This is a genomic window from Campylobacter sp. RKI_CA19_01121 (assembly GCF_025771295.1).
Classification (GTDB): domain Bacteria; phylum Campylobacterota; class Campylobacteria; order Campylobacterales; family Campylobacteraceae; genus Campylobacter_D.
Genome location: NZ_JAKMQA010000011.1, coordinates 1 through 57,671, shown reverse-complemented (window position 1 = coordinate 57,671; position 57,671 = coordinate 1). Strand labels below are relative to the sequence as shown.

The 57,671-nt window shown below is 29.4% G+C and carries 54 protein-coding genes and 1 pseudogene (1 of these 55 running past the window's edge); 23 read left to right on the top strand and 32 right to left on the bottom strand.

The window, feature by feature from the left end; genetic code table 11:
• The 7 genes in view from L8T90_RS06845 to L8T90_RS06815 are tightly spaced (at most 41 nt apart) and all read right to left on the bottom strand, a layout consistent with a single transcriptional unit that may run on beyond the window.
• On the bottom strand, window positions 1–21 hold the start of the coding sequence (locus tag L8T90_RS06845; protein ID WP_263737075.1) for a TlyA family RNA methyltransferase. The gene continues 702 nt to the left of window position 1, outside the view; 21 of the gene's 723 nt are visible here — the first part of the coding sequence; it begins with the start codon at window positions 19–21; its stop codon lies off the left edge, out of view.
• Entirely contained in the window at window positions 11–1,966 is a 1,956-nt protein-coding gene (gene ligA, locus L8T90_RS06840; protein WP_263737078.1) for an NAD-dependent DNA ligase LigA, read from the bottom strand. Before ligA ends, L8T90_RS06845 begins: the two co-directional genes overlap by 11 nt.
• A 2-nt stretch (window positions 1,967–1,968) precedes the next feature.
• Window positions 1,969–3,111, bottom strand: a complete 1,143-nt coding sequence (folP, locus tag L8T90_RS06835) for a dihydropteroate synthase (protein WP_263708861.1) — start codon at window positions 3,109–3,111, stop codon at window positions 1,969–1,971.
• A complete protein-coding gene (locus tag L8T90_RS06830; RefSeq protein ID WP_318529941.1) occupies window positions 3,098–3,709 on the bottom strand; it encodes a DNA polymerase III subunit delta' in 612 nt (203 codons plus the stop codon). The genes folP and L8T90_RS06830 overlap by 14 nt, the downstream gene beginning before the upstream one ends.
• A 41-nt stretch (window positions 3,710–3,750) precedes the next feature.
• Window positions 3,751–4,287, bottom strand: a complete 537-nt coding sequence (locus L8T90_RS06825; protein WP_263683147.1) for a HobA family DNA replication regulator — start codon at window positions 4,285–4,287, stop codon at window positions 3,751–3,753.
• Window positions 4,288–5,490 (bottom strand): aspartate kinase, encoded by a 1,203-nt coding sequence (locus L8T90_RS06820; RefSeq protein ID WP_263664134.1) that lies wholly within the window; start codon window positions 5,488–5,490, stop codon window positions 4,288–4,290.
• A complete protein-coding gene (locus L8T90_RS06815) occupies window positions 5,490–5,960 on the bottom strand; it encodes an RNA pyrophosphohydrolase (protein WP_263708863.1) in 471 nt (156 codons plus the stop codon). Before L8T90_RS06815 ends, L8T90_RS06820 begins: the two co-directional genes overlap by 1 nt.
• An 80-nt stretch (window positions 5,961–6,040) precedes the next feature.
• Here L8T90_RS06815 and hemW point away from each other — a divergent pair, with 80 nt between their 5' ends.
• On the top strand, window positions 6,041–7,090 hold the full coding sequence (gene hemW, locus L8T90_RS06810) for a radical SAM family heme chaperone HemW (RefSeq protein ID WP_263708864.1): 1,050 nt from the start codon (window positions 6,041–6,043) through the stop codon (window positions 7,088–7,090).
• On the opposite strand, the gene L8T90_RS06805 is transcribed toward hemW, so the two are convergent.
• Together L8T90_RS06805 and L8T90_RS06800 are read right to left on the bottom strand one after the other, a co-directional pair.
• Window positions 7,087–7,404 carry an ArsR/SmtB family transcription factor gene (locus L8T90_RS06805; RefSeq protein ID WP_263664131.1) on the bottom strand — a complete coding sequence of 106 codons (318 nt, stop codon included), beginning with the start codon at window positions 7,402–7,404 and terminating at the stop codon, window positions 7,087–7,089. The genes hemW and L8T90_RS06805 overlap by 4 nt on opposite strands.
• An 8-nt stretch (window positions 7,405–7,412) precedes the next feature.
• Window positions 7,413–8,387: a permease gene (locus tag L8T90_RS06800; RefSeq protein WP_263683154.1), complete on the bottom strand. Its 975-nt coding sequence runs from the start codon at window positions 8,385–8,387 to the stop codon at window positions 7,413–7,415.
• 150 nt (window positions 8,388–8,537) lie between these two features.
• On the opposite strand from L8T90_RS06800, the gene tatB reads away from it, so the two are divergent.
• Genes tatB through queA form a run of 3 tightly spaced genes read left to right on the top strand, consistent with a single transcriptional unit; the run spans window position 8,538 to window position 10,688 of the window.
• Window positions 8,538–8,930 (top strand): Sec-independent protein translocase protein TatB, encoded by a 393-nt coding sequence (gene tatB / locus L8T90_RS06795; RefSeq protein WP_412175007.1) that lies wholly within the window; start codon window positions 8,538–8,540, stop codon window positions 8,928–8,930.
• 2 nt (window positions 8,931–8,932) lie between these two features.
• Window positions 8,933–9,673: a twin-arginine translocase subunit TatC gene (tatC, locus tag L8T90_RS06790; RefSeq protein WP_039628251.1), complete on the top strand. Its 741-nt coding sequence runs from the start codon at window positions 8,933–8,935 to the stop codon at window positions 9,671–9,673.
• Window positions 9,669–10,688: a tRNA preQ1(34) S-adenosylmethionine ribosyltransferase-isomerase QueA gene (queA, locus tag L8T90_RS06785; protein WP_412175008.1), complete on the top strand. Its 1,020-nt coding sequence runs from the start codon at window positions 9,669–9,671 to the stop codon at window positions 10,686–10,688. Before tatC ends, queA begins: the two co-directional genes overlap by 5 nt.
• On the opposite strand, the gene mrdA is transcribed toward queA, so the two are convergent.
• The 12 genes from mrdA to L8T90_RS06725 form a co-directional block, all read right to left on the bottom strand.
• Window positions 10,681–12,507 (bottom strand): penicillin-binding protein 2, encoded by a 1,827-nt coding sequence (mrdA, locus tag L8T90_RS06780; protein ID WP_263737073.1) that lies wholly within the window; start codon window positions 12,505–12,507, stop codon window positions 10,681–10,683. The genes queA and mrdA overlap by 8 nt on opposite strands.
• A gap of 1 nt (window position 12,508) precedes the next feature.
• A complete protein-coding gene (locus L8T90_RS06775) occupies window positions 12,509–13,000 on the bottom strand; it encodes a hypothetical protein (RefSeq protein WP_263664127.1) in 492 nt (163 codons plus the stop codon).
• Window positions 12,990–13,589 carry a ribosome biogenesis GTP-binding protein YihA/YsxC gene (gene yihA, locus L8T90_RS06770; RefSeq protein WP_263737072.1) on the bottom strand — a complete coding sequence of 200 codons (600 nt, stop codon included), beginning with the start codon at window positions 13,587–13,589 and terminating at the stop codon, window positions 12,990–12,992. The genes L8T90_RS06775 and yihA overlap by 11 nt, the downstream gene beginning before the upstream one ends.
• Entirely contained in the window at window positions 13,586–14,044 is a 459-nt protein-coding gene (gene lptA, locus L8T90_RS06765; RefSeq protein ID WP_263737071.1) for a lipopolysaccharide transport periplasmic protein LptA, read from the bottom strand. The genes yihA and lptA overlap by 4 nt, the downstream gene beginning before the upstream one ends.
• Window positions 14,026–14,532, bottom strand: coding sequence for a hypothetical protein (locus tag L8T90_RS06760; RefSeq protein ID WP_263737069.1), 507 nt, complete (start codon window positions 14,530–14,532; stop codon window positions 14,026–14,028). The genes lptA and L8T90_RS06760 overlap by 19 nt, the downstream gene beginning before the upstream one ends.
• A complete protein-coding gene (locus L8T90_RS06755) occupies window positions 14,523–15,011 on the bottom strand; it encodes a 3-deoxy-D-manno-octulosonate 8-phosphate phosphatase, YrbI family (protein ID WP_039618077.1) in 489 nt (162 codons plus the stop codon). The genes L8T90_RS06760 and L8T90_RS06755 overlap by 10 nt, the downstream gene beginning before the upstream one ends.
• Before the next feature lie 4 nt (window positions 15,012–15,015).
• Window positions 15,016–15,855: a septal ring lytic transglycosylase RlpA family protein gene (locus L8T90_RS06750; protein WP_263737067.1), complete on the bottom strand. Its 840-nt coding sequence runs from the start codon at window positions 15,853–15,855 to the stop codon at window positions 15,016–15,018.
• The gene (locus L8T90_RS06745) at window positions 15,791–16,942 is read right to left on the bottom strand and encodes a lytic transglycosylase domain-containing protein (protein WP_263737066.1); all 1,152 of its coding nucleotides are present in this window, start codon (window positions 16,940–16,942) and stop codon (window positions 15,791–15,793) included. The genes L8T90_RS06750 and L8T90_RS06745 overlap by 65 nt, the downstream gene beginning before the upstream one ends.
• The gene (locus tag L8T90_RS06740; RefSeq protein WP_263737065.1) at window positions 16,942–17,739 is read right to left on the bottom strand and encodes a TatD family hydrolase; all 798 of its coding nucleotides are present in this window, start codon (window positions 17,737–17,739) and stop codon (window positions 16,942–16,944) included. The genes L8T90_RS06745 and L8T90_RS06740 overlap by 1 nt, the downstream gene beginning before the upstream one ends.
• Window positions 17,730–18,974 (bottom strand): diguanylate cyclase, encoded by a 1,245-nt coding sequence (locus L8T90_RS06735; RefSeq protein ID WP_263737064.1) that lies wholly within the window; start codon window positions 18,972–18,974, stop codon window positions 17,730–17,732. Before L8T90_RS06735 ends, L8T90_RS06740 begins: the two co-directional genes overlap by 10 nt.
• A 63-nt stretch (window positions 18,975–19,037) precedes the next feature.
• Window positions 19,038–20,552, bottom strand: coding sequence for an AAA family ATPase (locus L8T90_RS06730; RefSeq protein ID WP_263737063.1), 1,515 nt, complete (start codon window positions 20,550–20,552; stop codon window positions 19,038–19,040).
• Entirely contained in the window at window positions 20,552–21,382 is an 831-nt protein-coding gene (locus tag L8T90_RS06725; protein ID WP_263737062.1) for an NAD(+)/NADH kinase, read from the bottom strand. Before L8T90_RS06725 ends, L8T90_RS06730 begins: the two co-directional genes overlap by 1 nt.
• A gap of 85 nt (window positions 21,383–21,467) precedes the next feature.
• On the opposite strand from L8T90_RS06725, the gene aspS reads away from it, so the two are divergent.
• From aspS to L8T90_RS06680, 9 genes and pseudogenes are all read left to right on the top strand, one after another.
• Window positions 21,468–23,219 (top strand): aspartate--tRNA ligase, encoded by a 1,752-nt coding sequence (gene aspS, locus L8T90_RS06720; RefSeq protein ID WP_263683164.1) that lies wholly within the window; start codon window positions 21,468–21,470, stop codon window positions 23,217–23,219.
• Window positions 23,216–23,788, top strand: a complete 573-nt coding sequence (locus L8T90_RS06715; RefSeq protein ID WP_263664110.1) for an adenylate kinase — start codon at window positions 23,216–23,218, stop codon at window positions 23,786–23,788. Before aspS ends, L8T90_RS06715 begins: the two co-directional genes overlap by 4 nt.
• 10 nt (window positions 23,789–23,798) lie before the next feature.
• Entirely contained in the window at window positions 23,799–24,317 is a 519-nt protein-coding gene (gene ppa, locus L8T90_RS06710; RefSeq protein WP_120759358.1) for an inorganic diphosphatase, read from the top strand.
• A 36-nt stretch (window positions 24,318–24,353) separates the two neighbouring features.
• On the top strand, window positions 24,354–25,388 hold the full coding sequence (locus L8T90_RS06705) for a hypothetical protein (RefSeq protein WP_263737061.1): 1,035 nt from the start codon (window positions 24,354–24,356) through the stop codon (window positions 25,386–25,388).
• A gap of 78 nt (window positions 25,389–25,466) precedes the next feature.
• The gene (locus tag L8T90_RS06700; RefSeq protein ID WP_263737060.1) at window positions 25,467–28,079 is read left to right on the top strand and encodes a valine--tRNA ligase; all 2,613 of its coding nucleotides are present in this window, start codon (window positions 25,467–25,469) and stop codon (window positions 28,077–28,079) included.
• Between the two features lie 3 nt (window positions 28,080–28,082).
• Window positions 28,083–29,039: a methionine ABC transporter ATP-binding protein gene (locus L8T90_RS06695; protein WP_263737059.1), complete on the top strand. Its 957-nt coding sequence runs from the start codon at window positions 28,083–28,085 to the stop codon at window positions 29,037–29,039.
• A gap of 2 nt (window positions 29,040–29,041) precedes the next feature.
• A pseudogene (locus L8T90_RS06690) lies at window positions 29,042–29,698 on the top strand (methionine ABC transporter permease); the annotation flags it as partial.
• Window positions 29,699–29,707: 9 nt separating this feature from the next.
• Window positions 29,708–30,913, top strand: coding sequence for a glycosyltransferase (locus tag L8T90_RS06685; RefSeq protein ID WP_263728113.1), 1,206 nt, complete (start codon window positions 29,708–29,710; stop codon window positions 30,911–30,913).
• 68 nt (window positions 30,914–30,981) lie between these two features.
• Window positions 30,982–31,752, top strand: a complete 771-nt coding sequence (locus tag L8T90_RS06680) for a MetQ/NlpA family ABC transporter substrate-binding protein (RefSeq protein ID WP_220516277.1) — start codon at window positions 30,982–30,984, stop codon at window positions 31,750–31,752.
• 28 nt (window positions 31,753–31,780) lie between these two features.
• Here the strand turns inward: L8T90_RS06680 and L8T90_RS06675 are convergent, their stop codons facing one another.
• Together L8T90_RS06675 and pta are read right to left on the bottom strand one after the other, a co-directional pair.
• Window positions 31,781–32,965, bottom strand: a complete 1,185-nt coding sequence (locus L8T90_RS06675) for an acetate kinase (RefSeq protein ID WP_263737058.1) — start codon at window positions 32,963–32,965, stop codon at window positions 31,781–31,783.
• An 8-nt stretch (window positions 32,966–32,973) separates the two neighbouring features.
• Window positions 32,974–34,443, bottom strand: a complete 1,470-nt coding sequence (gene pta / locus L8T90_RS06670) for a phosphate acetyltransferase (protein ID WP_263737057.1) — start codon at window positions 34,441–34,443, stop codon at window positions 32,974–32,976.
• An 85-nt stretch (window positions 34,444–34,528) separates the two neighbouring features.
• Between pta and flgH the strand changes: the two genes are divergently transcribed.
• Window positions 34,529–35,230, top strand: coding sequence for a flagellar basal body L-ring protein FlgH (gene flgH / locus L8T90_RS06665; RefSeq protein ID WP_263664106.1), 702 nt, complete (start codon window positions 34,529–34,531; stop codon window positions 35,228–35,230).
• A gap of 11 nt (window positions 35,231–35,241) precedes the next feature.
• Here flgH and L8T90_RS06660 read toward each other — a convergent pair whose 3' ends face one another.
• From L8T90_RS06660 to L8T90_RS06635, 6 genes are read right to left on the bottom strand one after another with little or no spacing between them, the layout of a single operon-like run.
• On the bottom strand, window positions 35,242–36,642 hold the full coding sequence (locus tag L8T90_RS06660) for a UDP-N-acetylmuramoyl-tripeptide--D-alanyl-D-alanine ligase (RefSeq protein ID WP_263737056.1): 1,401 nt from the start codon (window positions 36,640–36,642) through the stop codon (window positions 35,242–35,244).
• Complete coding sequence (locus tag L8T90_RS06655) at window positions 36,635–37,378, bottom strand: alpha/beta fold hydrolase (RefSeq protein WP_263737055.1); 744 nt, start codon at window positions 37,376–37,378, stop codon at window positions 36,635–36,637. Before L8T90_RS06655 ends, L8T90_RS06660 begins: the two co-directional genes overlap by 8 nt.
• 2 nt (window positions 37,379–37,380) lie before the next feature.
• Window positions 37,381–37,596: a type II toxin-antitoxin system Phd/YefM family antitoxin gene (locus tag L8T90_RS06650; RefSeq protein ID WP_012661347.1), complete on the bottom strand. Its 216-nt coding sequence runs from the start codon at window positions 37,594–37,596 to the stop codon at window positions 37,381–37,383.
• A gap of 2 nt (window positions 37,597–37,598) precedes the next feature.
• Window positions 37,599–38,639, bottom strand: a complete 1,041-nt coding sequence (locus L8T90_RS06645) for a D-alanine--D-alanine ligase (protein WP_263737054.1) — start codon at window positions 38,637–38,639, stop codon at window positions 37,599–37,601.
• A 16-nt stretch (window positions 38,640–38,655) separates the two neighbouring features.
• Window positions 38,656–39,207, bottom strand: a complete 552-nt coding sequence (ruvA, locus tag L8T90_RS06640) for a Holliday junction branch migration protein RuvA (RefSeq protein ID WP_263678993.1) — start codon at window positions 39,205–39,207, stop codon at window positions 38,656–38,658.
• 5 nt (window positions 39,208–39,212) lie between these two features.
• Window positions 39,213–41,060, bottom strand: coding sequence for a FapA family protein (locus L8T90_RS06635; RefSeq protein WP_263737053.1), 1,848 nt, complete (start codon window positions 41,058–41,060; stop codon window positions 39,213–39,215).
• Between the two features lie 125 nt (window positions 41,061–41,185).
• Here L8T90_RS06635 and murJ point away from each other — a divergent pair, with 125 nt between their 5' ends.
• The 9 genes from murJ to rseP are packed head-to-tail and all read left to right on the top strand — an operon-like array spanning window position 41,186 to window position 51,493.
• Entirely contained in the window at window positions 41,186–42,640 is a 1,455-nt protein-coding gene (gene murJ / locus L8T90_RS06630) for a murein biosynthesis integral membrane protein MurJ (RefSeq protein ID WP_263737052.1), read from the top strand.
• Window positions 42,640–44,022: a cysteine--tRNA ligase gene (gene cysS, locus L8T90_RS06625; RefSeq protein ID WP_263737051.1), complete on the top strand. Its 1,383-nt coding sequence runs from the start codon at window positions 42,640–42,642 to the stop codon at window positions 44,020–44,022. Before murJ ends, cysS begins: the two co-directional genes overlap by 1 nt.
• Window positions 44,015–45,778, top strand: coding sequence for an ABC transporter ATP-binding protein (locus tag L8T90_RS06620; protein ID WP_263737050.1), 1,764 nt, complete (start codon window positions 44,015–44,017; stop codon window positions 45,776–45,778). The genes cysS and L8T90_RS06620 overlap by 8 nt, the downstream gene beginning before the upstream one ends.
• 51 nt (window positions 45,779–45,829) lie before the next feature.
• Entirely contained in the window at window positions 45,830–46,888 is a 1,059-nt protein-coding gene (locus L8T90_RS06615) for a quinone-dependent dihydroorotate dehydrogenase (RefSeq protein WP_263737049.1), read from the top strand.
• A complete protein-coding gene (locus tag L8T90_RS06610) occupies window positions 46,885–48,138 on the top strand; it encodes a M16 family metallopeptidase (RefSeq protein WP_263737048.1) in 1,254 nt (417 codons plus the stop codon). The genes L8T90_RS06615 and L8T90_RS06610 overlap by 4 nt, the downstream gene beginning before the upstream one ends.
• Window positions 48,128–49,024: a 4-hydroxy-tetrahydrodipicolinate synthase gene (gene dapA, locus L8T90_RS06605; protein WP_039666865.1), complete on the top strand. Its 897-nt coding sequence runs from the start codon at window positions 48,128–48,130 to the stop codon at window positions 49,022–49,024. Before L8T90_RS06610 ends, dapA begins: the two co-directional genes overlap by 11 nt.
• A complete protein-coding gene (locus L8T90_RS06600; protein ID WP_087689753.1) occupies window positions 49,024–49,803 on the top strand; it encodes an enoyl-ACP reductase in 780 nt (259 codons plus the stop codon). Before dapA ends, L8T90_RS06600 begins: the two co-directional genes overlap by 1 nt.
• Window positions 49,804–49,854: 51 nt before the next feature.
• Window positions 49,855–50,385, top strand: a complete 531-nt coding sequence (gene pgsA / locus L8T90_RS06595; RefSeq protein ID WP_257928099.1) for a CDP-diacylglycerol--glycerol-3-phosphate 3-phosphatidyltransferase — start codon at window positions 49,855–49,857, stop codon at window positions 50,383–50,385.
• Window position 50,386: 1 nt separating this feature from the next.
• Window positions 50,387–51,493: an RIP metalloprotease RseP gene (gene rseP, locus L8T90_RS06590; protein WP_263737047.1), complete on the top strand. Its 1,107-nt coding sequence runs from the start codon at window positions 50,387–50,389 to the stop codon at window positions 51,491–51,493.
• Here the strand turns inward: rseP and L8T90_RS06585 are convergent.
• The 3 genes from L8T90_RS06585 to L8T90_RS06575 all read right to left on the bottom strand — a co-directional run bounded on the left by L8T90_RS06585 (window position 51,490) and on the right by L8T90_RS06575 (window position 57,513).
• Entirely contained in the window at window positions 51,490–52,320 is an 831-nt protein-coding gene (locus L8T90_RS06585) for a hypothetical protein (RefSeq protein WP_263737046.1), read from the bottom strand. The genes rseP and L8T90_RS06585 overlap by 4 nt on opposite strands.
• 138 nt (window positions 52,321–52,458) lie before the next feature.
• Window positions 52,459–54,219 carry a ShlB/FhaC/HecB family hemolysin secretion/activation protein gene (locus L8T90_RS06580; protein WP_263737045.1) on the bottom strand — a complete coding sequence of 587 codons (1,761 nt, stop codon included), beginning with the start codon at window positions 54,217–54,219 and terminating at the stop codon, window positions 52,459–52,461.
• 153 nt (window positions 54,220–54,372) lie between these two features.
• Window positions 54,373–57,513 (bottom strand): filamentous hemagglutinin N-terminal domain-containing protein, encoded by a 3,141-nt coding sequence (locus L8T90_RS06575; RefSeq protein WP_263737044.1) that lies wholly within the window; start codon window positions 57,511–57,513, stop codon window positions 54,373–54,375.
• Window positions 57,514–57,671 lie beyond the last annotated feature (158 nt).

Here is a 57,671-nt window from a genome sequence, read left to right as displayed (position 1 = left end):
TACAAAGACATCAAACCTCATCATCACCGCCTAAAAGAGCATTAAACTCAGCCTCATTAATACATCTAACCCCTAAACTTTGAGCCTTTTCAAGCTTTGAGCCTGCTTCGCTTCCGTATAATACAAAGTCCGTTTTTTTAGACACACTTGAGCTTACCTTTGCTCCAAAGCTTTCGATTAGTTCTTTAAAATGATCGCGTGATTTGCTTAAAGTTCCTGTAATAACAAAGGTTTTATTAGAAATATTTTCATTTACAATAAGCTCTTTTTTCTCATCCTCTAAATGCAAAATTTCATAAAAATGCTTAATGCGATTTGCGTTAACATGGGTAAATTCTTCTAAGCTTTTAGCCATTTGCTCACCAAAGCCTTCTAAATTTGCATAAGCTTCATAGCTTTGCATAAACCATTCAAAGCCAAAAGATTGCGCTAGTTTTTTAGCTGCTACTTCTCCGATATGCTCTATACCCAAAGCAGTGATAAACCTTGATAAGGGGCATTTTTTTGCATTTTCAATAGCACTTAGAAGATTGTTGATTTTTTTCTCTTTAAAGCCTTCCAATCCTTCAAAATCACTATATTTTAAGAAAAATATACTTTCTATGTTAGTGATTTTTCCTTCTTTAAATAAAAGCTCGACGATATTTTCTCCAAGGCCATCTATATTTAAACACTTTTTAGATACAAAATGTATGATAGAATTTACAAGTCTTGCTTTGCAGTCTAAGTTTTGACATTTTAAAAAAGCACCCTCATCTAAAAGCTCACTAAAACACTCAGGACAAAGAGTTGGTTTAGTGATTTTACTTTCTAAACCATCACGTCTTTGGGTAAAAACTTTAGTGATTTTAGGTATGACATCGCCACTTCTTATCACACTTACACTATCGCCTATCATCACTCCAAGTCTAGCTATCTCATCAAAATTATGCAAGGTTGCAGACTTTACGATAACCCCGTCTAAATTTACAGGCTCTAAAACCGCCACAGGGGTAATCACACCACTTCTTCCAACTTGTAAATTAACCCCAAGCAAGGTTGTGGTTTTTTCCAAAGCAGGAAATTTAAACGCAACCATAAATTTTGGAAATTTCACTGTATAACCCAAAAGCTTACAATGAGCTAAATCATCTACCCTTACAACCATACCATCCATCATCATAGGCTTTTGATCTCTTTTTTCTAAAAGCTCGTGGTATTTTTCTAAAACCTCATCTAAAGTTTTCACACAAAAAACAAAATCATCTTTTAAAAAGCCAAGACTTCTTACAAACTCCATCACTTCAGAGTGTTTCTTAAACTCTAAAGAATTCTCCCCCACTCCCCAAGGATAAAATTTTAAATTTCTTTCTTTTGTAATGCTTGTATCAAGCTGTCTTAGCGAACCACTTGCTGCATTACGTGGGTTTGCAAATAAACTTAAGCCATCTTTAACTCTTTTTTCATTGATTTTTTCAAAATCTTCTTTTAAAATCACTACTTCGCCACGAATTTCTATCTTGTCTTTATAAGGAATTTTTTGAGGTATATTGGATATCTCTTTAACATTTAAAGTAATATCCTCGCCTACTTCCCCATCGCCTCTTGTAGCACCACTGATTAAAATACCATTTTCATAAGTAAGATTTAAACTTGCTCCATCAAATTTAGGTTCTATGAAAAAATCAAACTCACATTTAGCTCTTTTTGCCCAAGCTCTAAGCTCAGCTTCATCAAAAACATCTTCCATAGACCACATTTTTGCACTATGTGCAAGTTTATGAAACTCACTTTGTATAATCGGGGCGATATTTTGCGTAGGAGAGTCTTTAGAAATCTTTTCTTGATGAAGCATTTCAAATGCTTTTAACTCTCTTATAAGTTTATCGTATTCTTCATCGCTTGCTAAAGGCTCATCATCTTCATAATAAGCCCTCATCCATTCTTTTGCTAATTTTACCTTTTCTAAATACTCTTGATAAGTCATCATTACTCCAAAGAAAGTTCATCCATAGCTTTTGCAAGTTCAAACATTTGTTTATGCTCATATACATCATGCACTCTTATAATGCTTGCACCATTTTTAAAAGCTTCTAAATGCAAATAAAGCGTACCGGCTAGTCTTTGCTCAACACTTGAGCTAAAATAAGCATTTATCATACTTTTCCTACTAGCTCCGATTAAAAGTTCTTTTTCAAAGCGTAAAAAATGCTCTAAATGCTTGATTAACATCATATTATGCCAAGGACTTTTACCAAAACCAATGCCAACATCTAAAATCACATCTTCTAAACCAAGCTCACTTAGCCTCTCTAGCTTTTGCGCAAAAAAATCATCAAGCTCGGCTAATACATCTTCATAATGCGGATTATCTTGCATATTTTGTGGGGTATTTTGTATATGCATGAGTGTATAAGTGGCTTTGTATTTTAAAGCTAATTTAGCTAAATTTTCATTTTTAAAACCGGTAATATCATTAATAAGCTTAAAGCCTTTATTTAAAGCATATTCTAAACAATACTCATCAAAGCTATCTAAGCTAAAAATACATTTTTCATAAAGTTTTTCTTTATAGATTAAATCTAAGGTATTTTTTAAACGCTTAAACTCTTCTTCTTTCCCACAATACACACTACCAGGTCTTGAAGAAACCCCGCCTATATCTATATAATCAGCCCCTTGAGAAATCATGAGTTCGATTTTTTCTAAAACTTCATTTTCTTTAACCCTACTTTGAGCATTAAAACTATCTTCATTAACATTAATCACACCCATAATTTTTGCATATTTTGGTTTGTTAAAATTAGACTTTAAAAATAATGCTAAATTTTTAAGCTTAAAATCTTGTAATTTTTCTTTTTCTATAAGCTTTTTAGCTTGATCTTGCGTTACCATAAGCAAGGCATTAGTATGTTCTTTGCCTAGTATAACTTCTTTATGTGTTACAAGCTCAGCTCCAACCCTTAGTGCATCTTGTTTGAGTATGTTTGCAGCAGGTGCTCTTAACTCTTTAATAAGAAAAAAATGAATTTGAGTTTTTTCACTCATAATTTTCTCGCCTGCTTTATGTGGCTTTATATATTTAGAAATTTGCTTAAAGTCTGTGTTAGGATTGATTTTAATGATTTTCATTTTTTCTCTCGTGTAAAATTAAAGCTATGGTGCTTAGCAAAATAGTTGGCTTTGCATTTAATCTAGCTAATTCATAAGCTTTGTAAAAAAATTCAATTTCTTCATCGTTTAATTTTATATCTTGCTTAAAACATTCATGGCTTAAAGTGCTAATTAACTCTAAACACTCATGCTTGTCTATATTTTCATATTGTTTTAATAATGAAGCAATTTGAGCTAGATCTATTTTTTTAAGATCTAAATTTAAAGACATCTTTTCTTTTTGAATTTTATGCTTTTCTATGATAAATCTTGAAAGTATAGTAGGTAAAAAAACATTTTTTGAAGGAGCTACGATGATAAAATATACATTTTTTGGTGGCTCTTCAAAAAGTTTTAGCAAAAAATTTTGCGCTTCTTCTCGAAAAGACTTAGCTAGTATAACAATGATTTTAGCTTGTGCTTCAGCTATATAACTTTCATTCATAATAGCTTTTGCGGTTGCTTGGCCGTTTTTGTCATAAGTTAAGTCATTTAGTCTTAATTCTAAGTCAGGATTTTTGGGTATGAAAAATTTAAGATTTTTTGCTCCATATTCTTCTGTGAGCTTTTCTTGCATTAGCTCAAAATCATTATGGATAATGATTTTATTTCTTAGATTCAAATTTCTACCTTAGAAAAAAGCACAGCCTCTAAGCTTTGCTCAAATACTTTATATAAAGAAATGAGTTTATAGTCTAATTCCTTATCACGCGAGGAAAGGTAAAAGCTATTTTGCAATTGCTCATCAAAAAGCCAAAGCATACTTTCTGCTTTAGAATTAGCGATTTTAAATTTAAAACCTGTATTAGTTCCTATATAAAAAAAGGCATAACCATTAGGAAAAGAAATACTTAAAAGATCATTTAACAAATCTATATCTTCTTGGGTATTACAAGTTTTATTATAAATTCCTTTTAAAGACACAAAAGGCACTAAAGGTCTTGTGGAACTAGCGTTAATTTGGCCTAAAAAATACTCTTCAAACCACGTTCTTTGATCATCAGTAATCACAATAAAAGTATAACCTTGCAAAAGCAAAGCTAACTTAGAAGCGATCAAAGGCGACCACTCAAGACGCCTTTCTTCTAACCAACTTGTATAAGTACCATTTTCTCGGATTTGCTCTAGGGTAAATTTTAAAAAACTATTGCTCATTTATATATCTAGTTTATAAACTTCATGCAATACTCTTACAGCTAATTCGCCATATTTTTCATGCACGATAACTGAAATTTTAATTTCACTTGTAGAAATCATTTGTATGTTGATATTTTCATTTGCTAATGCTTTAAAAGCTGCCGAAGCTACTCCAGAATGTGATTTCATACCCACACCCACAACTGAAACTTTTACCACAGCACTATCTGTTTCTATATTAGCATTAGCACCTAAAACTTTTTTCATAGCATTAGTTGCTAAATCAAGTTCATTTTCAGGCACAGTAAAACCTAAATTTGTAGCTCCATCTAAACCTACATTTTGGATAATCATATCTACATTGATATTTTCATTTGCTAAAGTCCCAAAAATTTCAGCAGCAATGCCTGGTTTATCATCGATATTTCTTAAAGTAACCCTTGCTTGGTTTTTATCTAGTGCTATACCACTAACCAAAGCTTGTTCCATATTTTCCTCCTTAGTAATGATCGTCCCTTCATTTTCATTAAAGCTACTTCTAGTAACTAATTTTACATTTAATTTTTTAGCAAGCTCTACAGAGCGATTTTGCAAAACCTTAGCTCCTAAACTTGCAAGCTCTAGCATTTCTTCATAAGAAATTTTATCTAGCTTTTTAGCCTTTGGCTCAATTCTAGGATCGGTAGTATATACCCCATCTACATCAGTATAAATTTCACATAAATCAGCATTTAAAGCTCCCGCTAGTGCTACCGCACTTAAGTCACTTCCACCACGACCCAAAGTAGTAACATTACCCATTTTGTCAATACCTTGAAAGCCAGCAACTACTACGATATATCCCTCATCTAAGGCTTTATTGATATTTGTAGTATCAATGTGTTCTATTCTTGCTTTAGTATAAACATCATCTGTGATAATTCCTGCATTGCGTCCGGAAAATGCAGTAGCTTTTAAACCCATTTCATTTAATGCAATAGCAAGTAAAGATGAAGTCACGCGTTCGCCACTACTTAAAAGCATATCCATCTCACGACCTGAAGGATTTTTACTAAAATGGTGAGCAAAATCGATAAGCTCGTTAGTAACCCCACTCATCGCTGAAACTACTACAACTAACTTATCGCAAGTTTTTTTACTTTTTGCCACTCTTTTAGCAACTTCATCAATACGCTCAAGCGTTCCTACACTTGTTCCCCCATATTTTTGTACGACCAGCATTAAATATACCCCCTTTCTTTAAAATATTTTAAAACCCTAACATATATAGGTTTTTTAAAATGGTTAATCATATCATAAACATCTTCTAATGAAGCAAATTTATAAGCATCAAATTCAGGATTTTTAGTGTTTAGATTAATAATAGCTTTATTTTTTAATCTAACTAAAAAATATTTTTGGCTTTGACCATCATAAGGATACATTTTTTGTGCGACCTTAGTTGGAAAATCATAATTAATCCACTCAGGATATTCAGCTAAAATTTCAACCTCATCTGTGCCTATTTCTTCTTTTAACTCTCTAAATAATGCACTTTTAACTTCTTCTTCCTCATCTATACCACCTTGAGGAAATTGCCATATATCTTCCATATCATTGCGTTTAGCAAGTAAAATTTTACATTCAAAAGGATAAGCTGATGATAGTACAACAGCGGCTACATTTGGCCTATATTTTTTTTCTTTTTCCATGATTTTCTTATCCTTGACTTTTTAATAATATAATTCTAACAAAAAAATACGAATTTATAATCACATTTTAAAGAAGTTTTATGCATTTATACATACATATACCATTTTGTGAAAGCAAGTGTTTTTATTGTTCTTTTACTTCACTTAAGAAAAAGGACTTTGAAAAAGATTATTTAAATGCTTTAACGCAAGATATAAAATATCAACTAAATTTTTTCAAACTTGATAAAAATTCCATAAAGACTGTTTTTATAGGTGGTGGAACGCCTAGTTTAATGGATGCTAGTTTTTATGAAAAAATATTTATTTTTATACAAAGTTATTTACAAAAAGATAGTGAAATTAGTATAGAAGCAAACCCCAACTCGAGTAATTTTTCTTGGCTTAAAGAGATAAAAAATTTAGGTTTTAATCGTATTTCTTTTGGAGTGCAAAGTTTTCATGAAAAAAAATTACAATTTCTTGGGCGTATTCATGATCAAAAAAGTATTTTTACTAGTATAGAAAATGCAAAAAAAGCAGGATTTAATAATATCAATCTAGACTTAATTTACGATACAAAACTTGATGATAAAAAAATGCTTGATTATGAAATTTCCAAACTTACTCTGCTTGATATTAACCATGTGAGCGCTTATAATCTAACCATAGAAGAAAAGACAAGATTTGCTAAAAAATTTCATTTTAAAAAAAATGCGCCACGACTTGCAAAATATTTTATCAAAGCTATCGAAAATCTTGGCTATAAACAATATGAAATCAGTAATTTTGGACAAATTTGCAAACACAATCTTGCCTACTGGCAAGGAAAAGACTATATAGGCTGTGGTTTAAGTGCGGTGGGATTTTTAAAAAATCAAAGATTTTATACTAAAAAAAGTTTAAAAGATTATATAGCAAATCCTTGTTTTAGAGAGATTGAAAATTTAAATTCAAAAGATTTACGCTTAGAGCATATTTTCTTAGGACTTAGAAGTATTATAGGAGTGGATGAAACAAAGCTAGAACCTTTAGAAAAAGAAAAAGCGATGTTTCTTAGTAAAAAAGGAAAGCTAGTTTATAAAAATGGAATTTTTTATAATACTAACTACCTTTTAAGCGATGAACTAGCTTTGTATATTAGCACTTAAGCTTTACATTCACAAGAAAACCTTTTAAGCTCAGGAAGCTTTATGGAAAGTTCATTGATGTTTTTTAATATATCATTACAAAAATTATTTAAATTTTCTTTTACTCCATAATACGCCCAAACACCTTGTCTATCTACTTCTAAAAAATTAGCTTCTTTTAAAATTTTTAAATGTCTTGAAAGCCTTGATTGGCTCATATTTAAAGAGCTTTGCAAATCACACACACAAAGCTTTCCGTATTTTTGTAAGAAAGCTAGGATCAAAATCCTGCTTTCATCATTAACCGCACTTGTTATTTTTAAAAACTCTTGCATAAAAATCCTTATATAAAAAACATTAAAAGACCAAAACTAATCGCAATAGCAACAATCATACTTGCAAATAAAATCAAAAAGCTTGTTTTGAAAATTCTTTTAAGCAAAATAAGCTCAGGCAAAGAACACCCTACTCCTGCTATTAAAAAACTCATCATTATACCAAGTGGAATTCCACTGGTAGTTAAAGCTAGTGCTACAGGTATCATAGCTGTACAATTCATATAAAGTAAAACTCCTATAAAAGCTGCTATAAATACGCCCAAAACTCCATAATCTTTCATATAATTTTGGAAAAAATCTTGTGGAAAAGCACCATGTATAACAGCCCCTATAGCCATACCTATAACAATATAAGGTAAAATTTTTTTATACTCTTTAAAGCTTTGTGAAAATAATATTTTGATTTTACTTTCTTTAGCTTTGTTTTTAAAATTTAAAATTTTACTTGTTTTAGAATTTTTAGCAAAAACCAAGCTAGGTTTTTGACAACATGAGCTTTGAAAAGTATTGTTAGAACAACATGACTTTTGCTCTAAATCATTTTTTAAAAAGTCTTCATTAAAAAATCCTTGAGTGTTTATTTTAGAAACACAAAAAGCAATAAATAAAATCACACAAAATAAAAACCCCACATAAAATAAAGATATTTTTAAGCCAAAACTCACCATAAACATCACTACTATAATAGGATTAATTAAAGGCGAGGTGATTAAATAAGCTATGCATACCCCAAGTGGGACTTTAGCTTTTAAAAATGCGTTTAAAAGCGGTATGCTTGAACATGAGCAAAATGGAGTTAAACAACCCAAAAGTATGGCTTTTATATAGCTTGTAAAAGAATCTTTCTTTAAATGCTCATTAAAAAATTTGGCATAGCGCTCATTTAAATAAGCAATAAGCATACTAACCAAAATAAACAAAACAGATATTTCTATAAATAAAATAAGAAAATCTTTTAAAATAAAAACTAATTTCTCCATGCTTTTCCTTTTTTATTTTTAATTCAATATAACAAAAATATATTAATATATCAAGATATCTTTATATATTAATATGATAAAAGTAATAATATTTTTAAGTATTTTTATGTAAAATGTAAACCATATATTCAAACGAAAGAAGATAAAATAATGAGTTTTGGTGAAATTTTAGTTATTTTAGTTGTAGCTATTTTAGTGCTTGGGCCTGAAAAATTACCTTCAACTATAGTTGAAATTGCAAAAATTTTAAAAGTCATTAAAAGTAATATCGATGAAGCAAAAGCAAGTATTAATAAAGAACTAAAAATAGCAGAATTAAAAGATGAAGCACAAAAATACAAAGATGAATTTTCACAAACTAATGAAAATATCAGAAAAAAACTAAGTTTTGAAGAATTTGATCAACTCAAAGAAGATATTTTAAATAATACCAAAGAATTAAAAAGTGAAATTAATGATTTAGAAAAAGATATACAAGAACTTTCTAATCTTGAAGAAAAAATTCAAAAAGATGAAAAAAATACTCAGAAAATGGAAAGCTAAGAATGTTTGAAGAATTAAAACCGCATTTAGTAGAACTTAGAAAAAGATTATTTATAAGTGTTGCTTGTGTTGTTGTGATGTTTTTTGTATGTTTTAGTTTTAATAACTATATCATAGATATACTAAAAGCGCCTGTTGAAGCGGCCTTACCTGAAATTTCAAGACAAATGACCTTTGTTGAGTTACAAGAGCCTTTGTTTACTGCGATGAAGGTTTCGTTTTTTACAGCTTTTTTGATTTCTTTGCCAGTTATTTTTTGGCAGTTTTGGAAATTTGTAGCACCTGGACTTTATGATAATGAAAAAAGATTAGTAGTACCTTTTGTAAGCTTTGCTAGTATTATGTTTGCACTTGGTGCTTTATTTTGTTATTATATAGTTATACCTTTGGCTTTTAAATTTTTGATTGATTTTGGGGTGCAAACCCAAGATTTTAAGCCTTTAATTAGTATAGGTTTATATGTAGGCTTTTTTACTAAATTAGTAATCGCTTTTGGTTTAGCTTTTGAAATGCCTGTAATAACCTTTTTCTTTGCTAAACTTGGACTGATTGATGATACTTTTTTGAAAAAACATTTTAGAGTTTCAGTTTTAGTGATTTTTGTTTTTTCAGCTATGATGACACCACCTGATGTTATATCACAATTTTTAATGGCTGTTCCTTTATGCGGGCTTTATGGAATTTCTATTTATATAGCTAAAAAAGTTAATCCTAGTCAAAAAGAAGATGATGAAAATGATTAATAAAGATCTTTTGCTTTCTAGTTATGATTATGATTTACCCAATGAACTTATAGCAAATTTTCCTATTTTACCCAAAGAAAATGCCAAGCTTTTAGTATATGAAAGATGTAAAGATCAAATTTCATATTTGCATTTTAAGGACTTAGCTAAAATTTTACCACCTTGTGAAATCATCTTTAATGATACCAAAGTCATCAAAGCAAGAATTTATGGAAACAAAGAAAGTGGTAGTAAAATAGAACTTTTTATCAACCATCCTTTAAAAAATAATGATTTTTTAGTGCAAATTCGGGGTAAGGTTAAAGAAGGGCAAATTTTATATTTTGAAAATTCTTTAAAAGCTAAAATCAAAAAATTACATGATGATGGCACAAGAGAAGTAGAGTTTTTTAATGATGAAAAAGAGCTTAATCATCATGAAGTTTTTGAAATTTTAGAAAAAATAGGCCATGTGCCTTTACCACCTTATATTAAAAGAGCAGATGAAGCGCAAGATAGCATTAACTATCAAAGCATTTTTGCTAAAAATCAAGGCGCAGTTGCCGCACCTACTGCAAGCTTACACTTTGATGAAGCAATGATCAATGAACTTAAAAAAAATCATAATATCCATACTATCACACTACACGTTGGCGCAGGAACTTTTAAAGGTGTAGAATGTGAAGATATACGTGATCATAAAATGCATTCAGAATTTTTTCATATTGATGATGAAACTTGTGCTTTGATTGATTCTTCCAAGAAAATACTAGGCGTTGGTACTACTGTTACTCGTTGTGTAGAGTACTATCATAGAAAAAAATTAAAAGAAGGTTTTTGTGATTTGTTTTTACACCCACAAAATACCCCACAAAGACTTGATTATTTACTTACTAATTTTCACTTACCAAAATCAACTTTAATTATGCTTGTAGCAGCATTTATAGGTAGGGAAAAAACCTTAGAGCTTTACCATGAAGCTATAAAAAATAACTATCGTTTTTACTCATATGGTGATGGAATGCTAATTATTTAGTCTTTTTCTTGATATATTTTTTATCAATATAGCCTAAATCTATAAGTTTTTGATAAATTTTAGCCAGTATAGGCCCTCCTGTACTACTACCGCTTTTTCCGTGTTCAATTAAAACCACTACTACATATTGTGGTTTTTCATAAGGTGCATAAGAAGTAATCCAAGCATGAGATCTTAAAAAATATTCTAAATCCTCTTCTTTAATACGCTTTTTTTCACTTTGAGAAATTCCAACCACTTGCGCTGTTCCTGTTTTAGCTGCTATGGTAATAGGTGAATTTCTTAAAAATCTTGCCGTAGTTCCACCGTCTTCATTAGCAACTTCATACATAGCACGCCTTAAAAGTGGAAGTTTTGATAGTTCAAAAGTCGTAAAAACACTTTCATTATTATCAAAATTTATCTTAGTAATATTATCATCAACGCTATGTAAAAAATGTGGTGTGATATCTTTAGCCGTAGCAATCATAGCTGTAAATTTAGCCACTTGCATAGGAGTAGCAAGAAAATCACCTTGTCCTATGCTTGTATTTAAAGTTTCGCCTTGATACCATGGTTGGTTGTATTTTTCTTTTTTCCATATTCTATTAGGTACTGTTCCTATAAATTCATTAGGTAAATCCACTCCTGTTTTTGCACCAAAACCTATTCTTTCAAAAACAGAACTAATAATGTCAATACCAACCTCTAAAGCACCTTTATAAAAATACACATCACAACTTTCCCTAATAGCATCTGTCATATCTACATAACCATGACCTATAGCCTTCCAACATCTAAATTTTCTACCACCAAGCTCAAAGTTAGAATCACACAAATATTTATGATTTTCACTTACTTTTCCACTATCTAAAAAGGCCAAAGCTGTACCCATTTTTATAACTGAACCTGGAGGATAAAGACCGTTAATAAGTTTATTAGTAAAAGGATGGTTTAAATCATTAGAAAGTTTATCCCATTCTTCTTGGCTAATACCCGTAACAAATGGATTAAGATTATACTCAGGAAAACTACCCGCTGCCAAAATAGCTCCGCTTTTTACATCCATTACTATAGCTGCACCTGCTAAATTTTCAAAAATACTGGCTAAGTATTCTTGCAAGTCAAGATCTATGCTTAAAGTGATATTGCTTGAAGTAGGTTTTTTATAAGAAAGTTCTTCTATTTCTTTATTTAATGCATTTACCTTGCTAACCTTTTCACCCTTTTGACCTTGTAAAATATCATTATAAGAACGCTCTATGCCACTACGCCCTACATAGCTAGTCAATCTTGCAATTTCATTTTCATTCATATCATTTAAATTTGCTTTTCCAACATAACCTATAACATGGCTAGCTAAAGCATCATAAGGATAAAATCTTTGAGTAGTAGATTTAACTTGCATGTTTTCGCGCAAATTAAGCTTAGTAAAATGCTTAATCATCGCATCATATTCTACAAATGGAACCACTTCTATATAATCTTGATTATAATAAGAATCTGCTTTTATATAAGTTCTTTTGAGCTTAGCAGCATTTAAATCCGGAAAGGCTCCTACTATAGCTTGTAATTCTTGCTCTAAAAGAGCTCTGTTTTTCTTTTTTATATGCAAATATGGCTTTATAGAGATCGAAAAACCTAATTTATTTACCGCTAAGGGTCTACCCTTTATATCTAAAATTTGCCCTCTAACAGGTGCTAAAAATTGCGTTTTAATGGCATTTTGTTTAGCTATTTCTTCATAATAAACATTAGATTTAATACTTATATAATACACCCTAGCAAGCAAAAGCAAGAAAAAACAAGCTATAAATCCCATCACCAAACGCATACGCATATTAGATTTTCCCTTTAAAAATAACAAAAGAAATCAAAGCCTCAACAGCAAAAAACCATAGATATTCAATACCAAATTTTAAAATTTCATTATTATCTAAATATGCTAAAAACACATCAAAAAGATAGATAAAAATATAAGCACACAAAGTAAATATAACGAGTAAATAATGACCTAGTTTTAACTTGCTTTTAAACCAATCGACAAAAAGATGATAAAAAACAAAAAAAGCTATCCATGAGCTAAAAAGATAAAATCCATGGATAATATCAACTAGCAAAAGATAAAACAAAGAAAAATACCATCTAAAATCAAGCTTATTAAGAGTTCTTTCTTTTTCTTTTAAAAGCACTATCATATAACAAAAAAACACCCCAAATAAAGGAGGCATCCAGTAATACACAGAGCTTAATACTTGATAAAAAATCAAAGATAGATAAAAAAATAAATAAGAAAAATCAAATCTATTTTTTACTAAATTTCTACTCCTCATTAAAACCCAAGCTCTCTAAAATGATTTTTTGTTCTAATTTATCAATACCACTTTTTTTCAAATTTGACACCAAAATAGCATTTTTATTTGCATTTAAAATTTTTGCTTTTTGACTTTGATTGAGCTTATCTGCCTTTGTAAAAACTGTTATTTTTTTTTGATCTGCTCTAATAAAAGAATCTAAATACAAATCCAAATTTGTATCAATATCTAAATTATCATGCCTTGAATCTATTAGATGAATAAAAAGCTTGATAGAACTGCGCTCTTTTAAAAACTCATCTAAATTTTTATTCCAAATAGCCTTAGTTTTTTTGCTCACTTTAGCATAACCAAAACCAGGTAAATCAATAAATATTAGTTTAAATTTATCCTTATCTTTTTTGCAATCAACTTCAAAAAAATTAATAAGTTGTGTTTTACCTGGAGTTGAAGAGCTTTTCGCTAAATTTTTATTTTTGCATAGTGTATTAATCAAAGAACTTTTACCCACATTAGAACGTCCTAAAAAGGCGATTTCAGTGTATATAGGTTGTAGTGCTTCATCTATTTTGGAAGCAGAAATTAAAAATTTAGCATTAAGTATCATTCTTTTACTTCAAATACAAATTTGGCAGGTTTTTTATCTTTACTCACTACTCTATAAGTCATATTTTTTCTATCTACTATGATTTTATCCCCTATGAGTTCTTTTTTTGTTTGCATTTCTGTAATTTTTGCATTGCCATTAATCTCATATGTATCCTTAGCTACATTATAAATAAACTCATCACCGCTTCCATGATAAGTTTTATCTTTCATCGTGATTTTAAATTTAGCATCTTTAGTAGCTATATACTTGATGGGTTGTTTGTTTTTCATATAAATAACTAATTTTTGCGAATTTAAAACATCGTTGCCTTTTTTAACTTCTACATCACCGGTTAATACACTTGTTTCATTTTTTTCATCTAAGTAAAAATCTTTAGCGTAAACTTCTATTTTTTGTGCACTAAATGCGAACAAATTTAACAAACACAGAAAAATTATTGCTCTAAAAACCATGCTTTTATTCCTTGAATTTTTAATTCTTTTTGATTTACATCATATAAAAAATTATCCCCAAAAACTTCATTTAAACCTATATATGCTTTAAAATTATCATTAGAAAATAAAATTTTATTTTTCATATCATAAGTTGCTTTTTGGGTAAAAATAGAAGTTTGGTTATGATCAAAATAACTTACATTGCCTTCTAAAATGGATTTTTCTTCATTTCTTACTAATAAATCTGAACTTAAATTATAATCAAGCGCTTGAACTTTAAAATCATCAAAAATATCTTTGTCTTGATATTTTACCCAACGACTTGCCTGATATGTAGCCTTAATTATACTAGCATTTAACTCATAATCAAGTACATTAAAAGCTTGCATATTTGCCACATCTACCTTTTGTGGTTTTATGGCAAATAAATACGGATCTTGGGTGCTTAAAATCACCATAACAAAGGCAAATAAACTCATCAATATAGCAAAAATTTTTATCGCCAAAGTTTATCCCATTGAGCTTGCATATTATTATGTTCAATTAAAATTTCAATCATCTCGCTCACTGCCCCATTGCCACCTTTTCTATTTAAAACTTTATCAGTTTTCAAAGCCTTATGTGCATCTTTTGGCTTGAAGCTATATCCAACTGCTTCAAGCAAACTCATATCGTTATAATAATCCCCAATAGCGGCACATTGAGAAAAATCTAAATTTAATTTTTCTAAAATTTCTTTAGCGCAAGCTAGTTTATCACTAATACCTTGATAGACTAAATCAATTTTTAAATCCCTAGCTCTAAAATACACACACTCGCTAGTCCTACCTGTAATGATAGCAACTTTTTTACCAAGCTTTTGCCAAGCTTCAATCGCCGCACCATCTTTTACATTAAATTCTTTAATCTCACCATAATTTTGTGTGTAGATGATTTTACCATCTGTTAGACAACCATCTACATCTAAAAAAATAAGTTCTATCATAATCTTACTCTCTTACTATAAACGCACCTGGGAAAGATCCACTATCAACAAAATCTCTTGCTTCTTGCTCACTTCTAAAACCTTTTAAAAATACTCTATGCAAGCCATCTTTAGCACTTGTTTGTATTGTTGAAGTATAAGAATTATAATTTTTGTATCTACCTGCTATTAGCTCTGCGCCACTTTTATTTCTAAATGCTCCAATTTGCACCATAAAAGATCCACCTTGGAAAATATGACCACTATCAGCAATCTCTCCACTGCTGCCTAAATTAGAATTAGTATGAACTGAACCCGAACTTGCACTTGTTCCAAAACCAATCACTTCAAGTCTTACAGGAGCTGTTCCTGCTTGAATCATATCTATATCTCTTGCAGCCATATTAGATAAATCTATAATCCTACCTGCTACAAAAGGCCCTCTATCATTAATCCTAACAGTAGTTTGACGGTGATTTTTTAAATTAGTTACTTTTACTATGGTATTCATAGGTAAAGTTTTATGAGCTGCAGTATAAGCGTGTTGATCATAAGTTTCACCATTGGAGGTTTTTTTACCATGGAAGCCCGGTCCATACCAACTAGCTATACCATCAGCAGTCTCACCTACTTCTACTACAGTTGGATAATAAGTTTTACCATTAATAGTATAGGGCTTCATGGTACCTTTTAAACTAGTGTTATTGTGCTTTACACTTTTAAAATCCCTCTCTGGATAATACACAGTAGGTGTGCTAATAGGCACCATACTACAAGCACTAAACAAAACTCCTACACAACTAACGACTAACGACTTTTGTATGAGAGCTTTTGGATATTTTTTGAGTTGTTTTGATTTTTGCATTATTATTCTCCTTAATTTTTAACACAAGTTTTTGATTGATATTGATTAAATTTCCTTTTATTTTATTATATTCTTTAATACTTTCAACGCTTATTTTATGTTTTCTTGCAATAGTATAAAGACTATCACCTTCTTTTACTATATAAATTTTTGTATGCGGAATGGTTGTATCCACCTTAGCTAATTTTACATTCTCCAATGCCTTTTCTACTGCCACACTTTTGCTTAAAGGAATATACATATAATAATCTTTTTTATCAGGTGGAGTAAAGTCATAATTAAAATGTGGATTATAACGCTTAAATTCTTTATAAGACATTTTAGCTACTTTGGCAAGCTCTCTTAAAGAAACACTTGGTGGAACTGAGATTTTTTTAACTTCACTTGATAGGGCATAATTAAGCAAGGCACTATCTTGAGAAATTAAAAAATCATTATTATTAGCCAAAAATGCCATAGTAAGAATTTTTCTAATAAAAATCCTAGTTTCTAATGGCAAGTATTTTTTATCAGGATCAAGTAAGGTTCTTAAATCATCACTTTTTGCTTTTTTTATAGCTTGACGTAATTTACCATCACCGCAATTATAAGCTAAAATAGCCAAATACCATTTTCCAAATTGCTCTTTTAGTTGCTTTAAATAAGTAATAGCTGCATAAGTTGATTTTACTAAATCTTTTCTCTCATCTACATAAGGATCTATCCTTAAACCCAAAGTTTGTGCTGTTGGTTTCATAAATTGCCAAACACCTACTGCTTTAGTTCTTGAAATAGAATGAATTTTTAAACCAGATTCTACAATTGCTAAGTATAAAAATTCTTGAGGGATATTTTCTTTTTCTAAGATTTTACGGATAATTGGAGTGATTTTGTAAAATTCCCTCATCGTATCTACTAAAGTTTTAGAATGCATATCCATGGAAGATTCTTTAAATTCTAAAAAAATCATATCACTAAGATAGCTTGCTTCTATATCTAAATTCCTTAAAATTTGTGCTTGTTGAGTATAGTGCTCTGGAGTAAATTGCAAGGCTTTAGCATTTAAACATAATAATACTAAAATAAAAAATAAAAAGCTTTTTTTCATCATAAACCTTGGAAAAACAAACGATTAGCGTTAGAATTAGTAAGTTTTATTATTTCATTTTTAGATAAATTTAAAAGCTCAGCCATTTTTTGAGCTACAAAATGGGTCAAAATAGGATCATTTACCTTGCCACGATATGGCTCTGGAGTTAAATAAGGTCCATCTGTTTCTAAGACTAGTTTATCTTTTGGAATTTTAGGTAAAACTTCTACTAGTTTTTTTGCATTTTTAAAAGTTAAAACCCCACCTATACCAAAATAAAAACCATCATCTGCTAGCTGAAGTAAAAGCTCACTAGCATTAAAACAATGCAAAACACCACCTTGTAAATCTTTTGCATATGTTTTTAAAATATTAAAACTATCTTCATTAGCTTCACGCACATGAACAATCAAAGGCTTTTTATATTCGATAGCTAGCTGAATTTGAGCTATAAAAACTTCTTTTTGCCTTGCTTTTATTTCATCCTCATCAACCCTTAAACGATAATAATCAAGCCCACACTCACCCACTGCAATGCATTTTTTATCATTTATAAATTCTTTTAAAACATCCAAATCAAAATCATCTATATCATAAGGATGTACCCCACAAGAAAAATACACATTTTCATAATCATGTGCAATTTCTCTTGCTCTTGGCAAATCTTTTATATCTGCACCAGGTATGATGATTTTATCTACTCCACTAGCAAAGGCATGATTTAACATCTCATCCAAACATCCAAAATAAACTTGATTATCTAAATGACAATGCGTATCTATGATTTTTTCGCTAAAATCACAATCTAAAAACATACCTCTACCCTATTTTTACCATTAGCCTTAGCTAAATCTAGTGCCTTTTGAGTATTATTAAGCAAATCTTGTATTTGGCTTGTTTTACCTCCAAAAGCAACTCCTACAGAAATACTATAATCAACCTCATCTAAAGCTATTAAAACACTTTCTTTGGCAATATTTACTCTTATATTTGAAAAAGCTTTTAATGCTTCTTTATTATCTGTATTTTTTAAAAGCACGTAAAATTTACCATCTTCAATTCTAGTTGCTAAATCCATACCGCGAATTTGATCTTTGATTTTTTTAGCTGTGTGTTTAATCACTCCATCGCCACAATCATAACTTAGTTCATAGTTAATTGTTGCAAGATTGTCTATATCAATTAATGCCAAAGCTAATTCTTCACTTTCTTGCATATCTTCTAAATAATCTAAAAATCTTTTTTCAAAATTTGCATAATCATCAAGTCCTGTTAGCAAATCTTTACCCAAACTATACTCATCAAGTAAAACACATTTTTGCATATAATCTAAGCAATTATTCACTCTACAATTAAGTGATTCTTTTTGGAAAGGTCTAATCACATAGTCATTTACGCCCTTTCTAAAAGCCCTTGCCTCTAGCGCATCATCTTTATCTCCAACCATAATCACGCCAAGCTCTATCTTAGAATATTTTGAGCGAATTTCTACAAGCAAATCTTCTCCATTAATTACAGGCATAGTTGCATCACAAATTACCAATTTTGTATCAGGATTATCACTAAGATAACTTAGCGCTTCTTCTCCATGTGCTGCTGCTAAAACATTGAAAAGTTGATTATTAAGATTTTTTTTCATTTCTGCGCGTAAAGTTACATTAGCGATTGCTAAAATTATCTTAGTTTTATTGTTTTTTTGAAGCATTCTAATGGAACTTAGCATTTCATCAATACAGCTTTCGCTTTCTTTTTGAATATAACCTATAATATCTTTTTCCATAAATTTCTTACGCGTTTGCCCATCACTACTTCCTGTAAGTACTATAGCAGGAATATTTTTTTCTAAAACCACATCCACCACTTCTCCATTGGGAGCATCTGGCAAACAAAGATCTACAAAAGCCATAAAATAATCATTTTTCACTAATTCTTTAGCACTATTCATATCAAAAGCAACATCTACTTTTAAACCCAAAGTGTTTTCTACTTTTTTTGCTAAAAGCTTTGTAAGCATTTTGTTATCATCAATAATTAAAATTTTTTCTTCCATAGCCAACTCTCTTTAATAATTTATAAAGTATAATTATAACATATAGAAATTTACTTTTTGTTTTTAAAGTAAAGTTCTAGTAAATTCTAAAGCCTCTTGTGTGATATTTTCCCCACTTACCATTCTAGCAAGTTCTCTTACTCTTTCTTCTTTTTCTATTCTTCTTACCCTACTTTCATTTCCTATTTTTTCTACTAAAAAATGATTACTTGCTTTTGATGAAAGCTGTGGTAAATGTGAAATTGCAAAAATTTGATAAAACTTAGCAAGCTCTTTTAATACTTCGGCTATACTCATTGCTTCTTTACCACTTAAATTTGCATCAATTTCATCTAAAAATATTATCCCACTAGCTTTATTAGTAACATTGCATTCTGTTGCAATAAAAGAAAGTCTTAGACGGTTTATCTCGCCTGAACTTAAATTTTTTAAACTAGCCTCATTGATATTTAAACTCACTTCATCTTTACCTAAAATACTTAAAGCACAATCTTTAAGTTCTAATTTAACTTCTTTCATATAAAGTTTTTCAAGATAAAAATTCAGTAATTTTTCAAGCTCTTTTAATCTTTTTTTACGCAAAGTGCTTAATTTTTGACTTTTCTCATCTAAAAGTATTTTAGCATTTTGTACTTTTTCTTCTAATTCTTTTTTTTCAAAACTTAAATTTTCATAATGAGCTAATTCTGCTTTTTTCTTCTCTAAAGCTTCTAAAGCTTCTTCTATGCTTCCATATTTTGAAATCAAAGAAGAAAGTTTTTCTATCCTATCAAGTACTTCTTCTATATCAAAATCAAAATCATCAAAACTTTGATTTTCCCACACTGCCCTTAGTTCATTTAAACACTCTGAAAAAAATGAACTATCAACATCACTAATTTGCAAAGCTTCAATCACTGCTGATTCTAACTCAAAAATTCTACTTGCTCTATTCCAAGCAGCGTCAATTTTATCTTTTTTCGAAAGTCTTTTTTTAAAACTCATTAATTCATCAAATTCACCTATTTTTGGGTTAATACTTTGAATTTTTTGTATTTCAAAGCTCGTAAATTCTTTTAATTCTTCTACCCTTTTTTCTTCTTCTTGAATTTTTTCTAATTTAGTTTTATTTTCCATATATTCTTTATAAATATTTTTATATTCATTTAAAAAATCTTGAAATTTCTTATCCTCTTTTGATTGCATAAAATCAAGTAAGTTTAAAAATCTTTCATTTGAAAACTCATTATTTTCCTTAGCTGAAAGATATTTTACAAATTTCTTAGAAAGCAAGGCTAAATTCTTTTTTGAAATAAGTTGATTATTGATAAAATAACGCGAGCTTTTATCTTTTAAAAGTTTAAATATATTTAATTCTTCATTTTCGATACCAAACTCATCTAATTCAAGTTCATCATTTAATAAAATTTCTACCATTTTAGCTTCACTCTCACTTAGAGCAAATGCTGCCAAAATAGCCTTAAAAAGTACAGACTTTCCAGCACCACTTAAGCCAGTAAAGACAGTAAGTCCAGCTTCTAAGTCTAATTTTGCTTGTTTAAAACCTAAATTTTCTTTGATTAAAATACTTTCTATCATCACTTGCCCCAATTTAACTTTTCTTTTAAAACTTGGAAATAATCTCTATCTTTTTTATGTATAAAACTAAGTTCTTTTTTACTAAGTCCTATAAGAATTCTATCATATTCTTTAGGATCAATCACTTCTTGTCCATCTAAATACAGCAAACAATGCTCAACTTTCAATTCAAGTTCAAAGCCATAAGGTAAAACTATGGGCCTTTGAGTTAAAGAATGAGAGCAAACTGGAGTTAGAACAAAAATTTCACTCCAAGGATGCACTATAGGCCCACCTGCACTAATATTATAAGCAGTCGAGCCACTTGAGCTAGCTATAATCAAACCATCTCCATAATAAGCATTAAAAAGTTTATTTTCAAAAAAAACTTCTACATTTGCCATTAAAGCATTATCACGAGAAAAAACCGCATCATTAAAAGCAAATTTTTTAATGATTTTATTTTTTTTATATAAGGTAATTTGAAGCATTTTGGCTTTTTCTATTTTAAAATCACTTTTAAAAAAATCTTTAAAAAAACTTTCTACCTCATTAAAAGAGAGAGCTGTTAAAAAACCTAAATTTCCTGCATTTATACCCAAAATAGGCTTTTTAGCTTGATAAACTTGTCTACATAAAGACAAAAGTGTACCATCTCCACCCAGAGAAATCAAAAAATCTAATTTTTGTAAATCTTTTAGATTAATTTTTTCTTGCTCTAGCAACACAAGCTCTATATTTTTTTGCAAAAAAATTGCTCTTAAAAAATCAATTTGCTCATTTAAATTTGTGTTTAACCTACAAAATAAGCCTATTTTTTGAATTTTTTCTATATTTATATTTTTTTTCATAAAAAAATTATAACAAAACTTAGCTAAGCAAAAGAATAAAATACTATAATAACAAAATTGAACAAAATTAAGCTAAGGAAAAATTTTGAGAACTCATTATAATACAGAGCTTAACATACAAAATGTTGGCGAGGAAGTAACATTATGTGGTTGGGTAAATTCTTACCGTGATCATGGAGGTGTAATTTTTATCGATCTTAGAGATCGTAGCGGACTTATACAGTTAGTATGTGATCCTGCAGATAATCAAGAAGCACATAATATAGCTTCATCAGTAAGAAATGAATATGTTTTAATAGCACAAGGTAAAATTCGCCCACGCGGTGAAGGACTTGTAAATCCAAAATTAAAAACCGGAGAAATAGAAGTTGTTATAAATAAACTTACTATTGAAAATGAAAGTGCTGTAGTGCCTTTTGCTATAGGCGATGAAAGCGTTAATGAAGAATTAAGATTAAAATATAGATTTTTAGATTTAAGAAGCAAAAAACTTTATGATAATTTTGCTCTAAGATCAACTGCTTGTATAGCAGCAAGAAATTCTTTATCAAGCATGGGATTTTTAGAAGTTGAAACCCCTATTTTAACTAAAGCCACTCCAGAAGGTGCAAGGGATTATTTAGTACCATCACGTGTACATCAAGGCGAATTTTATGCCTTACCTCAAAGTCCCCAACTTTTCAAACAACTTTTAATGTGTTCAGGATTTGATAGATATTTTCAAATTGCAAAATGTTTTAGAGATGAGGATTTAAGAGCAGATCGCCAACCTGAATTTACTCAAATAGATATAGAAATGAGTTTTTGTGAGCAAAAAGATATCATAGCTATGGCAGAAAATTTACTCAAAGATATTTTCAAAGCTTGCGGAAAAGAAATTAGCATACCTTTTAGACAAATGAGTTACAAAGAAGCTATGGAAAATTATGGTTCTGATAAGCCTGATTTAAGATTTGATATGAAATTTATTGATGTGATTGATATTTTTGCAAAATCAAATAACGAAATTTTTGCAAATATTGCAAAAGATACAAAGAAAAATCGCATTAAAGCTTTAAGAGTTCCAAAAGGCGATACAATTTTTTCTAAACGCCAAATGCAAAGATTTGAAGAATTTGTACGCAAATTTGGAGCGGCAGGACTTGCATTTATACAAATGAAAGAAGATGGTCCTAAGGGTCCACTTTGCAAATTCTTTAATGGAGAGGATTTGAATGCTTTAATTCAAAGATGTGAATTAGAAGTTGGAGATGTAGTATTTTTTGGTGCAGGAGCTAAGAAAACCGTGCTTGATTATATGGGTAGATTTAGATTATTCCTTGCTGATGAAATGAAAATTATTGATGAGGATAAATTAGAATTCTTATGGGTTATTGATTTTCCTATGTTTGAACAAAATGATGATGGAAGCTATTCTGCAATGCACCATCCATTTACTATGCCAAAAAATATTGACGAGCAAGATTTAGAAGAAATTAATTCTATTGCGCATGATGTGGTGTTAAATGGTGTAGAATTAGGTGGTGGTAGTATAAGAATTCATAAAAGCCCTATCCAACAAAAAGTCTTTAAGCTTTTAAATATTGATGAAGAAGAGCAAAGAAAGAAATTTGGTTTCTTACTTGATGCATTAAGCTTTGGAGCACCGCCACATGGTGGTATAGCAATAGGCCTTGATAGACTTATCATGCTTTTAACAAAATCTTCAAGCATTAGAGAAGTCATAGCTTTTCCTAAAACACAAAGAGCACAATGTCTTATGACTCAAGCTCCAAGCGAAGTAAGCAATGAACAAATGAGAGAATTAGGTATAAGATTAAGGGAGAATACTAAATGAAACAATTATTTTTAATTATAGGTGCACCAGGTAGTGGTAAAACAACCGATGCAAGCATCATAGCTAAAGATGATGCAAATATTACTCATTATTCTACAGGTGATTTACTAAGAGCAGAAGTGGCTAGTGGAAGCGAACTTGGAAAGACTATTGATAGTTTTATTTCTAAAGGAAATTTGGTTCCTTTAGAAGTGGTAGTTAATACCATCATCACTGCTTTAAAAAATGCACCAACTAATACTATATTAATAGATGGTTATCCAAGAAGTGTTGAACAAATGCTTGAGTTTGATAAGGTATTAAAAAATCAAAGTGAAGTAAATTTAAAAGGTGTTATAGAAGTTAAAGTTAGCGAAGAAGTTGCTAGAGAAAGAGTTTTAGGACGTGCTAGAGGTGCTGATGATAACGAAGAAGTTTTCAATAATAGAATGAAAGTTTATTTAGAACCTTTAGAAGAAATAACAAATTTTTATACTAAAGAAAATATCCACCATGTAATCAATGGTGAAAGAAGTATTGAAGCTATCGTAGCTGATATGAAAAATTTAATCAATGATTTATTAAAATAAAGGATAAAAAATGGATATTAGCAAAATCAAAGTTGGAGAAGTGCCAAACAAACTTAATGCAGTTATTGAAATTCCTTATGGATCAAACATTAAATACGAACTTGACAAAGAAAGCGGAGCTATCATGGTTGATCGTGTGATGTATTCAGCTATGTTTTATCCGGCAAACTATGGGTTTATACCAAATACTCTTGCAGATGATGGCGATCCTATTGATGTTTTAGTTTTAAATGAATACCCTATCCAGGCAGGAGCTGTGATTCCTTGTCGTTTAATAGGGGTATTATTAATGGAAGATGAAAGCGGTATGGATGAAAAATTACTTGCTGTTCCTGTAAGTAAAATTGATCCAAGATATGATAATATTAAAAGTTTAGATGATTTACCAAAAGCAAGCTTAGATAAAATCAAAAATTTCTTTGAAACATATAAAATGCTTGAGCCAAACAAATGGGTAAAAGTAAAAGAATTTGCAGGTATTGAAAAAGCAAGTGAAATTTTAGAAAATTCTATTAAAAATTATAAATAATCAAAGTCCTTTTAAGGACTTCACAAAGGATAAAAAATGAAAAGTATTATTGCTTTTAGTATAGCTTTTGTGGTGCTAATAGGCGCTAGTATTGGTTTTTATATGTGGTATTTTGAAGATGATTCAAATACTTATGTATATGATTATAAAAAAAGTAGTTCTTATCAAAGCTACACTCCACCAAGCACTCAATACAATCAAGAAAGAAATAATATAAGTAATAATACTTACTACCAACCACAGCAAACAAACCAAGAGCCTTTAAAAGAAGAAACTCCAGTGCAAAACAATCCTATCATGGATGAAAATACAAGCACTCAAGAAGTTGCTCCAACAACCCAAACAAATATGGCTGAAGTTTCTAAAAATGAAACTACTACACCTAAAGTAGTCCAAAAAGAAGAAAAAACTCCAGTTGAGAACAACAAACAAACAAGCGTAAAAAAAGAAAAAACAACAAAATATAAAAATACCATGCAAGAATACATTGCAAAAGGCAAAACTAGCAGATATGAGCCAAGTTTGAGTGATGATTTTGTTAAAGTTTATGTGCTAGATGGAAAAAGTTTAAGTGATTATAGAGTTAATATGCTAAAAGAAATGATTAATCCTATTAAAGTTAATTCTCAAGATTACAACTTGACTATTTTTATTGATATGCTATCAAATGATAATATGAAATTAAGCATATATAACAAAGATATTGTTTTTGCTAAAAATAAGAAAAAATATAATTATGTAGATGTTAAAATTTCTGATTTGAAATTTTTATTTGAAAGAAATGGATATAGCGAATATAGCAATGAAAATTTACTTGAAAAAATCAATCAAAATCTAGCAAGAGAAGATATAATCAAAAAAATCAAAATTCAAGGTTATGCAGACGATAGAGGTAGTACTTTTGCAAACTACATGATAGGATTAAATAGAGCAATGAATGTGGCTAAACATTTCTTTAGCTTTACTGAGGTTATAGAAATAGAATCTTTAGGAAAAGACACCTATCCTACTAAAGATAAATCTGATTCTCAAAGACAAAATAATCGTAAAGTAGAAATTAGTTTTTTATAACTAATTTCTAAATTTCAAAACTTCTTTAACAATTTTAAGCTAACATAACAATTTATTTTCATTCTCAAGGTAGCAATTATGTATGATAAATCACTAGAAAAAGAATATTATAAAATTTGCGAAGAACGCGGATATTTTGAAATCAATGGCAATGAAAAAATTCAAGAAAAAAGCAAAAACTTTTGTATTATGATGCCTCCACCTAATGTAACAGGCGTTTTACACATAGGCCATGCTCTAACTTGTACTTTACAAGATATCACAACGCGTTATAAAAGAATGGATGGCTATAAGACTCTTTATCAACCAGGGCTTGATCATGCAGGCATTGCAACACAAAATGTTGTGGAAAAACAACTTTTAGCTCAAGGTATTAAAAAAGAAGAACTCGGTAGAGAAGAATTTATAAAAAAAGTATGGGAATGGAAAGAACAAAGCGGTGGTACTATAGTTAAACAAATGCGAATTTTAGGTATCACTCCTGCTTGGAGTCGCTTGCGCTTTACTATGGATGAAGGTTTAGTAAATGCGGTAAAAAAAGCCTTTGTAGATCTTTATGATAAAAAGCTTATTATGCGTGGAAATTACATGGTAAATTGGTGCACTCATGATGGAGCATTAAGCGATATAGAAGTTGAGCATAAAGAAAATAAAGGAAAATTATATTATTTAAAATATTTCTTAGAAAATTCTCAAGAATACATCGTAGTAGCCACTACAAGACCAGAAACTTATTTTGGTGATAGCGCTGTGATGGTTAATCCAAACGATGAAAGATTTAAACACTTAATAGGCAAAAATGTCATTTTACCTTTAATAAACAGAAAAATTCCTATTATTGCTGATGAACATGTAGATATGGAATTTGGCACAGGCTTTGTAAAAGTAACCCCAGCACATGATCATAATGACTATGAAGTAGGCTTAAGACATAAACTTGAATTTATTACTATCTTTGATGAAAAAGGTATTTTAAATGAACATTGCTTGCATTTTAAAGGCTTAGAAAGATTAGAAGCAAGAGATGTTATTATAAAAGAATTACAAGAAAAAGGTTTTGTTGAAAAAATAGAAGATTATACTAATCAAGTAGGATATTGTTATCGTTGTAAAAATGTAGTAGAACCTTACATTTCTAAACAATGGTTTGTAAAAAATGAAATCGCAAAAGAAAGCATAGAAAAAGTTAATCTTGGTGGAAGCAAATTCTACCCTGCGCATTGGATTAATAGCTTTAATGCTTGGATGAGAGATTTAAAAGATTGGTGTATTTCAAGACAACTTTGGTGGGGTCATCAAATTCCTGTGTATTATTGTGAATGCTCTCATGAATGGGCAAGCGAAGAAACTCCAAGTCAATGTCCAAAATGCCAAAGCACTAATTTCAAACAAGACCCTGATGTTTTAGACACTTGGTTTTCTTCTGGTCTTTGGGCTATGAGTACTTTAGGTTGGGGTAATAAAGACTGGGGTAAAAACACACTTTGGCGTGAAGATGACTTAAAAGATTTTTATCCAAATTCTTTATTAATCACCGGCTTTGATATTTTATTTTTCTGGGTTGCAAGAATGATGTTTCAAAGTACTAATGCCTTAGGTGAGCTTCCTTTTAAAGATGTATATTTGCATGCTTTGGTTAAAGATGAGCAAGGTAGAAAAATGAGTAAGTCTTTAGGTAATGTCATTGATCCTGTGCAAAGCGTGGATGAATACAGTGCTGATATCTTGCGTTTTACCCTTGCTCTTTTAGCTATCCAAGGTAGAGATATAAAATTAAGCAATGACAAACTCATACAAGTTAGAAATTTTACGAATAAGCTTTATAATGCAAGCAAATTTTTACTTTTAAATGAAGAAAAATTTGAAGATTTAGATAAAAGCAAAATTCAAACTAACTTGGCAAAATACATGCTGTCTCGTTTTGAAGTATGCGTAAAAGAAACAAGAGAAAATTTAGATAATTACCGCTTTAATGATGCAGCAAATACTTTGTATAGATTTTTCTGGGATGAATTTTGTGATTGGGGGATCGAGCTTAGTAAGGCTGAAAAATCAAGTATAAAAGAACTTGGAAGCATTTTTAAAGAAGCATTAAAACTTTTAAATCCTTTTATGCCATTTATTAGTGAGTATTTATACCATGAGTTAAGTAAAACTTCTATCCAAACTCATGAGTCTATAATGATTTCAAGATATCCTCAATTTAATTCCAGAAATGAAAAAATAGAAAAATTATTTAATATCATTATAGAAAGTATAGTGAGTTTACGTCGTGCAAAAACCTTAGTAGAGCTTGCAAATGCAAAAATTCAAAAAGCTTGCATAAAATTAAATGATGAGAGTTTAATAGCTGAGTTGAAAAATTACACTAATTTCATCTCGACACTTGCAAAATGTGAAAACATCGAGTTTATTAGTACAAATTTAGAAAAATCCATTAGAGATGTAAGTGAGAATTTAGAAGTATTTATACCAACTCAAGATCTTGATTTAAGCGGTGTTTTAAATAGACTTAATAGTCAAAAAACAAAACTTGAAAAAGAATTTAACAAGCTAGATGCTATGATGAAAAATGAAAAATTTATTTCTAATGCACCGGCTGCGGTTGTTGAGCAAAATAAAACTCAACTTGAAAGCATTAAAACTCAACTTGAAAAAATCAATGATGAAATTTCTAATTTAGAAGGCTAATAAGTGATAAAAATACAAAATCTTAAAAAATATTATGGCAAAGAATTAGTTATAAATGATGTTTCTTTAGAAGTTAAAGAAGGAGAAATTTATGCTCTTGTTGGACACAGCGGGGCAGGAAAATCAACTTTGCTAAGATGTATTAATGGTTTGGAAAATTATCAAAGCGGTAGTGTGGAAGTTTTTGGTAAAGAAATAGCTACTTTAAAAGAAAAAGAGTTAAGAGTATTTAGAAAAGATATAGGGATGATTTTTCAGCATTTTGCACTTATGAGTAGAAAAAATGTATTTGAAAATGTAGCTATGCCTTTAGAAATTCATAATTTTAACAAAAACACAATTCAAAAAAGAGTTAATGAACTTTTAGATCTTGTGGGACTTTTAGCTAAAAGCAAAGCTTATCCAAATGAACTAAGTGGTGGGCAAAAACAAAGAGTAGCCATAGCTAGAGCCCTTGCTTTAAATCCTAAAATTTTACTAAGCGATGAAGCTACTTCTGCACTTGATCCAAATACTACAAATAATATTTTAGAACTTATTGCTAAAATCAATCAAGAATTTAACATCAGCGTAGTATTAGTAACTCATGAAATGGAAGCAGTAAAACAAATAGCACAAAAGGCCGTATTGCTAGAGCATGGACAAATCATAGGTCAAGGAAAAATCGAAGATTTATTCTTAAAGCCAAGTGAAAAAATGCGTGAATTCCTAGGGGAAAGTGATTTTTTACCACAAAATGGAGTCAATGTGCGCTTATATTTTTGTAAAGAAAAAGCAAACCAAAGCATAATCACTCACATGGCTAGAAGTTTAAATATTGATTTTAATATAGTTTGGGGTAAGATAGAAAAACTAAACAACAATGCTTTAGGAAATTTGGTAATCAATATAGAAGCTAAAGATCAAGAAAGAGTTTTAAATTATTTACAAGAAAATGGCGTTATTTGGGAGCTTGTGTAATGAATTTAGAGGCAATTTTAAGAAATTTTGAAAATATACTTTATCCGGCATTATTGGAAACTCTTTATATGAGTTTTACAGCCACTTTTTTAGCCTTTTTAATTGCACTTATCCCTGCAATTGTACTTACTGTTACTGATAAAGGCGGCTTATGGGAAAATAAAAGCATTTATAGTGTGCTTGATTTTATCATTAATATTTTAAGATCTTTTCCATTTTTAGTGCTCATTGTAGTTTTAAGTCCTTTTACAAAATATCTTATTGGCATTAGCATAGGTACAACCGCCACTATAGTACCACTTACCATAGGAATTGCACCTTATTTAGCTAAAATGATTGAAAGTGCATTTAAAGAAATTGATCCTGCTATCATTGAAGCAGCAAGATCTTATGGAGCTAGCAAAGCACAAATCATCTTTAAAGTTATGTTTAGTGAGGCTTTGCCAAGTATTATTAATGGTATTACTTTAATTTTAATTATTGTTATTGGATTTTCCGCTATGGCAGGAACTGTTGGTGGTGGTGGCTTGGGTGATGTGGCTATTCGCTATGGATATGAACGTTTTAGAACTGATATTATGATTCAAACTGTTGTGATTTTAATTATACTAGTGCAAATTATACAATTTATAGGAAATATTCTTTATAAAATCACCAAAAGATAAACAATGAAACATAAACTTGGTATTTTGCTAGCAGCAACTAAAAATTCAAGCTTTACCATAGGAACTCTACTCATTAACATCATGGATGTTATGGGTGAGAAGGTAGATGTATTTTATATTTTACATGATGGCTTTAGCTTGAATGATCAAAATATCATGCATAAAATTGTTAAAAACAAAACAATTAAATTTATTCCTTTTACTCAAGAAGATTTTTTAACTACTCTTGGTAAAAATCAAAATGATATTGATAATTTATTTTTCTTAAAAAGATGGACGCATATGGCTTTTGCAAGATTTGAAGCTTTTAAGTTTTTAGATGAATGCGAAAGTATTATTTATCTTGATTTTGATGTTTTACTTTTAAAAAGTATAGATGAACTTAGCAAATTAAGAGCTAGAAAATATCATTTTGGTGCAAGATTAGGTAAAACTTTGCTTCAAACAGCTCTGCCTTTGGAAAAAAATCATAACAATAAACGAGTATATCAAACAGGGATTTTAGTATTTAACGATCTTATACCAAATCCTTTACAGTGTTATCAATTTATCTATAACTATCTTTCACAAAATACTAAAAACTGGCAAGATCAAGGAATTTTTTCCTTAATGGTTTATGAAAATCACTTTAAAGTCAAAGATTTAAAAGACAAATACACAGGAAGTACTCATTATCTTACAAATCTTACACAAAATGCCTCTATAGTTCATGCTTGTGGAACTAATAGTCGTTTTTGGAATAGTAAATTTTGCAATCAAACATGGCCTAAATGGCAAGAATATTATGAAAAATGGCTAGAGCTTGGAGGAAGTAAATATACAGGATCTTTTTATAAAGATAATAAACAATCTATTCAACGTACAAGATATCATTTATCATACAAACTAGGTTATGCTTTTATAGAATGTACTAAAAATAAGAAAAAAATTCCTTTTTTACCTTTTACTCTACTAAAGATTTACTATAAACACACAAAACTTGCCAAGCAATATCAAAAAGATTTAAAAACAAAACCTTATCTTAAGCTTCCACCTTTATCAAGCTATGATGATTATAAAAGCGAGGGTATTAAAAATCAAAATACTTATTCTTATAAAATCGGACAAGCTCTCATTAAGGCTCAAAAAAATTGGCACAAAGGTGGTTATATAAAATTTATAAAAGAACTTAAACATTTTGCCAAAGAATATAAAAACAAGCAAAAATAAAACTTTTCTTATCTTATTAATATTTTTATAATATAATCAAGCATTTTAAACTATAAAAAGGAGTTAAAATGAAATTGTTAAAATTGCTCGCTGCAAGCACAATTTTAGGTGCAAGTTTATTTGCTAATGAAGTTATCACTGTAGGTGCAACACCTGTTCCTCATGCTGAAATTTTAGAACAAACTAAAGATTTGCTAAAAAAAGAAGGTTACACATTGGAAATTAAAGAATTTAATGACTATGTTTTGCCAAATCTTAGTACGGATAGTAAAGAACTTGATGCAAATTTTTTCCAACATCAGCCTTATTTAGATGAGTTTAATGCTAATAAAGGCACAAAATTAATTAGCGTTGCAAAAATTCACATCGAACCAATGGCAGTTTATTCTAAAAAATATAAAAACATCCAAGATCTTCCACAAAATGCTACCATAGCTGTACCAAATGATCCAACAAATGAAAGCAGAGCTTTGGATATTATCGCTAGCACAAAGCTCGTTAGTTTTGAAAATGCTGCATTAAAAACTCCACTTGATATTAAAGATAATCCAAAAAATATCAAATTTAAAGAGTTAAAAGCAGCACAACTTCCAAGAGCTTTAGATGATGTTGATTTTGCAGTGATTAATTCAAACTATGCCTTATCAGCAAATTTAAATCCTGTAAAAGATTCTATTTTAATAGAAAGCAAAGAAAGTCCTTATGCAAATATCTTAGTAACCACTCAAGATAATAAAGACAATCCTAAAATCAAGGCTTTAGTAAAGGCTTTACAAAGTCAAAAAGTAAAAGATTTTATCAATGAAAAATACCAAGGTGCAGTAGTCCCTGCATTTTAAAACAAACCTTGAGTTTTAAAACTCAAGGTTATTTATTTTTAATAAGCTCTGTGGTAATTTTAGCTATTTCTAATTCTTCTTCTGTTGGAATAATTAAAATTTTAATTCTAGAGTCTTTTTTACTAATCTCACCATTTCTAAGCTGTGCATTTTTATCTAAATCTATATCAAATCCTAAATGCGCTAGCCTTTGGCATACTTTTGCTCTAACAATATCATCATTTTCACCTATACCAGCTGTAAAAATCAATGCATCAACTCTAGGCAAAATCGCAAAATATGAGCCAATATATTTACTTAAACGATAACAAAACATATCAAGAGCAAGTCTTGCTTTTTCGTTATTTTGTTCAATTTGAGCTTCAATATCTCTAAAGTCATTAAACCCACAAATTCCATAAACCCCACTTTTTTTATTCATTATAGTGTCTAAATCAGATGGGTTTAAATTTAATTCTTTTGCTAAAAATGGTAATACAGCAGGATCAATATCTCCACATCTAGTTCCCATAATCAAACCTTCTAGCGGTGTAAAGCCCATAGAAGTATCTATACATTTTCCATTTTCTATAGCACAAACACTCGCACCATTTCCAAGATGAGCGCTAATTGCATTAAATTCATTAATATTTTTACCAAGTATATGTGCAGCTTGCTTGCTTACATAAGAATGTGATGTACCGTGAAAGCCGTATTTTCTAACTTGGTGTTTTTCATAAAACTCATAAGGTAAAGCATACATATAAGCATAATCAGGCATACTTTGATGAAAAGCTGTGTCAAAAACTGTCACATTAGGAACTTTTGGAGCAGCTTTTATCATAGTTTTAATACCTATTAAATGCGCAGGGTTATGTAAAGGTGCTATGTGAGCAACTCTATCAATTTCTTTTAAAATTTCATCATCTACTAAACAATGCTTGGTTAAATTTGGACCTCCATGAACTATCCTATGTCCACACCCATCAAGCTCATTTAAATCATGTAAAATTCCACTTTGAGCAAATAGTTCATTTACTAATTCAATACCCTGTTCATGATCTTTAATCGCTAATTCTTTTTGGTATTTTTGACCACTTTTTAGATCTTTTAATTCTATTTTAGAGCTTTGCTCGCCTATTTTTTCCACTAAACCAGATGCTAGGGCTTCATCTTTTTCAAAAAGCTTAAATTTAATTGAAGATGAACCTGAATTTAAAACCAATATTTTCATTTTTCTCCTTATTCTTGTGCTTGAATAGCACTTAAAATCACAGTATTAACAATATCTTCTACCAAACAACCTCTACTTAAATCATTAATCGGTTTTTTAAGACCTTGTAAAATCGGGCCAATAGCTAAAGAATTTGCTGTTCTTTGCACTGCTTTATAGCAAATATTTGCCGCATTTAAATCAGGAAACACATATACATTTGCCTTTCCTGCTACTTTAGAATTTGGCATTTTACTTTTTGCTGTTAGCATATCATACGCTGCATCAAATTGTATAGGACCTTCTAGCTCAAGTTGAGGATATTTTTCTTTAGCTATTTTAGTAGCTTCTTTAATTGCATCCACGCTAGCCCCGCTTCCACTATCTCCACTAGAATACGAAAGCAAAGCCACTTTAGGTTCAAGCCCAAAAGCTTTAGCGCTATTTGCGCTCACATAAGCAATTTCAGCAAGTTGCTCAGGAGTTGGATTTGGCATAACAGCACAATCAGCAAAAACCAAAACCTTATCTTCTAAAGACATAAAAAACATACCAGAAACCAAACTTACATCAGATTTTGTTTTGATAATTTGCAAGGCAGGACGAATAGTTTCAGCAGTAGTTGTACTCGCACCACTTACCATAGCATGCGCTTTTTGAGTATGTACAAGCAAGGTCGCAAAATATGTTTTATCTTGCACTAATTTTTTAGCTTCTTCTTTACTCATACCTTTACTTTTTCTAGCTTCATACAAAAGCTCTTCAAATTCTTCATTATATTGAGAATTTTTAGGATTTATAATACGTACACCATCGATGTTAATATTTAAACTATTAGCTTTAGCACAAATTTCATTGCTATCGCCTAGCAAAATCAAATCAACAATATCATTTTGAATTAAAAACTCACTAGCTTTTAATACTCTTTCATCAAAACTTTCAGGTAAAACCACTATTTTTTTATCTGCTTTTGCTTTTTCAAAAAGCTCATAAGAAAATCTTGCCTGAGTTTTATAGGTATATTCTTGTAATAAATCTTGAGTAAAATCTTCATTTTCTTTTAACAAAACAAAGTCGCTAAGCTTTTGACTTAGTAAAAAATTTAACATAGTATGATTTTCATCTTGACTTTTTACATATAGTGGAGTATTTAGCTCTTTAGCTAAGGCTATATTTAAACTCAAATCTCCCATCAAACCAAAATCATCTACTCCAACCACTATAACAAAATCATTTTTATTTTTTATTTTTTCAAAATCTTGAATTATTTTTTTAAAAAAATCATTTGAATTTTGAGTAATTTTGCTTTGATAATTATTTTTTTCAAAACTACTAAAAAAATCTAACTTAAAATTGGTTTTTGAACATATTAAAGCAATTTTTTCTTTATTTTTTTCACAAAAAACAGGAAAGTAAAAGGCTATTTTACCTTGAACTTTTTCTAAAGACTGTGTTAAAAATTTCTCATCAACACAATTTAATAAAAACATGGATTTCATTTTTTCCTCTTTTTTAACAAAATAATTGTTTTTTTGTAATATAATAATTTTAAAATTCATCACAATAATATAAGGTTATAAAGCTATGAAATTTAAAAATGTTAATTTTTACTTGTTACCTTTTGTAATGTTTGGTTGTAGCGCCACAGTCGATCCACATATCAACATGAAACCTCCAACTTATGTAGAAGAATTAGCTCCAAAGCAAAATCATAACACCCAAAGCAACCCTGGATCGTTGTTTGGTAAAGGAGATAATCCTTTATTTTCTGATAAAAAAGCAATGAATGTAAATGATTTAGTTACTGTAGTCATTAGAGAAAATGCTACACAAAACTCACAAGGCTCTAAAGCTACAAGTAAAAACAATAATGTTAATTTGGGCGGAGGACAAGTAACCACTGGTGCTGGACTTAGTAAAGCTAGAGATTTTATCAATGATTATACAAATATAGGCTATACCACAGCAAGCACTTCACAATATCAAGGCACAGGAAGCCAAACTAGAAGTGAAAATTTCCAAACCACCATTTCTGCTAGAGTGATTAAAGTTTTATCTAATGGAAATTATTTTATAGAAGGAAGTCGTGAGCTTTTAATTAATGGTGAAAAACAAATCATTCAGCTAAGTGGGGTTATAAGACCTTATGATATTTCTCAAGATAATATGATAGATAGTAAATACATAGCTGATGCAAAAATTCTTTATAAAACAGAAGGTGATATAGATAAATCAACGCGTAAGCCTTGGGGGACAAAATTCATGGAAACCATTTGGCCTTTTTAAGCTAAATGGTTTTACATAAAACTTGGCGCATCATTAGAAAATAAAATCAAATCTCCATTTTGGGTTAATTTTGATAAAGTTTGCACAAGTTGAGATTTTTCTTTTAATACATAAAAATCTAATATAATATGTTTTTGCAAAATCGTGCTATTAGCCTCTGAAGTAATAATTACAAAATCGAAACATTCATTGATTATCTTGCATAATTTTATATTTTCTTCTTCATTAACTTCAACTATACCAGGAGTTACCAAAACTTTTCTTCCTTGATAGCTTTTACAAAGCTCATAGCTTTGACTCATACCTTTAAAATTTCCATTAAAACCATCATCTATGATAAATTTAGGCTCTTTAGAAATCACTTGCAAACGATGTTCTACTGCTTTTAAATTTAATACACTTTTTATAATATTTTCTATTTTAATTCCTAAATAATGAGCAAGTAAAATACACACACTAATATTATAAGCATTAAAAGCGCCTAGTAAATTTGCATGAAAATCATAAATATTATTATCTAATCTTATTTTAAAATCTAAACCTTCTAAACTTGCCCTAACATTACTTAAACAATCATCATAAAATTCATTTTTATATAAGGTGCTTGAGTGTAAAAAGTATTTTTCTAAACGCTTGGATTTTAAAGCTTGCAACTTAGCACTGCGGATGTTATCTTGAGTTTTAAAATACTCCAAATGCGCCAAGCCAATCTCACCAACTATGCAAATTTGAGGATTTAAAAACTCTGTAATTTCTAAAATATCATTTTGCTCTCTTGCGCCAGCTTCTACGATATAAATTTCAGTATTATTTTCTAAATTTTCATTGATATCTTTTACTATACCCATGAAAGTATTAACACTTCTTGGAGTTTTATAGCACTTAAACTCATCTTTTAAAAGTTCGTATAAAAAATTTTTTATACTTGTTTTTCCAAAACTAGCAGTAATTAGAATAATTTTTAAATTTGGATTATCACAAATTTTTTTATTTGCTTTTTTTATAAATGTATTTTGGTTTATTTTTTCTACTAAAAAGCTTAATAAAAATGCAGCTACTAAAGCTTCTAAACCTATCCAAAAAAATAGCATAAATACTAAAGTAAAAAGCGACAAAAATAAAAAATAACGCTTAATCCTAGCAGTAAAAACCAGCTTTTTATCTAAATTTTTATATAAGTACCCACCATATAACAAAGATAAAGCAAAAACTATAAAATATAAATAAAAATTTCCGCTATACAAAGAAAACACAAAAGCAAAATAAGGAATTATTAAAAAATATAAATGCCACAAAGGCTTAGCAAAATGTAAAATTATGCGTGAGAATTTATAAGAGTACCATTGCAAAGCTAAAATCAGGTAAAATCCAAGTAAAAAATTCAAACTTAAAAAAGCTATCATACTAATCATTTTTTAAAAATTCCTCATGTATTTTTTCATTTATAAAATCAGCATGTTTTAAAAAGAAAAAATGATCCCCATCTAATGCAAAAAAATTTCCTTTTTGTGCTAAAGAATGGATAATCGCTCCACTTTTTAAAGGCGTAGCTTTATCTTCATTACCCCAAAAAATCAAAATAGGGTTTTTAAGCTTTTGAAATTCATTTTCTAAATTTTCATTAACAACCTTCTTAAAGGTTTCATACATCACTTCACTCATACCTTGAGCGTCTTTACTAATAAAAAATTTCCTCCAAAAATCCCCATAAGGAAGATTTTTTAAAATTTTAAACAAGGCTATTTTAAACCTCACTTTAAAGCTTTTTGGTAAAACCACACCTGCACTAGAGAGTAAGATCAAACCCTGAAAATTAGCATTTTGACACATAATAGTCGCAACTTTTCCGCCAAAAGAATGCCCCATTAAATAATCTGCCTTTTGCTCAATTGTAGTTAAAAAGTCTTCTACAACCTTGGCATAAGCATAAGAATCCATAGGTGCATCTATGCTTGAATTTCCAAAACCAGGTAAATCTAAATAAATTTGTTTAAAATCACTCAAAGGCTTTTCAAAAGCTTGTTTCATAAGCTCTTTATTAGCACCCCAACCGTGTAAAATAAGAATTGTTTTTTCACATTTTGGATTGATGATTTCATAACTTAAATTATAAAAATATCCATTAGAATATACTCTAGTTTTTGCCATTTCTAGCCTTTTTTATCTTTATAAATCTTTTCTAAAAGCATTACAGCTTCATTTAAACGCTCATATTCTTCAAAACTTAAAAGCACGGCTTCAAATTTATTATTTTTTACTATCACCACTCTACCATTTTCGCTCTTTTTTGTTTTTTCAAGCATAGTACTGAAATTTCTTACTACTTCAGTTGCAGTATAAATTTCATCTTTGCTAAAAGTAGCCATGATTATAACTTACCTTTTTGCCCATTAATACTGTGAATAAAAGCATAATCAATCTTAATTTGCTTTTCTAGCTCTATATTTTTTGCTAAATTATCAACTGTGTTAGTAAAATCTTCAAATAAATAATTTGCCAATGATCCTGGGTTTGGATTGATCTCATTTAAATAAACCTCATCACCTATCACAAAAAAATCACAGCGAATCAAAGCTCCTTTAAATAAAGGATTGTAAATTCTTGTAAAATTATCCCTTAGTTTTTGCTTTAATTCTTCACTAATATCCGCTTCACTGACTTTAGAACTTTCTGAAAAACCTAAATATTTTTGTTCAAAATCTAAAATTTCATTTTTTCTAGGCTCTTCAATGATAGAAAATTCCATTTTTTCACCTATCATACAACCTGCTAAGTTATATTCTTTAATATTGCTTACAAATTTTTCAACCACAACATCCTCATCAAATTCAAAGGCAACATCTTTAGCATATTTAAGCTCGCTTTCATCTTTAACTATACTTATACCTATGCTACTACCTAATCTTGCAGGCTTTAAAATACAAGGAAAGTCTAAAGAAACATTTTGCTCTTTATGCGAATTTAAAACCTTATAATCAAGTGTTTTTACCCCTACACTTTGTGCATACAGTTTAGTTAAAACCTTATTAAAAGATAAAACACTAGCTTCTATACGCGGTCCTATGTATTTTATACCATAAAAATCAAGCAAAGCAGCTATTTTGCCATCTTCGCCATCTTTTCCATGTACGATATTTACCGCTACATCAATGTCAATTTTTTTCTCGCCTAACATAGTTTTTATAAAAAACCCACCCTGCTTTAGCACCAAGGCTTTTTCTTTTTTATAAGCACCACTGCTAAAAGTTTTTGCATTCATTTTTTCTTCATCTATAAGAAAAAATTCTTTATTTTTATCACAAAATATAAATTTTTTTTGCGCTTTGAGTACTTTTTTTAATACCACAGCACTCACAATGCTAATTTCATGTTCATAAGAATTTGCACCAAAAATTACACCATATATCATTATATTTTTCCTTTTATTATGCTAATTTTTTCAAAGCCTCTTTAATAAGCTCACTAGTATTTTTACTCTCACAAGTTCTTAAAACCTTTAAAATATTTTCTTGTTTAAAACCAAGTGAAAGTAAAGCTGCCAAAGCTTGTGCTTGGTCTTGATTGGAATTTTCTATATTGATTTTTGCATCACTTAACTCAGCTATAATTCTTTTTGCACTCTTTGGACCAATACCAGGAACCTTTTTAAATACACTCTCATCACCACTTTGCAAAGCCGCATAAAAAGTATTAGTATCTAAGCTTGAGCAAAGCGCCATAGCAGTAGTTGCTCCTATACCACTAATTTTAATTAATAATTCAAACATTCTTTGCTCATTAATATCTAAAAATCCATATAATTTATGAGAGTCTTCTTTGATAATTTGTGTGATTAAAAACTCAACCTTTTGATCTTTTTCAAAATTACTTGAGCAAAAAAGCGACACATAAACACCATAACTTACCCCACTTGAAGTTTTTAAAACAACAAAAGTAGGTTCTTTTTTACTCACTATTCCTTCAATTGCCACTATCATTTAGCTTATTCCTTGTAATTACTAATAGAGCGAATTTCATAAACACTCATCCCATTTTCAGTATCTATTTTTTCAAGCTCAAAACATTGAATTTTTTCTTCACTATGAGGATGATAGCTTAATTCTTTTCTAGGATTTAATAAAACAAATTTAACCTCGTTTAAATCCATCCATTTTCCACTTTTATTAATAATTTTTGATTTTAAAAGTTCATCTTGAATTTTTTTAAGCTTTTCTATATTTGCTTTTTCTTCTTCTTTTAAGGTTTCTATTTTATTAGCTAAAATATTTAAATTTTCAATCTTTTGATTAAAATCTTTAATAGTAATCTTATAAGCTTGCGGTACAGCTCTTTTTGCACTCATTAATTCTTTTGCCTTTTGCTGTAAAATTCTCACAGAATCTTTACTCACATGGATAGTATGCTTGGTTTCTTCAATTTCTTTGACTAAATTTTCTTGTTCTTTTTTTAACTCTTCAATATGCAAAAGTATCTCTTCTCCACTTTTTTCTTTATCAAAAGCTTTGAGATCTTGAATTACAAGTTTATTGCCACTTCCTTGAACTTTTTCAACATGAATCAAGCTTTTAGCAATACACAAACAATTACCACCAAGCTCTTGTATGTAAATTTCATCCGCAATAATCTCCCCACCCACAGCCTTTTTAATATTTACTTTTTTAGCCTTGATAGAACCATTTTCTAAAGTTTCAGCAAAAACTTCCTCGGCCTCACAATATCCTCTTAAGATATTAACCTCAACCTTTTGCCCTATAATAGTGCTTTTATGATGCATATTACCTTTAAGAATTACTTTTTTACCTCTTAAAACAGAATCTTGAGCCATATTACCAGTAACTTCTAATTCTTGAGCTTCAACAGTAATCCTAGGACCTATTGCATCTTCTAAACTATTTGTATTTTTAATCACAATGATAACTTGTTTATCAAAACCCGCCCAAATAGAACCCGTACTTTTAAAATCAACCTTATTAAATTCTAAATAATTTTCTATCTCATAAATAGATTTTTTTTGGATAATAAAGCCATCTTTTTTGGCAATATATTTTATACTTTCATCATCTTCTTTAACTTCAAAATTATCCGAACAAATAACTTTTTCTTTGTTTGTTTTTGGTGGGAGAGCTTTTAAAATTTTAAATCTTAAATCCTTGCCATCACTACCCTCTTTTGGTTTAATCCTCTCAATAGCCACCTCATCTTTTCCTATAGGTGCTACATAGTTTCTATTCATCACATCATTGTGCTTTTTTAGATTTTCTAGGTAGTGATATTGAATTTCTTCATTTGTAGGCTCTTGAGGATTAACTCCCTTACATACTTCAAATTCAACTTCAAAATCAAATTTTTGCTTTTCTTTAACTTTGGTATTAAAATCAATAATTTGCTTTTTAAAATCAAAAATTCTAAATCCAAGCAAATATTTCTCTTTTATCATCGCTTTGTAAATAGCTTCTAAAAGTTCTAGCGCCAATTTATCATGAAAAGCAATAATTTCACTGGCTTTAACACTAGCTTTTAATAAAGTACAAATTTCATTAGTGCATAAACTGATCTCAAAAGCTGGTGAGTGTGCAAATTTTTTAAAATAAATTTCTATTTTATACTCTTGCTCTATACTTAAATCATGAATTAAAAATTTTTCATCTTCTTCAAAAATTTTTAATTCTTTTTCATTAACTTTTATCCATTCTTGATTATCATAAGCATAAGAAGTACTAAAACTTAATAATCTAAAATCAAGTTCATCAACTTCGCATTTATTTTCAGAAGCAAATATCAAAAGCTCTTTATAAGGGTCTTTAGTATATAAAATTTTCTTCTCTTCCATAGCTTAAGCTTCCTTATTGTGTATAAAATTTTGATTTTAGCAAAAATAAAATCAAAATTTAGTTAAAATTATTGCTACTAAAAAATTTTATAATACTCAAACTAATATTTAAAGAATGAAAATTAATGAGAAAAAATATTATTTTTAAAAATTTTATCATCAATGCCTTAGGAATTTTATTTTCTAGGATTATGGGTGTTTTAAGAGATATTGTTTTAGCCTTGTACTTAGGGGCTGGAATTTATAGTGATATTTTCTTTGTAGCTTTAAAAATGCCTGCTTTTTTTAGAAGAATTTTCGCTGAAGGAGCCTTTGGACAAGCCTTTTTACCAAGTTTTTTAAAAGCAAGTAAAAAAGGTGCTTTTTGTATAAATGTCTTATTACAATTTAGTATTATTGTTTTTTTAACCTGTGTTTTAGTGAGTTTTTTTGCTGAATTTTTTACAAAGATTTTTGCCTTTGGTTTTAACAAAGAAACGATCATTCTAGCCGCACCTTTAGTTTCTATTAATTTTTGGTATTTGTTTTTTATTTTTTTAGTAACTTTTTTAGGCTCTTTGTTAAATTATAAACAAAATTTTTTCATCACTTCTTTTTCTGCTTCATTTTTTAATCTTTTTGTTGTGATTGCAGGATTTTTTGTCACTCAAGATAAACCTTTAGAAGCTTTGTATTATTTTTCGTATTCGACTGTTTTAAGTGGTCTAGCTCAACTTATATGGCATATTTTTGCTTTAAAAAACACTAGAATTTTAAAAAGTATGTATTTAAGCATAAAACTTAAAAAAACAAAGACTAGTTTAGATAAATTCCACTCTACTTTTACCCATGGACTTTTAGGCTCTTCGGCAAATCAAATTAGTTCTTTATTAGATACCACTATAGCTAGTTTTTTAATGGCTGGAAGTATTTCGTATTTGTATTATTCTAACAGAGTTTTTCAGCTTCCTTTAGCTCTTTTTGCAATCGCTCTAAGTCAAGTAAGTTTTCCCAAAATACTAAGACATTTAAAAGCAAATGAAGAACAAAAAGCCTTGGCTTTTATGCAAAAAGCTTTTGAGTATTTAAGCGTGCTTTTGATTTTAGCTAGTATAGTTGGGATTATTTTAGCTAAAGAAATTGTGGAGTTTTTGTTTCAAAGAGGAAATTTTAATCAAGAAGATACAAAAATCACTGCATTTTTATTACAAGCTTATCTTTTGGGGCTTTTGCCTTTTGGCTTGCAAAAACTTTTTTCTTTATGGCTTTATGCTAAATTTAAACAAAAAATAGCCGCTATAATAGCCTTTAAAACACTTTTTATATCAGCATTTTTTAGCATAGTGATTATTTTACTTATTAAAGAAGAAGCTTATAAGAGCTTAGGTATTGCACTAGCTTCATCTATTAGTGCTTTTTATTTATTATATGCTAATATAAAAGAATTTGGCTTTAAAAATCTTTGGGGTATTTTTAGGGTTAAATTTTGGCTTATTAGCATAGTATTTTTAAGTTTATTTGCTTTAGGCTTATTTGAAATTAAAGATATTTTAATACAATTTTTAATTGAAATTTATCATTTTTTTAAAGGTTTGTTTTGATGGTTTTTTTTGATAGTGTTTTAAAGAAAAAATGCGAATTTATCCCACATGAGGCAAAAAAAGCAAATATTTATTTATGCGGGCCTACTGTATATGATGATGCGCATTTAGGACATGCAAGAAGTAGTGTATGTTTTGATTTTTTAAGAAGAGTTTTACTAGCAAGTGATTATGAAGTAGTTTTTACTAGAAATTACACTGATATTGATGATAAAATCTTAAAAAAATTGCAAGAAAGTGGTAAAAGCTTAGAAGAAATTACAAATTTTTATATTAAAAGATATGAAGAAGATATGCAAGCGCTTAATATCTTAGAACCTGATTTTAAACCAAAGGCTACAGCTTATATTGAGCAAATGATTACTTATATAGAAAAACTTTTAGAATTAAACCTAGCTTATAAACTTGAAGATGGGATTTATTTTGATACCAGCAAAGATGATAAATACTTTTATATCTCTAAAAGAAATTTAGAAGATAATCAATCACGCCTTGAAGAAAGCGTGGCTAAAAAAAACGATAGCGATTTTGTTTTATGGAAATTTGATGAAAAATTTTATCCTGCAAGTTTTGGCAAAGGAAGACCAGGTTGGCACACAGAATGTGTTGTGATGATAGAAAGTATTTTTAAAGATAAACTTGACATTCACGCAGGGGGCATAGACTTACTTTTTCCTCATCATGAAAATGAAGCTTGCCAGTGTCGTTGTAAAAACAATCATGAATTAGCTAATTTTTGGCTACACAATGGCTTTGTGCAAATTAATGGTGAAAAAATGAGCAAAAGCTTGGGAAATAGCTTTTTTCTAAAAGATTCTTTAAAACTTTTTAGTGGAGAGGTTTTGAGATTTTATCTTTTAAGTGTGCATTATAGAGCGCATTTTAACTATGCTTTAGAAGACTTACAAGCTGCTAAAAAAAGACTTGATAAATTTTACCGTTTAAAAAAACGCTTAAATTTAAATGCTTTTATAGATGAAAAAACTACCATAGAAAGTGAAGTAGCTAAAAATATCTTAGAAGTTTTAAATGATGATTTAAATGCCTCTAAAGCCTTAGCTTTACTTGATGAGTTTATCAATGAAAGTAATATTTACTTAGATCAAAACCCAAAAGATAAAACTTATAAAATACAAGTAGAAAAAACCTTAAAAGAACTTTCTTTTATTTTTGGTATAGGTTTTATAGATACTATAAAATATTTTCAATTTGGCATTAGTGAAGAAAAATGTCAAGAAATAGAAGAAAAAATTGCTCTACGCAACAAGGCAAAGCAAGAAAAAAACTATGCCTTAGCAGATCAAATTCGTGATGATTTAGCTAAAGAGAATATTCTTTTAATGGATACACCAAATGGTGTGGTATGGGAGAAAAATGGATAAAAATTACAAAGAAATGAAGCTTAAAGAGGTATTTACTCGCTTTAAGTCTTATTATAAAGATTATTGGTTTTATTTTGTTTTAGCTATCATTGGCATGCTTTTAACTAGTGGTGGAACAGCTGCTAGTGCATACATCATAGAGCCTATTTTAAATAAAATTTTTATAGAAAAAAATGCTCAATTGCTTTATTATATGCCTTTATTGGTGATTTTAATTTATGCTTTAAAAAATATTGGTGCTTATATGCAAGTTTATTATATATCTTATGTTGGAACAGATATTTTAAGAAGATTAAGAGAATTAGTCCTTGGCAATCTTTTGCGCTTAGATATGAGCTTTTTTTATAAATACAGAAGCGGGGAATTAATCAGCAGGTGTACTTCTGATATTGGAGCTTTGCAAAATATAGTTTCTACTATCATACCTGAAATTTTAAGAGAAAGTTTAACCGCAATTGGACTTTTAAGCGTAGTGATTTATCAAAGCCCAAAGCTTGCTTTTTTTGCTTTAGTAATTTTGCCTTTAGCAATTTACCCTCTTGCTATTTTTGCTAAAAAAATCAAAAAAATAGGACGCAATACCCAAGAAAAAAATTCTGATCTTACTTCAAGATTAAGTGAAATCTTTTCTAATATAGAACTTATTAAAGCTTCTAATGCAGGTAAAAATGAAATGCAAAAATTCAGCCAAACAAATAGCGAAGTTTGCAAACTTTCTTTAAAAGGCATTAGAATCGAAGCTTTAAGTAGCCCTTTAATGGAATCTATGGGTTCAATTGGCTTTGCAATAGTAATTATAATAGGTGGCAAAGAAGTAATTGATGGAAGTTTAAGTATAGGTTCTTTTTTTAGCTTTACTACAGCTTTATTTATGGCTTATACTCCTATTAAAAGACTTTCTTCACTTTATACAAGATTACAAAATGCTGTGGCAGCTAGTGAGAGAACTTTTTATCTAACTGATTTAGAACCACAAATTAAAGGTGGTGAAGAAAAACTTACAGAAAATATCCAAAATATCCATTTTAAAAATGTCTCTTTAAGCTATCAAAAAGATAAAATGGTATTAAAAGATGTAAATTTTTCTTTTAACAAAGGAGAAATTCTAGCCTTAGTTGGATCAAGCGGTGGAGGAAAATCTTCTATTATCAATCTTTTGATGTATTTTTTTGAAAAAGATAGTGGTGAAATTTTAATCAATCAAAAAGATATTAGCTCTTTTGATATTGTTAGTTTAAGAGAAAATATCTCTTTGGTAACTCAAAATATTTATATATTTAATGACACTATAGCTCAAAATATAGCTTATGCTAAAGAATATGATGAAGCACGTGTAGTAGAGGTTTTAAAACAAGCTAATGCTTATGATTTTGTTCAAGAACTTGGTGGCATACATACTGAATTAAAAGAACATGGAAAAAATCTCTCCGGCGGACAAAAACAACGCATTGCTATAGCAAGGGCTTTATATAAAAATCCTCAAATTTTAATTTTTGATGAAGCAACTTCAGCACTTGATAATGAAAGCGAAAAAGCCATAGTAAGAACTATAGAAAGCTTAAAAAAAGATCGTTTGATACTCATCATCGCTCATAGACTTAGCACCATAGAAAATGCCGATAAAATCGCTGTGCTTGATAAAGGAAAAATAGCTTCTATAGGAAATGATGCTTATTTAATGCAACATTGTGAAATTTATCAAAAATTAAAACAAAAAGCACAAAAAACTGATAAAGTCAAAGAAAATGAAAACTAAAAATTATCATTTTTTTAGTACAATATGCTATTTTGCAAATAAAGGAAAAATATGACTTATGAAAGCTTAAAACCTTTAATATATAAATTAGATCCAGAAAATGCTCATGCTCTGGCTGAATTTAGTATGCGGACGCTAGATTGTATATTTCCTGGGGGGCTTAGTTTTTTTGCAAAAGACTGTGTAATAAATGATGAAATTTTAAATCAAGAAATTTTTAATCTGAATTTTTATAATCCTGTGGGTTTAGCAGGTGGTTTTGATAAAAATGCAACCATGATAAGACCGCTAAGTGCTTTAGGTTTTGGTTTTTTAGAGTATGGAACTTTTACTCCAAAACCTCAAAATGGTAATGAAAAACCTAGACTTTTTAGACTTGTTGAACAAGAAAGTATTCAAAATGCTATGGGTTTTAATAATAAAGGTAAAGACGCTATTGCAAAAGAAGTAAAAAAAGTCTATCCTTTTAGCATACCTTTAGTGGCAAATATAGGTAAAAACAAAATCACTCCAAATGAAGAAGCTATTAATGATTATATTATTTTATTAAAAGAATTTAAAGATTTATGTGATTTATTTGTAATTAATATATCCTCTCCAAATACCAAGAATTTAAGAGATTTACAAAGCGAGGAATTTGTAAGTACTTTATTTAACCAAGCAAAAGAAATCACAAATAAACCTGTGATTTTAAAAATTGCTCCAGATATGAATATAGACAGCGCAATTTCACTTTGTAAAAGCGCTATTAGTGCAAAAGCTGATGGCATTATCATGGCAAATACTAGTATAGATTATTCTTTGATTGACAATGCAAGAACTTTTGGCGGAATTAGTGGTAGATTAATCACCCAAAAAAGTGCGACATTTTTTAAAGAAGTAGCTAAAGAAATTTATCAAGATACTATTTTAATAGCAAGTGGAGGCATAGATAGTGCTGAACTTGCTTATGAGCGCATTAAAAATGGGGCTAGCTTGGTTCAAATTTATACAGCTATGATTTTTAAAGGACCAAGCATTGTTAAAAATATCAATCAAGGTTTAATTGAGCTTTTAAAACAAGATGGTTTTAATCATATTAGTCAAGCTATAGGAGTTAATTTTAAATGATTAATTATAAAAAAATCACCCTTGAAAATGAACTTGAAGTCTATACTTTACCTGTAAATAAAAAAAGCGGAGTTATAAGTGTAGATATTTTTTATAAAGTTGGCTCAAGAAATGAAAAAATGGGAAAAAGTGGCATAGCTCATATGCTTGAACATTTAAATTTTAAAAGTACAAAAAATTTAAAAGCAGGTGAATTTGATGAGATAGTCAAGGGTTTTGGCGGAGTAGATAATGCAAGTACGGGCTTTGACTATACGCATTATTTTATAAAATGCTCTAGTGAAAATTTAGATAAATCTTTATGGCTTTTTGCTGAATTAATGCGTAATTTAAATTTAAAAGATGATGAGTTTCAACCTGAAAGAAATGTAGTTTTAGAAGAAAGGCGTTGGAGAACTGATAATAATCCTTTGGGATATTTGTATTTTAGATTATACAATCATGCCTTTTTACACCATCCATATCACTGGACCCCGATAGGCTTTTTTAAAGATATACAAAATTGGAAAATAGAAGATATACAAGATTTTCATCAAACTTTTTATCAACCTAAAAATGCTATTTTGCTTGTGAGTGGTGATATTGATGAAGATGAAGTATTTACTTTAGCTAAAAAGCATTTTCAAGATATAAAAAATACCAAAGAAATCCCTATAGTTCATGAAAAAGAACCTGAGCAAGATGGTGCTAAACGTGTGATCTTGCATAAAGAAAGCGATACACAATTACTAGCACTTGCATATAAAATTCCTGCATTTAATCATGAGGATATGCCAAAACTTTGTGCATTAAGCGAACTTTTGGGAAATGGAAAAAGTTCTTTAATAAGCGAAATTTTAATTGATAAATTAGAACTTATCAATGAATTTTATGCTTATGCAAGCGAAAATATAGATGAGAATTTATTTATATTTATTTGTGTTTGCAATGAAGGTATAAAAGCAGAAGATGTTGAAAAAGAGCTTTTAAAAATTCTTGAAGATGTAAAAAATGCTAAATTTGATGATACTATCATGGAAAAAATCAAAAATACTGTAAAAAGTGATTTTATTTTTTCACTAAGCAATGCAAGTAGCGTTGCAAATATTTATGGCTCTTATCTTGCCAAAGGCGATTTAAAACCTTTACTTGATTATGAAAAAAATATAGAAAATCTAAGCAAAGATGATTTAATTCATTGTGCTAGAAAATATTTCAATGAAAACAAATCTACTACAATAATCTTTAAAAGGGGTGAAAATGGACAATAAAATCATTATAGGAGCAATGACAGCTTTAATAACTCCATTTAAAAATGGAAAATTAGATGAACAAACTTACCACAAACTCATCAAAAGACAAATAGCAAATGGGATTGATGCAGTAGTGCCTGTTGGAACAACCGGAGAAAGTGCCACCTTAACCCATGAAGAACATAGAATTTGTATAGAAATAGCATTAGATGCTTGCAAGGGAAGTTCTTGTAAGGTTTTAGCAGGAGCAGGAAGCAATGCTACCCATGAAGCTGTAAGTTTGGCTAAATTTGCACAAGAGCATGGAGCTGATGGTATTTTAAGCGTTACTCCATATTATAACAAACCCACACAAGAAGGTTTGTATTTACATTATAAAGAAATAGCAAAAAGCATAGATATACCTGTACTTTTATACAACGTGCCAGGAAGAACAGGTTGTGAGCTTCAAACAGAAACCATTATAAGATTATTTAGAGATTGTGAAAATATTTATGGAGTAAAAGAAGCTAGTGGGAGCATTGATAAATGCGTTGATTTGCTAGCACATGAGCCTAGAATGATGCTTTTAAGCGGAGAAGATGCGATTAATTATCCTATACTTTCAAATGGCGGTAAAGGTGTGATTTCAGTTACTTCAAATTTACTTCCTGATATGATTTCAAAATTAACTCATCTAGCTTTAGAAGAAAAATATATTGAAGCTAAAAAAATTAATGATGAGTTGTATAATATCAATAAAATTTTATTTTGCGAAAGCAATCCTATACCCATTAAAGCAGCAATGTATATAGCAGGTTTAACTCCTACTTTAGAATATCGTTTGCCACTTTGTAAACCTAGTGATTGCAATTTAGCAAAAATAGAAGCGATTATGAAAAACTATAATATCAAAGGATTTTAATGGATACTTTTTTTCAAAATAAAACTTTAGTAATTAGCGGTGGAACAAGAGGGATTGGTAAAGCTATTGTATATGAGTTTGCAAAAGCAGGAGCTAATGTAGCTTTTACTTATAATTCTAATGCAGATTTGGCTCAAGAAATTGTAAAAGATTTAGAAAATAACTATAAAATCAAAGCAAAGGCTTACGAGTTTAACATACTTGAACCAGAAACTTATAAAGAATTATTTGAAAAAATCGATCAAGATTTTGACAGAATAGATTTTTTCATCTCTAATGCTATTATCTCAGGTCGTGCTGTTGTAGGTGGATATACTAAATTTATGAAATTAAAGCCAAAAGGTATTAATAATATCTTCACAGCAACTGTAAATGCTTTTGTTGTTGGAGCACAAGAAGCAGCAAAAAGAATGGAAAAAGTTGGCGGGGGTAGTATATTATCTATTTCTTCAACAGGAAATTTAGTACATATTGAAAACTATGCAGGACACGGTACAGCTAAAGCAGCGGTAGAAGCTATGGCAAGATATGCTGCAACTGAACTTGGTTCTAAAAACATCCGTGTAAATGTAGTAAGTGGTGGACCAATTGACACTGACGCGCTTAAAGCATTCACAAATTATGAAGAAGTTAAAAATGCAACTATCAATCTTAGTCCATTAAACCGTATTGGACAACCTCAAGATTTAGCAGGAGCATGTTTATTTTTATGCTCTGATAAAGCAAATTGGATCACAGGACACACCTTAATCGTAGATGGTGGTACAACTTTTAAATGATTCATTACCCCATTTTGGGGTATTTTCTTTAAACACAAGGATTAATAAACAATGAATTTACCTAATATCTTAGCATTTATAAGGATATTATTAGCTCCACTTTTGTTTTTTTTGCTTATTAATGATTTTGAAAATATTCATCCTAGTTGGGTAAATTATTTTGCTTGTGTTGTTTTTGGTATAGCTGCCTTGACTGATTTTTTTGATGGTTATATTGCAAGAACTTGGAATCAAACTACAAAACTTGGAGCTATTATAGATCCACTAGCAGATAAAATGCTTGTTTTGGCTGCTTTTTTAGGATTATTACTCACCCAAAAAGCTGATCCTTGGATGATTTATATTATTTTAGTAAGAGAGTTTTTTATAACCGGTTTTCGAGTAGTTATGGTGAGTGAAAAATTTGATGTAAGTGCTTCTTTTGCAGGAAAAATAAAAACAACCTTTCAAATGATAGCTATTATATTTTTAATCATGCAATGGCCTTTTGCTAATACATTGTTGTTTATTGCCTTAGTACTTACACTTTATTCAGCTTTTGAATACATACTAGCTTATACAAAACATTTAAAAAAGGTATAATTTGAAATCATATTTATTTTTATTTATTATCTTAGCCATTGGCTTTAAATTTTATTCTTTTAGCTTTTTAATAACGCTTTTGGTTATATCTTTTTTAATTTTTTTTCACGAGTTAGGACATTTTTTAGCCGCAAAACATATGAAAGTAGATGTAGAAATTTTTAGTATAGGCTTTGGAAGAGCTGTTTTTAAAAAAACTTACAAAAACACAGAATATCGCTTATCTGCTCTACCTTTTGGTGGTTATGTTAAACTCAAAGGACAAGATGATTTAAATCCTAGCGAAAAAAATTACGAACCAAATAGCTATAATACTCTAAGTCCTCTAGCTAGAATTTACATACTTTTCGCAGGACCATTTTTTAATTTCTTTTTAGCATTTTTACTTTATATAGCCATAGGTTTTTTAGGAGTTCAAAAACTTGCACCTGTTATTGGCAATATAGCGCCAAACTCAGCTGCGCAAAAAGCAAATTTACAAATTGGAGATAAAATCCTAGCTATAGATGGAGTTAAAATTCAAAGCTTTGAAGAAATCGGTAAACTTGTGCATATAAAACCAACCTTGCTTAGTATAGAACGCGATGGTAAACTCATCAACATCACCCTAACTCCACAAATTGACCAAGGTTATAATGAGTTTTATCAAAAAGTTCAAAAACCACTAATTGGCATAGCACCTAAGGGTGAGTTTGTTACTATTTATCATCCAGGATTTAGTAGTTTAAAATATGCTTATGAAGAAAGCATAGAAGCTTCTTTGCTTATTTTTAAAGGCCTTGCTAAAATCATCAGCGGGGAGTTAGATACTAAAAACATGGGTGGAATCATCACTATGGTAGATATAACCTCCAAAGCAGCAAATACTAGTATAGTAGTTTTATTTTTAATCACAGCTTTAATTTCTATCAACCTTGGAGTGTTAAATTTACTTCCTATTCCAGCGCTAGATGGAGGACATATACTTTTTAACCTTTATGAGTTAATCTTTAAAAAAGAAGTACCAAAAGTATGTTTTGAATATCTTAGTTATTTTGGCATGGCTTTGCTTTTAAGTTTAATGGTGTTTGTAACTTATAACGACATCACTCGTTTTATGAATAATTAATAAGTCCTAGTGGCAAAATCATAGCGATTGAATTCACCTATATTGTTTTTACGGTAAAAACTATTATAAAATTGCTTACTTAAACTTTGCTCATAATTTAGTCTAAATCTTACCCACATTGCTGTTTGATCTTTGGCGCTAGTTTTTTCATCTTGATAATTAAGTGATAAATCTAAAATAGAAATTGGAGAATAAGTAATGTTATATTGATTTTGTAATTCTTTTATATTAGAATTTACATTTAAAACATTCAAATAAGGCAAATCAAACATCAAACCAAGCTCTGTGCTATCTTCGCTATCATTTTCCTTTATATTATAGTGATTAGCATATGCTTTAAAATAATGACCAAATTGAAATTCAGCACCAAAACTATTTTTTTCATAAGATTCTTTATACTGATCATTAAAATAATTAAAACCTAAATTAAACTCATCAAATTCATAACGATTAATAAGTCCTAAAGAATAAGCTTGTTCTAATTGCCCTATTCTTGCTTGTTTTTCTAAAAGCAAAGTAGCGTTTTCATAATCTAGTATTGAATTAATATTTTTTATATTTACATTTAAAGCATCATAGTCTAAATTAGCCTCTGTCTTATCTTTAGAGCTTAAATTTAAAACTTGACCTAAAGAATTACTAGCAAAAGAACTAAGATCTGTACTTTGAGCTTGGTACTCTTGTGGTTTTTGAAAAAATACTTGCTTAGAAACAGTGTTTGACTTTTGATATTTGCTAATATTAGCCTCACCCTCACCTAAGCTTTCTTCTAAATTTAAAGCAAATGCATTTATGCATATACAGCTTAAAAAAATGTATTTTTTCACTCAACCTCTAATGTATTATTCTAAAGATGCAAAATTTCACATTTATTATGAAATATCGCTAACTCTATATTTATAATAACATTATATTTTTACAATATGACTAATTAACAATATTTTTAATAACAAAGCAATTATTTTTCAAAAATACACCCCACCACTTAAATACAATTTCATTCTATGATCATCATCGTATTTATACTGATGAACTGCTCTTGCTGCATCAAGCTTTATATAATACTCATTAGTTTTATTATAAAGTACTTGCAAACCTACTGCATCTAAAAAATGCTCATCTGCTAATCTACCCCCATCTTTTTCATACCAAGCATAACCTATATCATAAAAAGGAGTAAAATAAAAATTAGTATTTGGTATATTTATTCTTATACCAAAGTTAGCTATTATGGTATTATCTCCATCACCTTCTCCATTATCATAAGCTCTTACTCCATAAGCTCCACCTAAAGAGGAACTCTCAGAAGAATCTAATTCAAAATTCCCTAATACCTTTTGATAGTTTATATTTAAAGTATGAGTAATGTATTCATTAATACTATAATAATTATTCACACTAGCATTGAGCTTTCTAAACCAACCAAAAGTTTTGCTACCAAATTTAAAATCACTATCATCATATACCTTACCCACACTTACCTTAGCACTATAACTTAAGGTATTATTCTCAAATCCTCTAAATAAACCTTCTAAACCCATACTACCTACATTAGAATGTTTATCGGTAGTAAAAACACCAAACAAACTAGTATCACTAAGTATCTTATGATAAATACTAGAAGTAAAATATAAAGATGAATTAGTATTAATCCATACAGGATAAGAAAAATCTACACCAAAATTTCTAGAAGTACCATAAAATCCTGCATCTTCATAATCTCCACCTAAAGAATAAGATCCTTGAGATACGCTTGGAGTAATTTTTAAATTTCCTAAAAAGAAAGTATAACTAGCTCCATAGTTAATTTGTTTTTCATTACTTGATTGTAAGTAAAAATTATAATAATCTCCCATATTAAGTATGGAATTAAATCCCATACTAATACCAGCTCTAATATCCCCTGCACTTTCAATACCATAATTATCAGCATATAATAATACATTAGCCTTAGTATCAGGAACTACTTCTATAACTACATCAGTTTCTCCTACATTCTCTCCTGCTTGTAAACCTGCTAGGGTTTGTACTCCATACATTTCATTGACTTTATATACACTATCTTCTATTAACTTAGTAGAGATGATTTTACCTTTGATTCTTTCATTAAGCTTACTTTCTATAAAATAATCTTTTATAGTAGTTTTATTCTTTACTATATACTTACCTAATGTTCCTAAGGCTATGTTTATTTGTACACTATCTTCAAATTCTTGTTGGGGTACATAAGCTGTTGCTGCAGGATAGCCATTAACTTGGAAATAATAAGCAATGATATTAGATATATCTTGTAAATCTTGCAAGCTAAATTTTCTAGCACTAAACTCACTAATAAGTAATTGTAAATCTTCTTCTTTAATACCTAGTTTTTCAAAGCTAGTATTTTTATTAGTGATAACAAATTTATATTTGGTTATTATTTTTTTAGTGGTAGGGGTGTTAGTATTATTAGTTTGATTGTTAGTTTCCCAATTAACTTCCTCTTCTTGATTTAGTTTTTCTTTTAATTCTTTCTTTTTTTCTTCAAAGTCTTTTTTAGCTTCTTGGCTTTTTATATAATCATCTTTAGTTTTTAGATTTTCTTTGATGGCTTTGTTTTGAGGGAGGTTTCTATCAGGGGATAATTCTATAACCTTTTCTATATCATTTTTAGCTATGCTAATACTTCCATTATTAGCATAGACTAAAGAGCTAAGTGCTATAGTGCTAAATAAGAGTTTTTTCATACTTATTTTTTCCTTTTATTTATATATTTTTAAAATTAAGAGTTTTTATTTTTTAATATTTATTATTGATTAATCAAAATATTATTTAATACGAGTATTCATTAATATACTCGTTATTATTGCTAGGATATAGCTATCCTAGCAAAGCATATTTTATAATCCTCCAACCACGCATGGATTCATAGTTTTATAATTATCACTAACTATGCAAGTTTTAGAATCAGCTTTTAATGAAGCTTCTTCAACTTCTTCGGTTTCTTCATCATCACTTACAGCTTCATCACCTATTAAATTAAGTGAAGCAGTTTGTTCAAAATCAGGTAAATCTCCACCTTGAGAATTATCTATATCAGGAAGTTTAGGTTCAACTAAATGTATTTTAGTAATATCATCAAATTTAGCAAAACTAAATTTTGTATAACCTAGATTTTCAATACCTTTATTAATACTAGCAACATTGGCATTTAAATCACTAATATCATTTGATAAGGCATTGTAGGAATTATAAGCATTAAGCCAGTTATCAAACGCTTGAGTGAATTTAGGATCATTGTAGCTTAGTTTACCTTTATTGACTAAATCTAATAATCTATTAAATTCAGCTTCTGCTGTAAAATAAGCTTGTTCTTTGTCTTTAAAGATTTGCTCTAGCTCTTTGTATTTGTTATATTGTTCTAAAAGATAAGCTTGATTTTTATCTAAATATGAAATTAACCCTAAAGTGTTGCTAACATTTGGCTTGATAATATCATCATAAATAGTTTTAGCTTTTTCGCTTAATCTACCATCAAAATTATGCTCTTGATAGTTTAATAAAAAGCTGATACTTTGAGCTATGCTTAAAGCTTTATCACCATCTATGCCTAAATGTGTTTTTACAACAGCTTTAATTTCTGCTTCACTTGAATCTTTATCTAATCCTTTAAAAGCATTAATAAAATCAGCTAGCTTTTTAAGATCTTCAACACTTACAGTATGCTCCACTCCTCTTATTTCATTGATAATCCATTCCATAATAACATTGGCATATAAATCATCATCATCTAAGATGACATCAGGATCGGCTGGGTCTATTGGATCGGTTGGTTTAGATGGCTTAGATGGTTTTTCTATGGTGTTAGCTTTAGATAAAAAGTCTTTATATGCATCGCTTTGAGTAGAATCGTTATAAGTGTGGATGTTTATTTTATCATTGGTATTACCCCAATAGCTTTGATCGGTAGTTGCATTGCTTAAATCGTTTTCATGGTGATAGATATGGATGTTTTTGAAATTTAAAGACGCTGGAGACATATTTATTCCTAAAAATTTTCCAGTACTTTCTACAGCATTGATATTTACACCTTTATCAAAATATAAATAAATATTTTCAAAGTTATAACTAGAAGATATAAATCCACCAGTACCAATAAATCCTCCAGCCCATCTTGTGTTTTTACTATTTCCAATGTTTTTAATATTTTCTAGTGAGATATTAGTAAAATTACAACCATCACAATTGCTGATATCTCCAATAAATCCTCCCGCACTATTATATAATTCACCATGATCGATACTATCAATCTCATCAATATTATATATTGAGATATCTCTAAACAAATTCATTCCATCAGATCGTCCAATAAACCCTCCGGTGGAGTTACTAACATAATACTCACCTTTAACCTCAGAAGATATTTTTCCAATATTATTTAGTGAAATATTAGAAAAAGCACTAGTAGCCCTTCCTACAAAACCTCCACTCATACTTCCCGCAACTGCTTCTCCAGATATAAAACCACCAATATAGTTGATGTTATTTAAATATATATTAGAAATTTCTCCTCCGCTAATATCTCCTGCAAATCCGCCTGTTTCAATTGAACCAAAATTTTGGTTATATGATATATGCAAAATTTTATTTACATTAGCCAAGCTTATATTGTCAATTTTGCTATTAAATGATCTACCTATAAAACCACCCACAGCACTACTACTGGTTCCATCATAACTCACATATTTTATTCCACCACCCATATAATCTACATTAATATTTTCAAAAGTAGCATTATGAGATATTCCAAATATTCCAGCACCTATTGTTGTATGAGTTGTTGTGCTTATATCTATATTAATGTTTTTTAAAGTATAACCCTGTCCATCAAATATTTTATTAAAAGCATTATTTGTTTCTTGCGAAAAATACGACCCAATTATCATATTAGTAAATTCATTATCTTGTTTTACACCATCACCATTTAAATCCACCCAATAATTAGCATAGTTTTGACCAGTGCATACTCCATTTTTACAATTAGCCCCAAAATCAATATCATCTACTAATTTATAGGTGTCAAAGAAATCTCTCATATTATTTTTATTTTCATTCCACCCTTTAGCAAAATAAAACCAATCTATATCAGAACCTATAGTTGCGTGTTTTTCAAATTTATCTTTAGTTACTAATTTTTTATTGCCTAAATTTGTTTTATCTATGTTGTCATATTCTTGAGTAATAAAGTTAAGTTTGCCTATATTATTGCCATAGTTATAATAAGATGTAGTAGATTGTTGTAAAGATCCTTTTACATACGCACTAGCTATAATAGAATCTGATTTAATTCCATCTACTAATATATTGACTTCATTCCCCACCAAATGAATTTTATCAGCTGAATTACCACTTGGATTTTTTAAAGCATCACCACTAACATTATCATTATGTTTGCCATTGATATGGCCACCATCTATACTTACCTTATTCCCTATAAGTAATACATTATTAGCATTAATATTACCCATATTTACCACATTGCCTGCTTTTTGTGGCTTAAATACCGGAGAAAAAGAAGCGCCTTGTGCTTTAAATTCCTCAAAATGTTTTGCTTGTAAAGACGAAGTCGAAGCCACAAAGCGATTAGCATTGATATTTCCTGTTTTAGTAATGATTACTCCATTAGGATTAATTAAAAAGACATTGTTACCACCTGCATTTAATATACCTTCTATGGTAGATTTACTAGTACCATGAGCAATGTTTAGGTAGTTTTGCCCACTTTGTCCTTTTCCAAAATGAACCTGCGCATCTTTACCTATACTAAAACCACCACCCCATTGTATGACTGAGTTTTGTTGGTTTCCATTAATATACATATTATTACCATTAATATTTATACTACCACTAGTCCCATGAGTAAATTTACCTCCACTAGGTAATTGATTTGGATTAAGTGGTTTATCTGCTGCCACTATAGGCGATAATAACATTGATACAGTTACACCTGAGAGTATGATATGATTTGCTAGCTTTTTCATAATTAATCCTTTTGGTATATTGCTTTAGTTTAAATTCACTACTATGCTTTTTGCATCTTTACTTACACTTAGAGTGTATTTAGCTTTTTGAACCTTTGCTTTGATGTTTTTATGTAAGCTTTGATTGTTTTTAGTAATAGTTTCTAATAAGCTTTGTA

Bases quoted from the DNA above. Each gene is read 5' to 3' on its own strand.
- cysS (WP_263737051.1), top strand. From the start codon at position 42,640: ATGGTTTTTTTTGATAGTGTTTTAAAGAAAAAATGCGAATTTATCCCA.
- L8T90_RS06750 (WP_263737067.1), bottom strand. From the start codon at position 15,855: ATGCAAAAATCAAAACAACTCAAAAAATATCCAAAAGCTCTCATACAA.
- L8T90_RS06610 (WP_263737048.1), top strand. From the start codon at position 46,885: ATGATTAATTATAAAAAAATCACCCTTGAAAATGAACTTGAAGTCTAT.
- L8T90_RS06825 (WP_263683147.1), bottom strand. From the start codon at position 4,287: ATGAGCAATAGTTTTTTAAAATTTACCCTAGAGCAAATCCGAGAAAAT.
- L8T90_RS06815 (WP_263708863.1), bottom strand. From the start codon at position 5,960: ATGGAAAAAGAAAAAAAATATAGGCCAAATGTAGCCGCTGTTGTACTA.
- L8T90_RS06745 (WP_263737066.1), bottom strand. From the start codon at position 16,942: ATGAAAAAAAGCTTTTTATTTTTTATTTTAGTATTATTATGTTTAAAT.
- tatC (WP_039628251.1), top strand. From the start codon at position 8,933: ATGTTTGAAGAATTAAAACCGCATTTAGTAGAACTTAGAAAAAGATTA.
- L8T90_RS06800 (WP_263683154.1), bottom strand. From the start codon at position 8,387: ATGGAGAAATTAGTTTTTATTTTAAAAGATTTTCTTATTTTATTTATA.
- L8T90_RS06580 (WP_263737045.1), bottom strand. From the start codon at position 54,219: ATGAAAAAACTCTTATTTAGCACTATAGCACTTAGCTCTTTAGTCTAT.
- tatB (WP_412175007.1), top strand. From the start codon at position 8,538: ATGAGTTTTGGTGAAATTTTAGTTATTTTAGTTGTAGCTATTTTAGTG.
- dapA (WP_039666865.1), top strand. From the start codon at position 48,128: ATGGACAATAAAATCATTATAGGAGCAATGACAGCTTTAATAACTCCA.
- L8T90_RS06650 (WP_012661347.1), bottom strand. From the start codon at position 37,596: ATGGCTACTTTTAGCAAAGATGAAATTTATACTGCAACTGAAGTAGTA.
- L8T90_RS06635 (WP_263737053.1), bottom strand. From the start codon at position 41,060: ATGGAAGAGAAGAAAATTTTATATACTAAAGACCCTTATAAAGAGCTT.
- L8T90_RS06615 (WP_263737049.1), top strand. From the start codon at position 45,830: ATGACTTATGAAAGCTTAAAACCTTTAATATATAAATTAGATCCAGAA.
- L8T90_RS06805 (WP_263664131.1), bottom strand. From the start codon at position 7,404: ATGCAAGAGTTTTTAAAAATAACAAGTGCGGTTAATGATGAAAGCAGG.
- L8T90_RS06685 (WP_263728113.1), top strand. From the start codon at position 29,708: ATGAAACATAAACTTGGTATTTTGCTAGCAGCAACTAAAAATTCAAGC.
- L8T90_RS06725 (WP_263737062.1), bottom strand. From the start codon at position 21,382: ATGAAAAAAAATATAAATATAGAAAAAATTCAAAAAATAGGCTTATTT.
- L8T90_RS06655 (WP_263737055.1), bottom strand. From the start codon at position 37,378: ATGGCAAAAACTAGAGTATATTCTAATGGATATTTTTATAATTTAAGT.
- mrdA (WP_263737073.1), bottom strand. From the start codon at position 12,507: ATGCGTATGCGTTTGGTGATGGGATTTATAGCTTGTTTTTTCTTGCTT.
- L8T90_RS06575 (WP_263737044.1), bottom strand. From the start codon at position 57,513: ATGAAAAAGCTAGCAAATCATATCATACTCTCAGGTGTAACTGTATCA.
- pgsA (WP_257928099.1), top strand. From the start codon at position 49,855: ATGAATTTACCTAATATCTTAGCATTTATAAGGATATTATTAGCTCCA.
- L8T90_RS06715 (WP_263664110.1), top strand. From the start codon at position 23,216: ATGAAACAATTATTTTTAATTATAGGTGCACCAGGTAGTGGTAAAACA.
- hemW (WP_263708864.1), top strand. From the start codon at position 6,041: ATGCATTTATACATACATATACCATTTTGTGAAAGCAAGTGTTTTTAT.
- L8T90_RS06755 (WP_039618077.1), bottom strand. From the start codon at position 15,011: ATGATAGAACTTATTTTTTTAGATGTAGATGGTTGTCTAACAGATGGT.
- L8T90_RS06730 (WP_263737063.1), bottom strand. From the start codon at position 20,552: ATGATAGAAAGTATTTTAATCAAAGAAAATTTAGGTTTTAAACAAGCA.
- L8T90_RS06705 (WP_263737061.1), top strand. From the start codon at position 24,354: ATGAAAAGTATTATTGCTTTTAGTATAGCTTTTGTGGTGCTAATAGGC.
- L8T90_RS06600 (WP_087689753.1), top strand. From the start codon at position 49,024: ATGGATACTTTTTTTCAAAATAAAACTTTAGTAATTAGCGGTGGAACA.
- L8T90_RS06820 (WP_263664134.1), bottom strand. From the start codon at position 5,490: ATGCTGGTCGTACAAAAATATGGGGGAACAAGTGTAGGAACGCTTGAG.
- L8T90_RS06735 (WP_263737064.1), bottom strand. From the start codon at position 18,974: ATGGAAGAAAAAATTTTAATTATTGATGATAACAAAATGCTTACAAAG.
- L8T90_RS06775 (WP_263664127.1), bottom strand. From the start codon at position 13,000: ATGAGGAGTAGAAATTTAGTAAAAAATAGATTTGATTTTTCTTATTTA.
- L8T90_RS06830 (WP_318529941.1), bottom strand. From the start codon at position 3,709: ATGCAAGAAAAGCTCACAGAAGAATATGGAGCAAAAAATCTTAAATTT.
- yihA (WP_263737072.1), bottom strand. From the start codon at position 13,589: ATGATACTTAATGCTAAATTTTTAATTTCTGCTTCCAAAATAGATGAA.
- L8T90_RS06675 (WP_263737058.1), bottom strand. From the start codon at position 32,965: ATGAAAATATTGGTTTTAAATTCAGGTTCATCTTCAATTAAATTTAAG.
- L8T90_RS06645 (WP_263737054.1), bottom strand. From the start codon at position 38,639: ATGATATATGGTGTAATTTTTGGTGCAAATTCTTATGAACATGAAATT.
- folP (WP_263708861.1), bottom strand. From the start codon at position 3,111: ATGAAAATCATTAAAATCAATCCTAACACAGACTTTAAGCAAATTTCT.
- flgH (WP_263664106.1), top strand. From the start codon at position 34,529: ATGAAATTTAAAAATGTTAATTTTTACTTGTTACCTTTTGTAATGTTT.
- ppa (WP_120759358.1), top strand. From the start codon at position 23,799: ATGGATATTAGCAAAATCAAAGTTGGAGAAGTGCCAAACAAACTTAAT.
- L8T90_RS06700 (WP_263737060.1), top strand. From the start codon at position 25,467: ATGTATGATAAATCACTAGAAAAAGAATATTATAAAATTTGCGAAGAA.
- pta (WP_263737057.1), bottom strand. From the start codon at position 34,443: ATGAAATCCATGTTTTTATTAAATTGTGTTGATGAGAAATTTTTAACA.
- L8T90_RS06660 (WP_263737056.1), bottom strand. From the start codon at position 36,642: ATGATTAGTATGATAGCTTTTTTAAGTTTGAATTTTTTACTTGGATTT.
- ligA (WP_263737078.1), bottom strand. From the start codon at position 1,966: ATGACTTATCAAGAGTATTTAGAAAAGGTAAAATTAGCAAAAGAATGG.
- ruvA (WP_263678993.1), bottom strand. From the start codon at position 39,207: ATGATAGTGGCAATTGAAGGAATAGTGAGTAAAAAAGAACCTACTTTT.
- L8T90_RS06740 (WP_263737065.1), bottom strand. From the start codon at position 17,739: ATGTTTTTAGATTGTGATTTTAGCGAAAAAATCATAGATACGCATTGT.
- L8T90_RS06620 (WP_263737050.1), top strand. From the start codon at position 44,015: ATGGATAAAAATTACAAAGAAATGAAGCTTAAAGAGGTATTTACTCGC.
- lptA (WP_263737071.1), bottom strand. From the start codon at position 14,044: ATGGTTTTTAGAGCAATAATTTTTCTGTGTTTGTTAAATTTGTTCGCA.
- L8T90_RS06680 (WP_220516277.1), top strand. From the start codon at position 30,982: ATGAAATTGTTAAAATTGCTCGCTGCAAGCACAATTTTAGGTGCAAGT.
- murJ (WP_263737052.1), top strand. From the start codon at position 41,186: ATGAGAAAAAATATTATTTTTAAAAATTTTATCATCAATGCCTTAGGA.